Annotated in this window: 55 protein-coding genes and 7 tRNA genes (1 of these 62 running past the window's edge); 53 read left to right on the forward strand and 9 right to left on the reverse strand. The window is 52.2% G+C overall.

All coding sequences use genetic code 11. The features are described from left to right. The 5 genes in view from GF409_06885 to rpmH are tightly spaced (at most 12 nt apart) and all read right to left on the reverse strand, a layout consistent with a single transcriptional unit that may run on beyond the window. A protein-coding gene (locus GF409_06885; GenBank protein MBD3426938.1) for a hypothetical protein crosses the window boundary here: on the reverse strand, positions 1 to 162 show its 5' portion. The gene continues 42 nt to the left of window position 1, outside the view; only the first 162 of its 204 coding nucleotides appear in the window; the start codon lies at positions 160 to 162; the stop codon falls past the left edge of the window. A 9-nt stretch (positions 163 to 171) separates the two neighbouring features. Then, positions 172 to 1,761, reverse strand: a complete 1,590-nt coding sequence (gene yidC, locus GF409_06890; GenBank protein MBD3426939.1) for a membrane protein insertase YidC — start codon at positions 1,759 to 1,761, stop codon at positions 172 to 174. 12 nt (positions 1,762 to 1,773) lie between these two features. Further along, positions 1,774 to 2,004, reverse strand: coding sequence for a membrane protein insertion efficiency factor YidD (gene yidD / locus GF409_06895; GenBank protein MBD3426940.1), 231 nt, complete (start codon positions 2,002 to 2,004; stop codon positions 1,774 to 1,776). A gap of 4 nt (positions 2,005 to 2,008) precedes the next feature. Then, the gene (gene rnpA, locus GF409_06900) at positions 2,009 to 2,350 is read right to left on the reverse strand and encodes a ribonuclease P protein component (protein MBD3426941.1); all 342 of its coding nucleotides are present in this window, start codon (positions 2,348 to 2,350) and stop codon (positions 2,009 to 2,011) included. Next, the gene (gene rpmH / locus GF409_06905) at positions 2,347 to 2,484 is read right to left on the reverse strand and encodes a 50S ribosomal protein L34 (protein MBD3426942.1); all 138 of its coding nucleotides are present in this window, start codon (positions 2,482 to 2,484) and stop codon (positions 2,347 to 2,349) included. Before rpmH ends, rnpA begins: the two co-directional genes overlap by 4 nt. 322 nt (positions 2,485 to 2,806) lie before the next feature. Between rpmH and dnaA the strand changes: the two genes are divergently transcribed. From dnaA to GF409_07130, 45 genes are all read left to right on the forward strand, one after another. Then, positions 2,807 to 4,210, forward strand: coding sequence for a chromosomal replication initiator protein DnaA (gene dnaA, locus GF409_06910; GenBank protein MBD3426943.1), 1,404 nt, complete (start codon positions 2,807 to 2,809; stop codon positions 4,208 to 4,210). 247 nt (positions 4,211 to 4,457) lie between these two features. After that, positions 4,458 to 5,561: a DNA polymerase III subunit beta gene (gene dnaN, locus GF409_06915; protein MBD3426944.1), complete on the forward strand. Its 1,104-nt coding sequence runs from the start codon at positions 4,458 to 4,460 to the stop codon at positions 5,559 to 5,561. Continuing rightward, positions 5,558 to 5,872 carry a DUF721 domain-containing protein gene (locus tag GF409_06920; GenBank protein ID MBD3426945.1) on the forward strand — a complete coding sequence of 105 codons (315 nt, stop codon included), beginning with the start codon at positions 5,558 to 5,560 and terminating at the stop codon, positions 5,870 to 5,872. Before dnaN ends, GF409_06920 begins: the two co-directional genes overlap by 4 nt. 45 nt (positions 5,873 to 5,917) lie before the next feature. Continuing rightward, positions 5,918 to 8,374, forward strand: coding sequence for a DNA topoisomerase (ATP-hydrolyzing) subunit B (gene gyrB, locus GF409_06925; protein ID MBD3426946.1), 2,457 nt, complete (start codon positions 5,918 to 5,920; stop codon positions 8,372 to 8,374). Positions 8,375 to 8,409: 35 nt separating this feature from the next. Then, on the forward strand, positions 8,410 to 10,860 hold the full coding sequence (gene gyrA / locus GF409_06930; GenBank protein ID MBD3426947.1) for a DNA gyrase subunit A: 2,451 nt from the start codon (positions 8,410 to 8,412) through the stop codon (positions 10,858 to 10,860). 113 nt (positions 10,861 to 10,973) lie between these two features. After that, a tRNA-Glu gene (locus GF409_06935) sits at positions 10,974 to 11,051 on the forward strand. Between the two features lie 75 nt (positions 11,052 to 11,126). Further along, on the forward strand, positions 11,127 to 11,657 hold the full coding sequence (locus tag GF409_06940; GenBank protein ID MBD3426948.1) for a hypothetical protein: 531 nt from the start codon (positions 11,127 to 11,129) through the stop codon (positions 11,655 to 11,657). 43 nt (positions 11,658 to 11,700) lie between these two features. Then, the gene (gene glmS / locus GF409_06945; GenBank protein MBD3426949.1) at positions 11,701 to 13,557 is read left to right on the forward strand and encodes a glutamine--fructose-6-phosphate transaminase (isomerizing); all 1,857 of its coding nucleotides are present in this window, start codon (positions 11,701 to 11,703) and stop codon (positions 13,555 to 13,557) included. A 33-nt stretch (positions 13,558 to 13,590) separates the two neighbouring features. Further along, a complete protein-coding gene (gene rsmI / locus GF409_06950) occupies positions 13,591 to 14,256 on the forward strand; it encodes a 16S rRNA (cytidine(1402)-2'-O)-methyltransferase (GenBank protein MBD3426950.1) in 666 nt (221 codons plus the stop codon). A 112-nt stretch (positions 14,257 to 14,368) separates the two neighbouring features. Then, positions 14,369 to 14,866, forward strand: a complete 498-nt coding sequence (locus GF409_06955) for a nucleoside-diphosphate kinase (GenBank protein MBD3426951.1) — start codon at positions 14,369 to 14,371, stop codon at positions 14,864 to 14,866. A 24-nt stretch (positions 14,867 to 14,890) separates the two neighbouring features. Beyond that, positions 14,891 to 15,778, forward strand: a complete 888-nt coding sequence (locus GF409_06960; GenBank protein ID MBD3426952.1) for a YicC family protein — start codon at positions 14,891 to 14,893, stop codon at positions 15,776 to 15,778. Between the two features lie 5 nt (positions 15,779 to 15,783). Further along, positions 15,784 to 16,356: a guanylate kinase gene (locus GF409_06965; GenBank protein ID MBD3426953.1), complete on the forward strand. Its 573-nt coding sequence runs from the start codon at positions 15,784 to 15,786 to the stop codon at positions 16,354 to 16,356. Between the two features lie 15 nt (positions 16,357 to 16,371). After that, positions 16,372 to 16,578 (forward strand): DNA-directed RNA polymerase subunit omega, encoded by a 207-nt coding sequence (rpoZ, locus tag GF409_06970; GenBank protein MBD3426954.1) that lies wholly within the window; start codon positions 16,372 to 16,374, stop codon positions 16,576 to 16,578. Then, positions 16,575 to 17,114 (forward strand): phosphopantothenoylcysteine decarboxylase, encoded by a 540-nt coding sequence (locus GF409_06975; protein ID MBD3426955.1) that lies wholly within the window; start codon positions 16,575 to 16,577, stop codon positions 17,112 to 17,114. The genes rpoZ and GF409_06975 overlap by 4 nt, the downstream gene beginning before the upstream one ends. Continuing rightward, on the forward strand, positions 16,978 to 17,787 hold the full coding sequence (locus GF409_06980; GenBank protein ID MBD3426956.1) for a hypothetical protein: 810 nt from the start codon (positions 16,978 to 16,980) through the stop codon (positions 17,785 to 17,787). Before GF409_06975 ends, GF409_06980 begins: the two co-directional genes overlap by 137 nt. Next, a complete protein-coding gene (locus GF409_06985) occupies positions 17,784 to 18,218 on the forward strand; it encodes a hypothetical protein (protein ID MBD3426957.1) in 435 nt (144 codons plus the stop codon). Before GF409_06980 ends, GF409_06985 begins: the two co-directional genes overlap by 4 nt. A 134-nt stretch (positions 18,219 to 18,352) precedes the next feature. After that, positions 18,353 to 18,426: transfer RNA gene (locus GF409_06990), tRNA-Cys, on the forward strand. Positions 18,427 to 18,458: 32 nt separating this feature from the next. Further along, positions 18,459 to 18,546, forward strand: a tRNA-Leu gene (locus GF409_06995). Between the two features lie 95 nt (positions 18,547 to 18,641). Then, a tRNA-Val gene (locus GF409_07000) sits at positions 18,642 to 18,718 on the forward strand. 49 nt (positions 18,719 to 18,767) lie between these two features. Next, a complete protein-coding gene (gene thrS, locus GF409_07005) occupies positions 18,768 to 20,537 on the forward strand; it encodes a threonine--tRNA ligase (GenBank protein MBD3426958.1) in 1,770 nt (589 codons plus the stop codon). A gap of 47 nt (positions 20,538 to 20,584) precedes the next feature. Next, on the forward strand, positions 20,585 to 21,139 hold the full coding sequence (locus tag GF409_07010; GenBank protein MBD3426959.1) for a translation initiation factor IF-3: 555 nt from the start codon (positions 20,585 to 20,587) through the stop codon (positions 21,137 to 21,139). A 49-nt stretch (positions 21,140 to 21,188) separates the two neighbouring features. Continuing rightward, entirely contained in the window at positions 21,189 to 21,386 is a 198-nt protein-coding gene (gene rpmI / locus GF409_07015; protein ID MBD3426960.1) for a 50S ribosomal protein L35, read from the forward strand. A 30-nt stretch (positions 21,387 to 21,416) separates the two neighbouring features. Beyond that, the gene (gene rplT / locus GF409_07020; GenBank protein ID MBD3426961.1) at positions 21,417 to 21,764 is read left to right on the forward strand and encodes a 50S ribosomal protein L20; all 348 of its coding nucleotides are present in this window, start codon (positions 21,417 to 21,419) and stop codon (positions 21,762 to 21,764) included. A gap of 10 nt (positions 21,765 to 21,774) precedes the next feature. Then, complete coding sequence (locus tag GF409_07025) at positions 21,775 to 23,109, forward strand: hypothetical protein (GenBank protein ID MBD3426962.1); 1,335 nt, start codon at positions 21,775 to 21,777, stop codon at positions 23,107 to 23,109. 16 nt (positions 23,110 to 23,125) lie between these two features. Next, the gene (locus GF409_07030; protein ID MBD3426963.1) at positions 23,126 to 23,833 is read left to right on the forward strand and encodes a TrkA family potassium uptake protein; all 708 of its coding nucleotides are present in this window, start codon (positions 23,126 to 23,128) and stop codon (positions 23,831 to 23,833) included. A 13-nt stretch (positions 23,834 to 23,846) separates the two neighbouring features. Continuing rightward, positions 23,847 to 24,869: a phenylalanine--tRNA ligase subunit alpha gene (gene pheS / locus GF409_07035; protein MBD3426964.1), complete on the forward strand. Its 1,023-nt coding sequence runs from the start codon at positions 23,847 to 23,849 to the stop codon at positions 24,867 to 24,869. A gap of 19 nt (positions 24,870 to 24,888) precedes the next feature. Beyond that, positions 24,889 to 26,919: a phenylalanine--tRNA ligase subunit beta gene (locus tag GF409_07040; GenBank protein MBD3426965.1), complete on the forward strand. Its 2,031-nt coding sequence runs from the start codon at positions 24,889 to 24,891 to the stop codon at positions 26,917 to 26,919. A gap of 254 nt (positions 26,920 to 27,173) precedes the next feature. Beyond that, positions 27,174 to 28,505, forward strand: a complete 1,332-nt coding sequence (locus GF409_07045; protein ID MBD3426966.1) for an AAA family ATPase — start codon at positions 27,174 to 27,176, stop codon at positions 28,503 to 28,505. Next, positions 28,495 to 29,490, forward strand: a complete 996-nt coding sequence (locus GF409_07050; protein ID MBD3426967.1) for a DUF814 domain-containing protein — start codon at positions 28,495 to 28,497, stop codon at positions 29,488 to 29,490. Before GF409_07045 ends, GF409_07050 begins: the two co-directional genes overlap by 11 nt. 7 nt (positions 29,491 to 29,497) lie before the next feature. Beyond that, a complete protein-coding gene (locus GF409_07055) occupies positions 29,498 to 29,887 on the forward strand; it encodes a hypothetical protein (protein ID MBD3426968.1) in 390 nt (129 codons plus the stop codon). A gap of 103 nt (positions 29,888 to 29,990) precedes the next feature. After that, positions 29,991 to 30,209, forward strand: a complete 219-nt coding sequence (locus GF409_07060; GenBank protein MBD3426969.1) for a NifU family protein — start codon at positions 29,991 to 29,993, stop codon at positions 30,207 to 30,209. Between the two features lie 21 nt (positions 30,210 to 30,230). After that, entirely contained in the window at positions 30,231 to 30,701 is a 471-nt protein-coding gene (locus GF409_07065) for an Rrf2 family transcriptional regulator (protein MBD3426970.1), read from the forward strand. Positions 30,702 to 30,749: 48 nt separating this feature from the next. Next, the gene (locus tag GF409_07070) at positions 30,750 to 31,340 is read left to right on the forward strand and encodes a 5-formyltetrahydrofolate cyclo-ligase (protein ID MBD3426971.1); all 591 of its coding nucleotides are present in this window, start codon (positions 30,750 to 30,752) and stop codon (positions 31,338 to 31,340) included. A gap of 78 nt (positions 31,341 to 31,418) precedes the next feature. Next, positions 31,419 to 32,990, forward strand: a complete 1,572-nt coding sequence (gene rny, locus GF409_07075; GenBank protein MBD3426972.1) for a ribonuclease Y — start codon at positions 31,419 to 31,421, stop codon at positions 32,988 to 32,990. Between the two features lie 13 nt (positions 32,991 to 33,003). Next, the gene (locus tag GF409_07080) at positions 33,004 to 33,783 is read left to right on the forward strand and encodes a TIGR00282 family metallophosphoesterase (GenBank protein ID MBD3426973.1); all 780 of its coding nucleotides are present in this window, start codon (positions 33,004 to 33,006) and stop codon (positions 33,781 to 33,783) included. Next, positions 33,783 to 35,027, forward strand: a complete 1,245-nt coding sequence (locus GF409_07085; protein ID MBD3426974.1) for an exodeoxyribonuclease VII large subunit — start codon at positions 33,783 to 33,785, stop codon at positions 35,025 to 35,027. Before GF409_07080 ends, GF409_07085 begins: the two co-directional genes overlap by 1 nt. Further along, entirely contained in the window at positions 35,028 to 35,261 is a 234-nt protein-coding gene (locus tag GF409_07090; GenBank protein MBD3426975.1) for an exodeoxyribonuclease VII small subunit, read from the forward strand. Next, positions 35,251 to 37,146: a 1-deoxy-D-xylulose-5-phosphate synthase gene (gene dxs / locus GF409_07095; GenBank protein ID MBD3426976.1), complete on the forward strand. Its 1,896-nt coding sequence runs from the start codon at positions 35,251 to 35,253 to the stop codon at positions 37,144 to 37,146. The genes GF409_07090 and dxs overlap by 11 nt, the downstream gene beginning before the upstream one ends. Then, a complete protein-coding gene (locus tag GF409_07100) occupies positions 37,143 to 37,367 on the forward strand; it encodes a 4Fe-4S dicluster domain-containing protein (protein ID MBD3426977.1) in 225 nt (74 codons plus the stop codon). Before dxs ends, GF409_07100 begins: the two co-directional genes overlap by 4 nt. Positions 37,368 to 37,371: 4 nt before the next feature. Continuing rightward, a complete protein-coding gene (gene vorB / locus GF409_07105; GenBank protein ID MBD3426978.1) occupies positions 37,372 to 38,427 on the forward strand; it encodes a 3-methyl-2-oxobutanoate dehydrogenase subunit VorB in 1,056 nt (351 codons plus the stop codon). Further along, on the forward strand, positions 38,424 to 39,161 hold the full coding sequence (locus GF409_07110; protein ID MBD3426979.1) for a 2-oxoglutarate oxidoreductase: 738 nt from the start codon (positions 38,424 to 38,426) through the stop codon (positions 39,159 to 39,161). The genes vorB and GF409_07110 overlap by 4 nt, the downstream gene beginning before the upstream one ends. After that, positions 39,059 to 39,727 carry a 2-oxoacid:ferredoxin oxidoreductase subunit gamma gene (locus GF409_07115; GenBank protein ID MBD3426980.1) on the forward strand — a complete coding sequence of 223 codons (669 nt, stop codon included), beginning with the start codon at positions 39,059 to 39,061 and terminating at the stop codon, positions 39,725 to 39,727. Before GF409_07110 ends, GF409_07115 begins: the two co-directional genes overlap by 103 nt. Positions 39,728 to 39,730: 3 nt before the next feature. Next, the gene (locus GF409_07120) at positions 39,731 to 41,014 is read left to right on the forward strand and encodes a glutamate--tRNA ligase (protein MBD3426981.1); all 1,284 of its coding nucleotides are present in this window, start codon (positions 39,731 to 39,733) and stop codon (positions 41,012 to 41,014) included. A gap of 5 nt (positions 41,015 to 41,019) precedes the next feature. Beyond that, positions 41,020 to 42,705 carry a glutamine--tRNA ligase/YqeY domain fusion protein gene (locus tag GF409_07125; GenBank protein ID MBD3426982.1) on the forward strand — a complete coding sequence of 562 codons (1,686 nt, stop codon included), beginning with the start codon at positions 41,020 to 41,022 and terminating at the stop codon, positions 42,703 to 42,705. A 61-nt stretch (positions 42,706 to 42,766) separates the two neighbouring features. After that, positions 42,767 to 42,841 (forward strand) — tRNA-Gln (locus GF409_07130). Between the two features lie 59 nt (positions 42,842 to 42,900). On the opposite strand, the gene GF409_07135 is transcribed toward GF409_07130, so the two are convergent. After that, complete coding sequence (locus GF409_07135; GenBank protein ID MBD3426983.1) at positions 42,901 to 46,158, reverse strand: hypothetical protein; 3,258 nt, start codon at positions 46,156 to 46,158, stop codon at positions 42,901 to 42,903. Positions 46,159 to 46,364: 206 nt separating this feature from the next. On the opposite strand from GF409_07135, the gene GF409_07140 reads away from it, so the two are divergent. Both GF409_07140 and GF409_07145 read left to right on the forward strand, forming a co-directional pair. Further along, positions 46,365 to 46,442, forward strand: a tRNA-Glu gene (locus GF409_07140). A 23-nt stretch (positions 46,443 to 46,465) separates the two neighbouring features. After that, positions 46,466 to 46,551: transfer RNA gene (locus GF409_07145), tRNA-Leu, on the forward strand. Positions 46,552 to 46,603: 52 nt separating this feature from the next. Here GF409_07145 and GF409_07150 read toward each other — a convergent pair. From GF409_07150 to GF409_07160, 3 genes are read right to left on the reverse strand one after another with little or no spacing between them, the layout of a single operon-like run. Then, complete coding sequence (locus GF409_07150; GenBank protein ID MBD3426984.1) at positions 46,604 to 47,392, reverse strand: glycosyltransferase; 789 nt, start codon at positions 47,390 to 47,392, stop codon at positions 46,604 to 46,606. A 6-nt stretch (positions 47,393 to 47,398) separates the two neighbouring features. After that, positions 47,399 to 48,454 carry a redox-regulated ATPase YchF gene (gene ychF / locus GF409_07155; protein ID MBD3426985.1) on the reverse strand — a complete coding sequence of 352 codons (1,056 nt, stop codon included), beginning with the start codon at positions 48,452 to 48,454 and terminating at the stop codon, positions 47,399 to 47,401. A gap of 18 nt (positions 48,455 to 48,472) precedes the next feature. Further along, positions 48,473 to 48,886 (reverse strand): hypothetical protein, encoded by a 414-nt coding sequence (locus GF409_07160; GenBank protein MBD3426986.1) that lies wholly within the window; start codon positions 48,884 to 48,886, stop codon positions 48,473 to 48,475. A gap of 107 nt (positions 48,887 to 48,993) precedes the next feature. On the opposite strand from GF409_07160, the gene GF409_07165 reads away from it, so the two are divergent. The 6 genes from GF409_07165 to GF409_07190 form a co-directional block, all read left to right on the forward strand. After that, positions 48,994 to 50,484 (forward strand): tetratricopeptide repeat protein, encoded by a 1,491-nt coding sequence (locus tag GF409_07165; protein ID MBD3426987.1) that lies wholly within the window; start codon positions 48,994 to 48,996, stop codon positions 50,482 to 50,484. A gap of 19 nt (positions 50,485 to 50,503) precedes the next feature. Continuing rightward, complete coding sequence (locus tag GF409_07170) at positions 50,504 to 52,342, forward strand: tetratricopeptide repeat protein (protein MBD3426988.1); 1,839 nt, start codon at positions 50,504 to 50,506, stop codon at positions 52,340 to 52,342. An 85-nt stretch (positions 52,343 to 52,427) separates the two neighbouring features. Continuing rightward, complete coding sequence (locus GF409_07175; protein MBD3426989.1) at positions 52,428 to 52,817, forward strand: hypothetical protein; 390 nt, start codon at positions 52,428 to 52,430, stop codon at positions 52,815 to 52,817. A gap of 166 nt (positions 52,818 to 52,983) precedes the next feature. Then, on the forward strand, positions 52,984 to 54,114 hold the full coding sequence (locus tag GF409_07180) for an ROK family protein (GenBank protein MBD3426990.1): 1,131 nt from the start codon (positions 52,984 to 52,986) through the stop codon (positions 54,112 to 54,114). A gap of 2 nt (positions 54,115 to 54,116) precedes the next feature. Then, positions 54,117 to 54,503, forward strand: a complete 387-nt coding sequence (locus tag GF409_07185) for a hypothetical protein (GenBank protein ID MBD3426991.1) — start codon at positions 54,117 to 54,119, stop codon at positions 54,501 to 54,503. Between the two features lie 21 nt (positions 54,504 to 54,524). After that, a partial coding sequence (locus tag GF409_07190; GenBank protein ID MBD3426992.1) for a hypothetical protein occupies positions 54,525 to 54,874 on the forward strand: 350 nt, incomplete at its 3' end.

A 54,874-nucleotide genomic window follows, 5' to 3' on the forward strand; every position in this document is an offset into this window, starting at 1 on the left:
GGCGCCTTCCATGCCGAAAAGCCCCCTGTGTTCTTCCTTGAGGACCTTGATCTCAACCTGCTGTTTATTGGCATGCAGCATTTTTAGCGCTTTTTTTATTGCTTCTTCTCTGGTGACTGCTTCGACCTCTATGGTCCGCATTTGTTCTCCGTTGTGCGGCATGTCTTCACCTCAATCCCCGGCAAGGCGTTTGCCGATAATAGTCTGTTCGGTCGACATCAGTATCGTATTGGTAAGCCAGTACAACACAAGCCCGGAGGGCATCTTATAGAATAAGAACCCGAATAAAAGAGGCATCATCAGCATCATTATCTTCTGCTGGCTTGCCTGTTCATCGGTCATGGCCCCGGCCGAAACACTTTGTGATAGCTTTTGCTGCACGACCATCATACCGACCATGAGTAAAGGCAGCACGTTTATGCTTGAGCCCAGTACCGGAAGAGAAAAGGGCAGGGGAACCGCATCCGGTTTTGCCAGGTCCTTTATCCAGAGAAAATCCGACCCCTTAAGTTCAATGAACCTCATAAGCCCCTGATATAACGCAATGAATATGGGCATTTGCAGGAGAAGAGGCAGGCAGCCTCCCAGAGGATTAACGTTGTATTTCTTATAAAGCTCCATCATTTCCTTGTTCAGTTTCTGGGGGTTGTCCTTATGAAGCTCTTTCAATTTCTGCATATGCGGCTGTATCTTTTTCATCTGCTGCATTGAAGCGAAACTCTTGAAGGTGAGGGGAAAGAGCAGGAAATTTATCAAGATCGTAAGACAGATTATCGCAAGGCCCCAATTATGCGTCCAGTTATGGAAAAATGCCAATATGGACAGAAGCACCTTGCTCAGGGCGCCGAAGAACCCGAAGTCCACCAGCTCTTCCAGGCTGTACCCTATGGCGGCGAGCTTTTTTTCGTCAAGAGTCCCGGCGTAGAGAAAGAATTCATCTTCTTTTGCCGTTCCGGGAGCCAGTTCCTGGCTCTGCATGCGCAGACCCGTCAGGAGATTCTTGCCGGCCACTTTCTGCATGAAAGCGGTCTTGGGAGCGGTGAAGGGCTTAAGGGCTACCGCGAAATACCTGTTCTTCAGGCCTATCCACGATATATTTCCCATTCTTTCCTCGATCTGCTTGACGGATTTTTCGCGCCAGAGCTTACCGTCGATCATCGCATTGGCCTCCAGGAACCTGCGGCCCATGATATTGTCCGCCTTTATAAGATCTGCCGGCCCGATAATGCTATAGGAAAAATTGATGCTCCTGTCGGCAATGTTCCTGACCGACACCATAAGATCTATGCGGTTGGTTCCCTGCGGGAAAACATACCTTTTAGTCAGTTCGATCCAGCCCGGTTCGGTGTATGTATATTCTACATAATTGTCGCCGCGGCTCATTTCGTACTTTTTCGCCTCCAACCCAGCAATAATACTGCTTTCCAGCGCGAAGGGCCTTTGTGAAAGCACTTCTTCCTCGAACAGGGTATCTTCACCCTTTATGGTCACCAGCACCAGTTTTTTCATGCTTCCGCCGATATCCGAAAAGACCGCCCTGTAGTTCTCCGTGTAAACTTCGGTGAGCTTCTCTTCCAGCGCCTTCTGTTCTTTGGAGGAAGAAGTGCGTGGGGCAGCCGGGCCGGTTTCGGTCTGTGTCCCTGCGGTCCCACTGGGTGCGTACTCCGGCTGTACCTGTGGCTTGTTCTTGTTTCCCAGGAACTGGAACCCCAGTAAAATCATCAGTGAAAGCGCGATCGCAACGATCATTCTTTTTTCCATCAACTTACTCCTTTAAAACTGGTTAGAACTTTTCTCGGAGACCGGATCGAACCCGCCTCTAGAGAACGGATTACATCTCAGCAGCCGCCAGACCGACATCGCCGAACCTTTAATGGTGCCGTGCTTGCGGATGGCTTCGATGGCATAATCCGAGCAGGTTGGATAAAATCTGCAACTCCTTATAAACAAAGGACTTATAACTTTTTTGTAGGCTCTTATGAATGCTATCAGGGCTTGTTTCATCTGGTTACCGCATCTTCCGGACGATCTGATCCAAGCTGTGCCGTATCTGTTCCGACAAAGACCTTTTGCCTAAACTGTCAACTTTTGACGCCACCCGCACAATGATCCTGGCGCCTTTTATCCAGCCGGGCTGTTCCCCGCGGAAATACGAATAGATAATCCTTCTCAGGTAATTGCGGGTAACGGCTTTCGGGGCCACCTTCTTGGAAACGATTATCCCTATCTCCGGGAGCCCCCGCATGCGGATTCTTTCCACATAAGCGAGCAGTGGTCCGGCTCCGTACTTTTCGCCGTTCTCGAGGACCTCGGCGAAATCCTTCGGTCTAAGAATATGCTTTATCTTCACGCGGACAGTACTTTGTGCCCCTTGCTGCGTTTCCTGTTCAAAATGGTCCTGCCGGACTTGGTGCTGCTTCTCTTACGGAACCCGTGTTTTCTTTTGCGTTTCAGATTTGATTTTGTCTTTAGATTCTTTTTCACGGAATTACTCCTTGAAATTGGATATAAATCATATTTAATGGATTAGTGATTATAACACACAAAAGAGCTAAGTCAAGGGTTAATCCGATATCCCTGCGCGGCAGGCTATTCTCTTTACTGAAGGACGATCTTTACGTGGCTTGGCACTAAAAATTTCCTTGCATTGTATGTTTCGAGTGGTTATAATAGTTCCCAATATGATTTAACGGCTAGATTCCTTATACCCACGGCCTGTGGATAACTTGTTGATATCCCGTTTCTTTCCCGTGGAAAACATCCGGGTCCTGTTGATAAAAATTAGCCGCTCTTCAAGTATCTTATTATGGAAAACGTCTGGGAAAAAGCATTAAACATCCTCCGTTCAGAGGTGAACGAGCAGGTTTTCAGCACGTGGTTCTCTTCAATAAAAGAAATCCCTTCTGAAGACGATTCTCTCACTCTCGCCGTCCCGAACAAATTCTTCGAGAACTGGGTGCGCGAAAAATATATAAGCCTTATATCGATGGCCGTCCAGCAGGCTTCGGGAAGGAGCAGGCGGATCTCGTTCAAGGTCGTGGAGCCGGCGCCTCAGGAAAAAGAAAAACCAAAACAGCCCCAGACCGAGAAACGCGTGGCTGGGGCGGAGCCCCAGAAAGACACGCGCGGAGAAAGCTGGCTCAAGTCCGTCTTTGCCGGGGGGCGCGCGACCCCCGAAAGCCGCTACAAGCAGATAGGGCTTAACCCGAATTATACTTTCGAGAATTTCGTGGTGGGAGAGAACAACCGTTTCGCTCACGCCGCGGCACTGGCCATCTGCGAAAAACTTTCAAGGATGTACAATCCCTTCTTTCTCTACGGAGGTGTCGGCCTGGGGAAGACCCATCTTATGCAGGCCATGGGACAGGAGATACTCCAGAAAAACCCGAAAGCACAGGTGCTCTACATATCGAGTGAAGAGTTCACCAACCAACTGATAAAAGCCATCCGTACAAGAACCACCGATAAATTCCGCAACATGTACAGGAATGTTGATGTCCTTCTCGTAGACGACATACATTTCATCGCCGGGAAGGAATCGACACAGGAGGAGTTCTTCCACACATTCAACGCGCTCCACGACGCGCATAAACAGATAGTAATCTCCAGTGACCGCACGCCGCAGGACATACCGACGCTGGAGGAGCGGCTTGTCTCGCGTTTCGCCTGGGGGCTTATCGCGGATATACAGCCTCCGGATTTTGAAACGCGCATGGCGATACTCGGGAAAAAAAGCGAGAATGAAGCGGTGGGCGTCCCGGACGAGGTCCTGGTCTTTTTGGCAGAGAACATAAAGACGAATATCCGCGAAATGGAGGGCGCTCTTATCCGGGTCGTCGCTTCCTCGAAACTGACCGGGCAAGAGATGTCGGTGGACCTGGCCAAGAACGTGCTTCGCGGGATGATCTCCACCGAGGCCAAGAAGATAACCATCGACCTCATTCAGAAGGTCGTAGCCGAGTATTTCAATATCAAGATGTCGGACATGAAGACGAAAAAAAGGACTAGGGCCATAGCTTATCCGAGACAGCTGGCCATGTATCTTTCAAGGTCTCTTACCGATTATTCGCTTCCTGATATCGGCGGTTTTTTCGGGGGCAGGGACCACACGACCGTGCTTCATGCCTGCGATAAGATCGGCAAAGAGCTGGTTAACAACGAAAGCACACGGTCGGTCATAAACGAACTGACCGTACAGATAAAAAGATAGGTTGTTGGTTTCTTTGACAAACTGTGGATAACTTTTATAAGGCTTGTACATTTTTTCCACTGTGCCGGGGAACGGTTATACACAGGTTATTATTAATTTAAGGTTTTTAATTTAAGTAAGTTAGAAAGATATCCACAAAGTAACAACCTCTTTTATTACTTATACTGATACTACTGCATTTTAAAAAACTATTAGTAAAGAAGAACATAAGAGCAGTGAACAACTCAAGATCTTAGGGGGAGGAAAAATGGAACTAGTGGTTTCAAAAAGCGACCTGATGGAAGGCATACAGACTGTACAGAACGCTGTATCACAAAAAAGCAGCCTTCCTATTTTAAGTAATGTTCTGCTGGAAGCGGAAAAGAGCGGTCTTAAGCTTACCGCTACGGACCTTGATATAGGTATATGTTCAACTATACCTGCCGAGGTCGTTCAGGAGGGGTCCATAACGGTCCCGGCTAGGAAATTCTTCGACATAATAAAGGCACTTCCTGAGGAGAACGATATAGAACTTAACATGAAAAAGAATAATTTCGTCACGATAAAAAGCGGAAAGGCTCTTTTCAAGATAATAGGTCTACCGAAGGAGGAGTTCCCGCAGCTTCCGATGTTCAAGGACAAGGATTCTATAACGATAAACCAGAGCGATTTCAAGGAAATGCTCAACCTGACGGATTTCGCGATAAGCAGGGACGACACCAGGTACGTGCTTAACGGGGTTTTGCTCCTCGTCAAAGGGGATGACATCAAGGTGGTCGCGACCGACGGGAGGCGTCTTGCTGTAGTTGAGAAGAAACTCGAGAAAAAGACCCTTGTCGACAGGGAAGCCATCATACCGACGAAGACGGTGCAGGAAGCGAAGAGGATGCTTCAGGATGAAGGGGAGGTCCAGATCAAGTTCAGCGATAATCAGGTGCTTTTCTCTTTTTCGACAAGTTTTATTCTTTCCAGGCTCATCGAAGGGGAATACCCCAACTATTCCAAGGTGATCCCGGGCAAATCCTCTAAAGAGATAACCGTATCCAGGGAAGATTTTCTTTCCGCGACAAGAAGAGCGAGCATATTCACAGACCAGGACTCGATGGCCATCAAGCTCAACATCAAGAAAAAGAGGATGACCATATCCAAGAACACGCCTTATCTAGGAGAGGCGAAAGAGGAACTTGAGGTAGATTACTCGGGAGGGGACGATCTTGAAATAGGGTTCAACCCGAAATACCTGATAGACGTCCTTAAAAGCCTGGCAGACCACCAGATAGTCTTCGAGGTGAGCGACGCGTCAAAGCCCGGCGTGATAAGGCGCGGGAAGGAATATACCTACGTCGTCCTCCCGATGCAGCTTACGGCATGATGAGAAAAAAAGACCCCGGACACGTAAAAGGCATCATAGAGGGCCTTATTACAAAATGGGAGAAGGGCGCGGTAAAACGCGCTAACGCCGTCTCCAGAGCCTGGGCGGGATCGGTCGAGGAAGAAACAAAGGAACACGCCAGGCCGGTGAGCTTTAAAAATGGTATACTTATGGTCATAGTGGAGGATTCCACATGGCTTTACAAGCTTACGCTCGAGAAGAGAAAGATACTTAAGAGGTTCAACGAGAATTATACCGGAAGAAAAAAGGCCAAAGACATCAGGTTCCGGGTCGGGACTCTCGACACATAAGAAAGGATCAAAATGGCAAAGACAAAAGCCGCAGGGGAAAAAGCAATGGACAAGAAAAAATATGACGCGACGACCATACAGGTCATGGAGGGCCTTGACGCGGTAAGGAAAAGGCCTGCGATGTATATCGGTGACACCAGTAAAAGAGGTCTTCACCATATGGTCTACGAGGTCGTGGATAACTCAATCGACGAGGTCATGGGTGGGTTCTGCGACAAGATAGACGTCGTGATCCACGCCGATGAGAGCATCACCATCAAGGATAACGGCCGGGGTATACCCGTCGATATGCACGAGAAGATGAAAAAACCTGCGGTGGAGGTCGTCATGACGACACTGCACGCCGGAGGGAAGTTCGATCACCGCGTGTACAAGGTCTCAGGCGGTCTGCACGGGGTGGGGGTGAGCGTCGTTAACGGTCTTTCCGAATGGATGGAGGTCGAGGTCAAGCGTGACGGGAAGATACACCACCAGGAATACCAGAAGGGCAAGACCAAGAGCAAGCTCAAGACCCTCGGCAAGACCAAGACGACCGGGACGAGCATAACGTTCAAGCCGGACGAGGAGATCTTCAAGGAGATCTCGGTATTCAGCTATGATATTCTCTCCGCGCGTCTGAGGGAACTCGCCTTTCTGAACAAGGGGGTTAAGATAACCCTTGAGGACGAGAGGAGCGACAAGACCTCGGAATTCTTCTACAAGGGCGGGATTATTTCCTTCGTCGAACACATGAACAAGAACAAGAACTCCATACACAGGAAGATAATATATTTCGAGAAGGAGAAAGATAACGTGGTCCTTGAGGTCGCGATGCAATATAACGAGGGGTATGCCGAGAACATATACAGCTTCGTCAACAACATAAACACCACAGAAGGAGGAACGCATCTGACCGGGTTCAAGTCCGCCCTGACAAGAACGCTCAAGAACTACGGCAGGGCGAAAAGCGCCCTCAAACACAGCACGATGTCGGGAGATGACACCAGGGAGGGGCTTACAGCCGTCATCAACGTGAAGATACCCGATCCACAGTTCGAGGGCCAGACGAAGACCAAACTGGGCAATTCCGAGGTGGAAGGTATAGTGGAGGCGGCGGTCAACGACCTTTTGGGCACTTATCTTGACGAGAACCCCTCGATAGCGAACGCTATAGTCAAAAAGGCCATCAATGCCGCAAGGGCAAGGGAAGCGGCCAAGAAAGCACGCGATCTTACCAGGCGCAAGGGAGCCCTTGAAAGCGGCTCTCTCCCCGGCAAGCTCGCAGATTGTTCCGAAAGGGACGCCGCACTCACCGAACTCTATATCGTCGAGGGGGATTCAGCCGGAGGTTCGGCGAAACAGGGGCGGGACAGGCGATATCAGGCGATACTTCCGCTCAAGGGAAAGATACTCAACGTGGAAAAAGCCAGGATAAACCAGGTCCTTAACAACAATGAGATAAAAACGGTGATAACCGCTCTGGGGGCCGGCATAGGCGATGAATTCGATGTCGAGAAGATACGTTACGGCAAGATAATCCTAATGTGTGACGCCGATGTCGACGGGTCCCACATAAGGACGCTGCTTTTGACCTTTTTCTACCGCCAGATGAAAGACTTGGTGGAGAAGGAACACATATATATCGCGCAGCCGCCGCTTTACAGGGTCAAAAGGGGGAAAAAAGAGGAATACATAAACACCGAAAAAGAGATGAAGCAGTTTTTGATAGACCAGGGGACCGAAGGAATGCAGATAGAAGTAATCTCCGGCAAATCCCCCCTCACCACGAATAAGCTCCAGGAGCTGCTGGGCTTTCTCATCAGGCTGGAAAAGCTCGCGGCGGGCATAGAGCGCCGTGGAGTAAAACTCAGCGAATATGTCAAACTGAGGCAGAAGAAGACCAATAAACTCCCGGTTTACAGGGTAAAAGTGGAGGGAGAATACATATATTTGTACAGTGACGATGAACTGGCGGAGCTTAGGGCCAAATCTGGCTCGGAAAAAGAGCTGGAGATGAACGGCGAGGAAAAGTCCGACCAGGAAGAACAGGCCGAGACCATAGCAGTACAGGAGTTCTACGAGGCCAGGGAGATAGAGAAGATAAGCAAGGAAATCGCCAAGTTCGGTCTGGATATAGCCGATTATGCCAGGGAGACTCCTCCGGAGAAGGAGACTTATCTGGAGGAGAAAGGCAAAAAGAAGAAAAAGTCAAAGGAAGAGACGCCTCTATTCATAATTGACGGGGAAGAAGAGGTCTTCTCTCTCAAGGGGCTTCTCAGGCACGTCCTCAGCGTAGGAGAAAAGGGCATGACCATCCAGAGGTACAAAGGTCTCGGTGAGATGAACCCCGAGCAGCTCTGGGAGACCACCATGGACCCGGAAAGAAGGACGCTCCAGCAGGTGACCATAGAGGATGCCGTCGAAGCGGACGAGATGTTCACGGTGCTTATGGGTGACAGCGTGGAATCACGCAGACACTTCATCATCGAACACGCCAAGGACGTCAAGAACCTGGACGTATAAAAGTAATTCAAATAACAAGAAGAACAGGAGAAGGAATGTACACGAGAAACGAAAAGATCATCCCGGTCCACATTGAAGAGGAGATGAAGGATTCGTACATAAACTACGCGATGAGCGTCATCATCGGCAGGGCCCTTCCTGACGTGCGCGACGGGCTTAAGCCCGTGCACAGGCGCATACTGTACGCCATGAAGGACATGGGGATAACCTACAACCGGTCCTATAAAAAAAGCGCAAGAATAGTCGGTGAGGTCCTGGGTAAATACCACCCGCACGGGGACTCCGCCGTTTACGACGCGCTGGTGCGCATGGTGCAGGAATTCTCGCTTAGATATCCTCTTGTGAACGGCCAGGGGAACTTCGGGTCAATTGACGGTGACAGCCCCGCAGCGATGAGGTACACCGAAGCGCGCCTGCAGCAGATAACCGAGTGGATACTCCGGGACATAGAAAAAGAGACGGTCGACTGGCGCCCGAATTTCGACGGGTCGCTGAACGAACCGGAGGTCCTGCCTTCGGTTTTGCCGAACCTTCTTTTGAACGGGTCAAGTGGTATAGCCGTGGGGATGGCGACCAATATCCCCCCGCATAACCTTACGGAGATAGCCGACGCCATAATACATCTGATAGACAACCCCGCGTGCACTATAGATGACCTGGTAAAGATAGTTCACGGTCCGGATTTCCCCACGGGGGCGCTTATCTGCGGGAGGGACAGCATACTCAAGGCCTATCGCACCGGCAGGGGCTCGCTTACCCTTCACGCCAAGGCGCACGTCGAGCAGAAAAAAGGAGGCAAGGACAGCATAGTCGTAACCGAGATACCCTACCAGGTCAACAAGACCCGGCTCATAACTTCCATCGCCAGCCTCGTCAAGAACAAGAAGGTCGACGGGATAACCGACATACGCGATGAGTCCGACAGGGACGGGATGAGGATAGTGATAGACCTCAGGCGCGGTCAGAACTCCGAAGTGGTGATGAACCAGCTCTACAAGCACACCCAGATGAGGGATACTTTCGGGGTGATAATGCTGGCGATAGTCGACGGGCAGCCGCAGATACTCAACCTCAAGCAGATGCTTGAAGAGTTCGTCAAGCACCGCAGGGAGGTTATCATAAAACGCACCAAGTTCGACCTGGCAAAGGCCGAGGAGAGAGCGCACATACTGGAAGGGCTGAAAATAGCCATAAATAACCTGGATGAGGTGATTAAGCTCATCAAAAAATCCAAGAACCCCGAGACGGCCAAGACAGGGCTGATGAAAAAATTCAAGCTTTCCGAGAGGCAGGCCCTTGCGATACTCGCCATGCGCCTTCAGCAGCTGACGAACCTTGAGACCGAAAAGTTACAGAACGAGTATAAGGAACTGCTCAAGCTGATAGAGAAGCTCAAGGGGATTCTCGAGAGCGAGAAGAAGATAATGGGCATCGTCAAGGACGAGACGATGGAGATCAGGGAAAAGTTCGGCGATTCCAGAAGAACAGAGATCACCGCAGCCGCCGAGGACATAGAGATAGAGGATCTTATCGCGGAGGAGGACATGGTGATAACCCTGAGCCACGCCGGCTACATCAAAAGGTACCCGGTGAGCGCCTACAAGAAACAGCGGCGCGGCGGCAAGGGCGTAACCGGCGCGGAGACCAAGGAAGAGGATTTCGTCGAACACCTTTTCGTGGCATCCACCCACGATTACATGCTGATATTCACCAGTGAAGGGAAGCTGCACTGGCTCAAGGTGCACGAGATCCCCCAGGCAGGCAGAAGGACAAAAGGCAGGCCAATAGTTAACGTGCTGGGGATATCAAGTGAAGAGCAGATAACCTCGGTTGTCCCGGTTCGCGAATTCACCGAAGGCACTTATGTGGTGATGGCGACCGAGCAGGGCAAGATAAAGAAAACCGCCCTTGACGCTTTCAGTAACCCCCGCAAAGGCGGGATCATAGCTATAAAGCTGGGCAAGGGGGATAAGCTGATAGGCTCGATCCTTTCCAGCGGGCAGGATGAGATCTGCCTGGCGACGAGGCAGGGCAAGGCCATACGGTTCAGCGAAAAAGACATACGCCCCATGGGCAGGAGCGCGCAGGGGGTTAAAGGAATTTCCCTCAAGAAAAAGGACAAAGTCGTGGGCATGGACAGGGTCGACCTTGAGGGGACCCTTCTTACGGTGACCGAGAAGGGCTTCGGCAAGAGGACAGATTTTCAGGAATACCGCGTCCAGTCCCGCGGCGGAAGCGGCATAATAAATCTGAAGATCGTCGATAAGAACGGCCCCGTTGTCAATACCAAGAGCGTCAGGGAGGGTGACGAGATAATGCTGATCTCAAAGCAGGGCATGGTCGTCAGGGTAGCCGTCGACGGTATAAGTCAGATAGGCAGGGCCACGCAGGGAGTGAGGGTCATCAACCTCAAGTCCAGCGACAGGCTCACCTCGGTGGCCAGGGTCGTCGCCGAGGAGGAGGAAGACGCGATCGCCGAGGAATAGCGAAAAAGAAAAAACTATTGCAAAGCGGACTTGTATTTTGTAGAATAGTGCCTCTGTGAATTTTGCTTTTTTAAAAAGAGTGAGTATAATAATCAACAGAAGCGGAATTGAGTGTCCCCATCGTCTAGCCTGGTCTAGGACACCAGATTTTCATTCTGGCGACAGGGGTTCGAATCCCCTTGGGGATGCCAATTTAAAAGGAGAAAAGCCTTCCCTCTCCGCTTAGGGAGGGAGGCTTTCTCCTTTTTTCGTTTTTAAAGGATATCATGGACATAGAACAACTTTGGGAAAAGGCCCAGGAAAAGACCGAAGTGATAAGAGGAAGGGCGAAGGGTCTTCTTACCTTCGAGCAGACCAGGGTGCCGTATATTTTCCTCGCCGAATCTGCCGTTAACCCGGGCAGCACCGTGGTCAGACAGGGCGAGATCCTCGTCGAAAAACCCATGATTGTGCTGCCGGAGAACCTGCCGCAGTTCGAGGGGTTCGATTTCGAGGAAGACCTTGACGTTGATATGGACGCGGTGCAGATGTTCTTCTTCATGCGCGGGCTCAGACTGCCCTCCCTTAAATACAACAATACCCTCCAGGAGCTTGACCTGGAAGAAGCCTCTCTCTCGAAGACCATCGAGAGTTATAAAAAGAAGCTGGAGAAGCAAGAGAACGTGAAGACCGCGCTTATCGTGGGGCCGGAGGATTGCTGGCAGTTCTCCGTGCTGCTTTATATGGGCGCACTCATAGGCCGTTGCGCGAAAGCGGATATCATCAACCTTATGGACAGGCTTAACAGGGACGACTGATCCGCCTTCCGCTACGACTCTGTCAAAGAAAGGTACGCAAACTATGTGCGGGATCATAGGTTACACGGGCGAACGTGACGCGACAAAAGTGATTCTCAACGGGCTCGCCCGCATGGAGTACAGGGGATATGATTCGGCCGGGGTAGCGGTGCTCGAAGGGCAGGAGCTTAACGTCAGGAAAAAGCAGGGCAAGCTGCGCGTCCTGACCGAGGAGCTCAAGAAGCACCCCATAAAAGGGCACGCCGGAGTGGGCCACACGCGGTGGGCCACGCACGGGGTGCCGAACGACGTGAACGCCCACCCGCATATCGACCCGAAAGAGAACCTCGCCGTAGTGCATAACGGCATCATCGAGAACTACCAGTCCCTCAAAAAAGCCCTCAGCAAAAAAGGGTACGAGTTCGTCTCCGACACCGACAGCGAGGTGATAGCGCATCTGGTGGCGGACCTTTACAGGGGAGACCTCTGTGAGGCGGTAAAAGAGGCGACCAAGAAGCTCAAGGGATCCTACGCGATAGCGGTGGTACATAAAGGCGAACCCGGGAGGCTGGTGGGGGCCCGCAGGGACAGCCCCCTGATACTGGGCGCGGGAAAAGGCGAGAACTTCATTGCCAGCGATATCCCCGCGGTCCTGGACCACACCAAGAACATCGTTTTTCTCGAGAACAACGAAACGGTGGACCTTTACAGGGACAGTTATACCATTTACGGGGCGAAAGGGAAAAAGCTCCAGCGCCGGGCTACACAGGTCAAATGGGACATATCCCAGGCGGAGAAGGGCGGTTACAAGCATTTCATGATGAAAGAGATCTGCGAACAGCCCGAGGTGCTCAGGTCCATACTCAAGGAAAGGATAATAGGGGACGAGGTGGTCTTCGAGGAACTGGCCATCGCCAAAAACGAACTCAGGAAAATAAAAAAGATCGCGATAGTCGCCTGCGGCACGGCTTACCACGCGGGGATGACCGGTAAATACATAATCGAAGGATGCGCCAAAGTGCCCGTATGGGTAGACACATCAAGCGAGTTCAGGTACCGGGACCCTCTGGTGGACAAGGACACCCTGGTCATTGTCATATCGCAGTCGGGTGAGACAGCGGACACGCTCGCAGCACTCAGGCAGGCACAGAAAAAAGGCGCCAGGGTGCTCGCGATCTGCAACGTCCTCGGCAGCTCCATAGCACGCGAGTCCGACGGGGTGATCTACACGCACGCTGGGCCCGAGATAGCGGTGGCCTCCACCAAGGCGTATACAGCACAGCTTGCTGTTCTGTATCTTTTCACCGCCTATCTTGCGAAAATAAAGAAAAAGGACGCTCGGGGGAACGGCTCTTTTCTCAGAAGGCTTAAAAAAGTGCCCGCCATGACAGAGCGCGTTCTCGAGCACTACCATAACAGCAGGAACAAGATCGCCAAGTACGCGGCGGATTTTCACGAATATTATCTGGCGAGGAACAACAAAAGCTGTTTTCTGTACCTGGCGAGGAACATCAACTATCCCAACGCGCTTGAAGGGGCCCTCAAGCTGAAGGAGATCTCCTACATAAGCGCGGAAGGCTATCCTGCCGGGGAGATGAAACACGGCCCCATCGCACTTATCGATGAGAACCCGTGGGTCGTTTGTATAGCGCCCAGGTCGGAGACCTACGAAAAGATGCTTTCCAACATTCAGGAGATAAAAGCAAGGGGAGGACTCGTCCTCGCCATTGTCACCGAAGGCGACAGGCAACTCGACCGGGGGAACGTTGATTACATTATCGACATACCGCAGGTGGATGAGGTCTTCTCTCCCGTGCTGGTCGTTATCCCGCTGCAGCTTCTTGCGTATCATGTCGCAGAAGAATTCGGTTATGATATAGACCAGCCCCGCAATCTTGCCAAGTCGGTTACGGTGGAGTGATCTGGCCCCGCGAGGGCGTTTACTTGATCAATCATGGAATCCGGGACACTTTACATAGTGAGCACCCCAATAGGCAACCTCGAAGACCTCTCCTTCAGGGCGAAGCGGGTGCTTTCCGAGGTCGATCTGATAGCCGCGGAGGATACCCGCAAAACGGGGATACTGCTGGGGACTTACGAGATAGGCACTCGGGCCACGAGCTTTCATTCCCACAACGCGGCAAGAAAGACCCCGCAGCTGGTTGGGAAACTTCTTGAGGGAAAGAGCGTCGCCCTGGTATCAGATTCGGGAACGCCCGGTATCTCGGACCCGGGTACCGCGCTCATAGCAGCGTGCATCGATGTAAAAATACCGGTAACGGCAGTTCCCGGGCCGGCGGCTTTTGTAACGGCGCTGGTCCTTTCGGGAAAGCCGACGAACAAATTCGTTTTCGAAGGCTTTTTGTCCAATAAATCGGCAAAGAGGCGCAAACAGCTTGATGCGCTCAAGAACGAGAAGAGGACCGTCATTGTTTACGAGTCGCCGCACAGACTGAAGAGGTTCCTTGAGGATTTTCTGGAAGTGGCCGGGGACAGGCAGATAGTCCTGGCCAGGGAACTGACCAAAAAGTTCGAAGAGGTAAGAAGAGAGAAGGCCAGCGAACAGCTCCGGCATTACACGGAAAACAAGCCGAGAGGGGAGTTCATAGTTCTCTTTTAGGCGGGAGCAAGCCGTAAGTGCGTGCAGCGCTTGACTTTTTGGCGCGAGTTGTTAAAATATTCTTTCAGCTACTAATAATATACGGCTGGATAGCATCATAACGGGAGGCAAAATGCTTGAACAGACGCTGGTCCTTATTAAACCCGACGGGCTTAAAAAATCCCTGACGGGCAATATACTTACCAGACTTTCGGAGACAAAGCTTGATATAGTCGGCGCGAAAATAGTCAGGGTATCGCGCGAGCTTGCGGAGGAACATTATCAGGGGCTCCGGGACAAACCGTTTTTCGAGGACCTTCTCAAATACATCATGGGAGAATACCATAAGAAAAAAGTGATGGCGCTGGTATACTGGGGGGAGGGCGCTATCGGCAAGGTCAGGGAGCTTTGCGGCAAGACCAATCCCGAGGAAGCCGATTCGGTCTCGATCAGGGGCGCCTACGGCAGGATAACCACCGCGGGGGTATATGAGAACGTCATACACGCTTCGGCGGATCTTGAGGACGCGGAAAGGGAGATAAAACTGTGGTTTCAGCCGGACGAGATCATAGTCGACATATACCCGGTGACCGAGACGGAAGAAAAGCTGAAAATCAACAGGTGGGCTTGAGGGCCCGAAAAGGATGATGCGGACATGATCAGATCCATGACGGGATTCGGCAAGAGCAGCAAGAAGACGCCCTACGGGGAGATAACGGCCGAGATAAAAACCTTGAACCACAAGAGTCTCAGCATAACGTGCAACCCCATGAACGGGTTTTTCCTTTTGGAGGAGAAAGCAAGAAAGGTCCTTGAGAAAAAGATATGCCGGGGGAAAGTATTCGTCAGGATAACCAGGGAGAACATTCCCGGACAGAAGAGCCTGCAGAAGATCCAGGTCAACGAAAAGATAGCTCGCGAATATGTAAGGAAGATCAAAAAGGCGCAGAAAGATATAGCTGTCAAAGGCGAGCTGGAGATAAGGGACCTGCTCTCTTTCCCCGGGGTCGTGGAAACAGGCACGCACCATAACGAGGAGACCAAACTCTGGCCGCACATACGCGAGGTTCTGGAAAAGGCGCTTGATAAGCTTGTCGACTTTCGCGATAAAGAAGGCGCGCAGCTTGCCAGGGATTTCAAGTCGCGCCTTGGCAAGATCCGCAGGAACATGCGCCGGATAAAAAAACACGAGAAAAAAAGCGTTGCCGATTTCCGCAAAAAGCTCAAGGACGCCATCAAGGACCTGGAAGCGGAACAGATGCTTGACAGAGAAAGGGTCGAGAACGAGGTCGCCGCCTTCGCCAAGAACTGCGACATAACCGAGGAGGTCACCCGCATGGAGGGCCACCTCGACGGATACGAGGACCTTTTGAAGAGCCCGGAGCACGATGTCGGGAAGAAGCTGGATTTCATAGCCCAGGAAATGCAGAGGGAAGCCAATACCATAGGCGCCAAGTCGAGCAGCTTCAAGATATCCAAATCCGTTATCGAGGTTAAAAGCGAGATCGAAAAGATGCGAGAACAGATAAGGAACGTGGAATAATTCTGATGGCCAGGGAACCGCTAATAATAATAGTTTCAGCCCCTTCGGGCAGCGGCAAGACAACCCTGGTTGACCGCCTCCTGGAAAGGACAGAAGGCATAAAAAGATCGGTCTCCTGCACGACAAGACCGCCCAGAGAAGGAGAGAAGGACGGGGAAGATTATTTTTTCCTGTCCGAAGAAGAGTTCGAAAAAAGCATCGAGGAGGGCCGGATGCTCGAGTGGGAGAAGAACTTCAAGCATTATTACGGCACTCCCAAGGCGCAGGTAGAGGAGGCGGTCCGAAAGGGAGAGGACATCATCCTCAGCATCGACGTCAAGGGCGCAAAGGCCGTTAAAAGACTTTATCCCGGGAGTCTGAGCATTTTCATCATGCCTCCGTCGATGAAAGAGCTGCGCGAAAGGCTTTTGAACAGGAAGACCGAAGAAGAAGAACAGATTTCAATGAGACTTAACCAGTCGGAAGAAGAGATAAAGGCCGCGGACGAGTACGATTATCTTGTGGTCAACGATGACCTGGAAAAAGCGGTGGGGGAACTGAGGCAGATAATAGAAACCGCCCGGGAGCGGGCGACTTAAAAAGGAAAAGGTGAAATGTACATATCAAGGGACAAGCTTATGAACGAAGTAGGAAGCGTATACAAACTGTGCAATCTTGCCGCTATGAGAGCGATGGAACTCAACGTGGGCATGAAAAAACTGGTGGAAGCCAATCCCAAGGAAAAGGTGACAACGGTCGCTATCCGCGAGATAGCCGAGGGAAAAGTCAAGATAAAACCCTTCGAGGGGAAAGAGAAATGAAGAAGAACATCCTGCTCGGTGTCACAGCCAGCATAGCCGCGTACAAGGCCTGCGAGATCATCGGCCTTCTGCGGAAGAAGGGTTACGGCGTCCGGTGCGTCATGTCGCCCGACGCAGAGAAGTTCGTGACGGAGCTTACCCTGGAGACACTTACCCGGCAGAAGGTCGTAACGGGTCTTTTCCGCGGGACAGGAGGGATGAACCCGGTGCATATCTCGCTGGCCGAAGAGGCCGACCTGATCCTCATAGCGCCGGCAACGGCGGATATCATAGGGAAGATAGCCTCGGGAATAGTCGATGACGCACTTACCTGCACAGTATGCGCATCGGACGGGCCGGTGCTTTTCGCCCCGGCGATGAACGACAAAATGTTCGCCAACCCCATCGTGCAGGGGAACATTGAATCTCTCCGCGGGTACGGCTATCACTTCGTGGGACCTGCCGAAGGGCGCCTCGCCTGCGACAAACAGGGCAAAGGACATCTTGCTCCCCTGGAGAAGGTCGTCGAGAAAGCGGAACAATTACTTTCCAAATAGCCGGGAGCATGCGGTGCACGCAGAGACGAAAGAACCCCTTAAAATACTGATCACCGCCGGGTCGACGGTAGAGCCGATAGACCCGGTTCGGTATATCTCAAATCGTTCCACGGGAGCGGCCGGGTACAGCCTGGCAAGAGCGGCCGTTAAAAGGGGCTGGCGGGTTTGCCTTATAACGGGACCGGCAGGGATGGACGCGCCGGAAGGAGCCGAACTGGTCCGCATTGAGACCGCCGAACAGATGAAGGATGAGGTCCTGGCAAGGGCGGGGGAAGCCGATTGCCTTATAATGGCCGCGGCGGTTTGTGACTTCCGGCCCGAGAGGGCGGCCAGGGAAAAGATAAAAAAGACGCAAGGCCGCCTCAAGCTGGAACTGGTAAAGACGCCGGATATTCTCAGCTGCGTGGATGAACGGCCCGGGTTCATTAAAGTAGGTTTCGCTTTGGAGACAGAGAAGACCGCCGAGAACGCGCGGGGGAAACTCACCGCCAAGGGCCTGGACATGGTGATCGCCAATACCGCCGGCGGGGGGAAAGATCCCTTCGGAGAGGGCCGGGGCAGAAAGTTCGATTATATCATTATCGGCAAGGACCTTGAAGGGGCCGAGCTGAAGGCTGTGACAAAGGAAAAAATGGCCGAAGAGGTGCTTGACAGGGTGCAGGGGCTTATATGAACGTAAAAAACCATAAAGGATTTACTCTGGGAGAGGTCATGATGGTGCTGGCCATTGTCATACTAGTGACGGCTCTGATGTGGCCTTTCATAAGCTACAGCAACCAGCGCCTGGCGAAGATAACCTGTTCCAACAACCTCAGGAAGATAGGAAGGGCTTTATATATTTACGCGATAGAGCACGAAGGACAATTTCCCCCGGCGATAAAGACCCTTTACGATGAAGAGTACCTTGCCGATGAGAGGCTCATGGACTGCCCCGCGAGCAAGGCCCAGGGGACGACATCTTCTTCCGATTATATTTATACCGCGGGCCTTACGGTAAGGAGCCCGTCACGGGCCACGCTTCTCAGGGACAAGCAGACAAGCCATACCGGCGGAGGGATGAACGTGCTCTTTGTTAACGGTGCAGTGGACTGGGTGGAAGAATAAGGATCTTTTTCAGTGATCCCCGGGAAAGACGATTGACATTTAATCGGGTGTATGATAATTTAACTGTTTACTATAACTGGTAATAGTGCCTATATTTAGGTAAATGAACCCGTTATTGAGCATGTATGCTCCAGGGCGCGGTGGCCGAGTAGATAGGCAGCGGTCTGCAAAACCGCGTACACCGGTGCGATTCCGGTCCGCGCCTCCACTAAAACCAGAGAGTCCCTACGGTTCTTTAAGGGGCGAGTGGCGGAACTGGCAGACGCAAAGGACTTAAAATCCTTCGGTTGAATAAACCGTGAGGGTTCGATTCCCTCCTCGCCCACCATAAGTGGGAAAGAGAGGCAGGTATAATCAGGGTGCCGGGAATTTTGATGAATTGGCGCCCGTTTTATGGTAATCTTTTACTGATAGAGATCGGGTGGGCGGTTAGCTCAGTTGGTTAGAGCGCCACGTTGACATCGTGGAGGTCACAGGTTCGAATCCCGTATCGCCCACCATTTTTCAACACGGGACACAGAGGGCTGTGTCTTTTTGCGCTTAGAGAACATGGCAAAGAAAACGGACATTAAACTTGATAAGATACGCCACAGCGCGGCGCATGTGATGGCGGACGCGGTAAAAAAACTTTACCCCGGGGTCAGGCTGGGAATAGGCCCCGCGATAGAGGACGGGTTCTACTATGACTTTGATTTTACCGGCTGTGAGAATCCCCCGGGTGAGGACTCCGCGAGTTTCTCCCTGAGCCCGGAAGACCTGCCGGAGATCGAAAAAGAGATGAAAAGGATCATAAAAAAGGACCTCCCTTTCGAAAAGAAGGTAGTAGGCAAAAAAGAAGCCGCCGGCATCCTGAAGGAAGAGGGCGAGACCTACAAGATGGAAATGCTCGAAGAGCTTCCCGAGGACGAGGAGATAACACTTTATTTCCACGGCGATTTTTTTGACCTGTGCCGGGGGCCGCACATAGACAGAACGGGCCAGATAGGCGCCTTTAAACTGCTTTCGCTGGCGGGCGCTTACTGGAAGGGGGAGGAGTCCAACCCCATGCTGCAGAGGATATACGGAACGGCTTTTGAGAGCCGTGAAGAGCTGGATGAGTTCTTGCGCCTCAGGGAGGAGGCCCAGAAAAGGGACCACCGGAAACTGGGCAGGGAACTGGAACTGTTCAGCTTCAGCGAGCGCATGGGAGGCGGGCTTGTTCTTTATCATCCGAAAGGCGCCATGCTGAGGCGGATAATAGCCGATTACATAACCGGCAAGCACCTGGAGAAGGGATACGAACTTATTTCGAGCCCGCACATAATTAAGAGCGATATCTGGATACAATCCGGCCATTACGACTACTACAAGGAGAACATGTACATCTTCCAGAGCGAGGGCCAGGAGTTCGGGGTAAAGCCGATGAACTGTCCCGGGCACATACTCGTTTACTCCTCCAGGACCAGGAGCTACCGGGATCTGCCCATAAGGTATTTCGAGCTGGGTACGGTCTACCGTCACGAGAAGTCAGGCGTTCTCCACGGTCTTTTGAGGGTGAGGGGTTTTACCCAGGATGACGCCCACATATTCTGCCTGCGCGAACAGGTGGAGTCGGAGGTCATGCAGGTCATAGACTTCGTTGACGAGACGCTCAAGGTTTTCGGTTTCAGCCAGTTCGAGATAGAGCTTTCCACTCGTCCTGAAAAGTTCATAGGCACGGAACAGGACTGGGAGGAAGCCACCGGGGCTCTTAAGAAGGCTCTTGAGACCAAAGGCCTGGAGTACGACATAAACGAGGGTGACGGCGCATTTTACGGACCCAAGATCGACATCAAGCTCACTGATGCCTTGGGCAGGTCCTGGCAATGCGCGACCATACAATGTGACTTCGCTCTGCCGGAGAGGTTCGACCTCAAATACGTCGACCAGGACGGGCAGGAAAAACGGCCCATCGTGCTTCACCGGGTCATACTGGGTAGTCTGGAACGCTTTATAGGGGCGCTTATCGAGCATTACGGAGGGGATTTTCCCCTGTGGCTGGCACCCGTGCAGGTCAAGGTGATACCCATAACCGAAGAACAGACCGATTACGCGCGGGAACTGGCCGGAGAACTTCACGGGAGAGGTTTCCGTGTGGAGATAGATGAAAGAGACGAAAAGATGCAGAAGAAAATAAGGGATGCAGAGCTGGCAAAGATCCCTTACATGGCCGTGGTCGGAAAGCGCGAGAAGGCCGATGGCACGGTCTCTCTCAGAAGCCGTAAACAGGGAAAAATGGGAGTTATGGATACTGGGGACTTCCTGGGTCTGCTGGGCCGCGAGACGGAACAGAAGAAATGACCCGCCGCCGGCAGAAGCGCCCGGAATAAACTACCAAGGAGGCAGACATCGCTTACAGCAAAAAGCCACGATTCAACAGGAGGAAAAGATACGAGGACCAGACCAGGGTGAACACCCGCATAAGGGTGCCCAAGATAAGGCTGGTCGACGAGGACGGAGACCAGAAAGGCGTGGTGGACACAAAAGAAGGACTGGACCTTGCCAGGGAAAGAGGGCTTGATCTTGTGGAAGTGTCCCCCAACTCCGATCCGCCGGTTTGCCGGATAATGGATTACAGCAAGTACAAATACGAGCAGGAAAAGAAAAAGAAGTTGGCCAAGAAGAAACAGCATGTGACGCACCTTAAGGAAATAAGGTTCAAGGTCCGGATAGAAGAACATGATTACCAGGTAAAACTGAAGCATATAAAAGAATTCCTTGAGAAGAAGGACAGGGTGAGGGTTTCGCTCAGGTTCAGGGGCAGGGAAATGGCGCACAAGGAACTGGGCAGGGAACTGATGCACAGGATAGCGAACGATGTCGCCGCCCTTGGCGAGATGGAGTCCGAACCCAAACAGATGGGCAGGACCATGTCGATGACGCTGGTGCCCAAAAGCGGATAGAAGAAGACCTCCCCTCGGGGAGCGAAAAAAGACACAAAAGAGGAGAAAAATGCCTAAACTGAAGACGAATAAAGGAGCGAAAAAACGCTTTAAGATCACAAAGACCGGCAAGGTCAAACGGCGAAAGGAAGGGGCCCGGCATATTCTTACCAAGAAGACGCGTAAAAGAAAGCGCTCTCTTAAGAAGGCCACGACCGTGGACAAGACCATGGAGAAAAAGGTCAAGAACCTTTTGCCGTATGAGTGAGCCGGCAAAGACTGAACTGAAGGAGAAAAAATGTCCAGAGTAAAACACGCGACAAGTTCGCATAAAAGAAGAAAAAAGACCCTGAAGGCGGTAAAGGGCCAGCGTGGCGCCAGGTCAAAGCTCTACCGTACGGCTAAGGAAGCCGAGCGTAAAAGCATGGTAAACAGCTATGACGGCAGAAAACGCAAGAAAAGGGATTATCGCGCCCTTTGGATTACCCGCATAGCCGCAGCCTGCAAGCAGGAAGGCATTTCCTACAGCAAGTTCATCTCGGGGCTTAAAAAGGCCAAGATCGAACTTAACAGGAAAATACTAGCCGATCTTGCCGCCAACGATAACCGCGGGTTTAAGGCGCTCGTAAAACAGGTAAAACCGTAAAGACCGACGAATGGGAAGGTTCACCCCTCCGCAACTGTTGATACTTAGTTTTCTGGGGGCCATACTTATTGGCACGGTACTTCTGTCCTTGCCCGCGGCGACCTACGGGCCGGGAAGGCTGAGCATGGTGGACAGCCTGTTCACCGCTACCTCGGCCACCTGTGTTACCGGCCTTGTGGTCAAGGATACCGGAGGCTATTTCACGACCTTCGGAAGATGGGTGATATTCGCCCTCTTCCAGGCGGGAGGACTGGGCATAATGACCTTTTCCACCCTTTTCGCGGTACTTCTGGGCCGCAGGATCGGTTTCAAGCAGACAGATATAATAAGAAGCACCCTAGACAGGCATAACATCCTGGGCCTCAGGAAACTTGTAATGTACATCCTGTCCATCACCCTGGCCTTCGAGGCGGTCGGTGCGACCTCTCTTTTCCTGCGGTGGAAAGCGACCACCGACTGGGGTACGATGGAGATCTTTGAGAAAGCGGTGTTCCATTCGGTCTCGGGGTTCTGTAACGCGGGGCTTTCCCTTTTCCGGGATAGTTTTACCAGGTTCGAGAGCGATCCGGTGATAAACCTGACGATGATGTTCCTCATTTTTTTCGGGGGCATAGGGTTCATCGTTATAATGGACCTTATTAAGTTCTTTTCCTCAAAAGGCGTGAAAAGACGGGTGAGCCTGCAGTCAAAGGTCGCCCTTACGGTCTCGGCCGTGCTGATAATCGCCGGCGCGGTGCTTCTTCTTCTGTTCGAGAAGGATAACCTTATGAGGGCGATGACCTGGCCCGAAAGGGCATGGGGAGCTTTTTTCCAGTCGGTGACCGCAAGGACCGCGGGGTTCAATACTCTTCCGATCGCCAAACTGGCGACGCCGTCTCTTATATTCATAATATTCCTGATGTTCGTCGGGGCTTCGCCGGGATCGACCGGCGGCGGCATCAAGACCTGTACTTTCGCGGTTATCTTTTCGATGGTCATCAACATGCTCAAGAACAAGCGCAGGGTAATGCTTTTCGGGCGCTCCATACCCAGACAGGTCATCAGAGAAGCGCTTGTCATTTTCTTCCTTGCGCTTGTGTGGGTGTTCGGCGCGACGATGGTGCTCACCTATCTCCAGGGAGGGCGGGGATCTTTCATCAAGAGCCTTTTCGAGGTGACTTCGGCTTTCGGTACCGTAGGGCTTTCTACCGGGATAACCCCCGGGCTCAATGACTTGAGCAAGCTCTGCATAACCGCGACCATGTTCGCCGGGAGGGTGGGGCCCTTGACGCTGGCTTTAGCCGTGGCTTTCAGGGAGAGAAAGGACAATTTTGTTTTTCCCGAAGAGAACCTCATGGTAGGATAAGAGGGGGAGGTATCAAATGAAACAGTTCGCAGTGATAGGCCTGGGCAGGTTCGGCGCCAGCGTGGCGCGCGCGCTGGCCAACAAGGACCAGCAGGTCCTAGCGATAGACAGGAACGAGGAATATGTTCACGACATGATGGACATAGTCACCAAGGCGGTTTGCCTGGACGCGACCGATGAAAAAGCGGTAAGGAGCGTCGGGCTCCAGGACGTGGACGTGGCCATATGCGGGATAGGCACGGACATCGAGTCCAGCATACTCATAACACTTCTTTTGAAGGACCTGGGGATACCCGAGATAGTATGCAAGGCCATAAGCGTCCAGCATAAAAAGGTGCTTGAGAAGATCGGGGCCACCAGGGTGGTGCTCCCGGAAAGGGACATGGGCGACCGGCTGGCGGACACGCTTATATCCACTTCGGACAAAATACTCGATCACATAGGTCTTACCGGCGACTCCAGCATAATAGAGATACTGCCTCCGGAAGAGTTCGTGGGCAAGACACTCAGGGAGCTTGACATTCGCGCCAAGCACGGAGTGAACGTGATAGCCATCAAGAAGAAGGTCTTGCAGGCCGAGGGAGATCAAGCCCAGGAAAAAGAGACGATAAACGTCACGCCTCAGGCGGATGACGTTGTCGCCTCGGGCGACATACTGGTGGTTTTCGGCCAGAACGATAAGATAGACGAACTTAAGAAGAAGGCCAAGGAGGAACAAGTTTAGCTCAGGGGGATAGATGGATATATTAAGCAGGCTTGATGACATAAAAAAGGATTTCAAGGCGGAACTTGCTGCCGCGGCCGGGGAGAAGGCTCTTGAAGAGGTAAGGATAAAATACACAGGACGCAAGGGCGAACTTACGCGCATACTCAGGAGCCTGGGGGACCTTTCCCCGGAGCTCAAAAAAGAGGTGGGGAAAAAGGCCAATATACTCAAGAAGGAGTTCGAGGAGGCGATCTCCTCTTCCCGCGAAGAGGCGCAGCAGATAAAGGCGAGAAAGAAGCAGGAAGGGATCGATGTTACCCTGCCCGGGATAACCGAGCGGCTCGGCTCTCTTCACCCGATAACCCAGACCATGGAAAAGATAAACGACATCTTCGTCTCGCTGGGTTTCCGGATAGCCGAAGGCCCGGAGATAGAGACGGAGTTCTACAATTTCGAGGCTCTTAACATACCGCTGGACCATCCCTCAAGGGACGCTTTCGACACTTTTTACATAGAGGGGGAGAACCTCCTCAGGAGCCACACATCCAACGTCCAGATACATGTCATGCAGACCCAGCCGCCCCCGGTGCAGGCGATCATGCCGGGCAGGGTCTACAGGCCTGACACCGTCGATGCCACGCATTCGTTCATGTTCCACCAGGTGGAAGGTCTGATGGTGGATGAGGATGTAACCTTCGCGGACCTGAAAGGAACGCTTTCGATGTTCTGCAAGAGTATGTTCGGGGAAGAGATCCGGATGCGCCTCAGGCCGCACTTCTTTCCTTTTACCGAACCCAGCGCGGAAGTGGACATCTCCTGCATAATGTGCAAGGGCAAGGGCTGCAGGGTCTGTTCGGGCAACGGCTGGCTCGAAATACTGGGCGCGGGCATGGTAGACCCCAAGGTTTTCGAGGCGGTGGGGTATGACGCAGGCAAATACACCGGGTACGCTTTTGGCATGGGGGTTGAAAGGATCGCCATGCTGCAATACGGTATAGACGACATCAGGCTTTTTTACGAGAACGATATCCGGTTCCTTAATCAGTTCAGATAGAAATAACGGGGAGAGGAAGATGAGGCTAAGCTACAACTGGCTGAAAGAATATGTAGACGTCCATGCCGGGCCACGGGACCTGGCCACCGGGCTTACCATGTCAGGCTCGGAAGTGGGCCAGATGGAGGAGCGCGACGGGGACGCGGTAATGGAGCTTGAGATAACCACCAACAGACCCGATTGTCTGAACATCGTGGGTCTGGCAAGGGAAGCTTCGGCGGTCTTTAACCGGGACCTTAACGTGCCGCGGGCTGAAATATCCGAAACCTCCCAAGAGAGAATGGATATGGAATGCCGGATAAAGGCACCCGGCAAATGCCCCAGATACACGGCCAGGATAATAACCGGTATAACCGTCAAACCCTGCGGCGATAAAATAAGAAGACACATAACCTCGGTCGGCCTTCGGGAAGTGAACAACATTGTCGACGTGACCAATTTCTGTTTAATGGAACAGGGACAGCCCCTGCATGCATTCGACCTGGATAAACTTGAAGGCGGCAGAGTGATCGTCAGGGAGGCCGCCAAGGGAGAGAAGATAACGACCATAGACGGTGAGGAAAGAGAACTTGAAAAAGGCATGCTTGTCATAGCCGACGCGAAAAAACCCGTAGCCATAGCGGGGGTCATGGGCGGGAAAGAGACCGAGGTCACCGAAAGCACCAAGAACATACTCGTTGAAAGCGCCTATTTCGATCCGGTATCGGTAAGGAGGACCGCGCACGCTCTGGGGCTTTCTACCGACTCCAGTTACCGTTTCGAGCGGGGCGTGGACAAGGGCATGATCAAACCAGCGTCTGACAGGGCCGCCGAGCTCATCGTGGAGGAGGCGGGAGGCGACATAGGCGCTTTCTTTGATGAGGGCGCCCTTGAGGTGGAGACCCCCACCATAAAGTTCGATATGGCCAGGGCGGGCCGCATACTCGGCATTCCGCTTGAAACCGACCAGGTCGAGAACATTTTCCGCAGGCTGGGCATCACCGTGAACGAAAAAGACGAAAACATCCTTACCGTGACCGGCCCGAGCTTCAGGGAGGATATAACAAGGGAAGTGGACCTGATAGAGGAAGTGGCCAGAATATATGGTTACCACAATATACCGGCCAGGGTAACAAAGCTCGTTCCCCAGGTCACTAGGAAGCAGCACCAGAGAAAGGTTCTGGAAAAGCTCAGGACCATACTGGCCGCCAGAGGCCTTAACGAGATCATGACCTACAGCCTTGTTAGCCGGGAAGCGGTAGAAAGGTTCCGGGCGATATCCGCTGATGAGGTGGGACTTTTCAATCCGGTTTCGGAGCAGCACAGGTTCCTGACGCCGCATCTTGCCGATGGGATGCTGAGGTCCGTTGCCTGGAACGTGAACAGGGGCAACCGGGACCTGGGGCTTTTCGAGCTGGGTAAGAGATATTCCCGCGAAGGCAAGGGTAAATACTCCGAATCACTTACCCTTTGCGTGGGCCTTACCGGCGATCTCAGGAAGAACTGGGAGGAAGGTGACCGTAAAGCGCATTTTTTTGATATAAAAGGCATGATAGATACCGTTTTCACGGGCTTCCGCCTTGAGCCTGCCTACGAACGCGCAGAGATCGAGTCTTTCGAAAGCGCAACGGAAGTAAAGATCACCGGGGAAAAGGCGGGCTTTATCGCCGAATGTGGAAGGAGCGTTCTGGATAAGTATGATATTGAACAGCCGGTGTTCATCGCCCAGATAAGGCTGGACGGTCTTATCAAGAACACTGACCTCGCGCATCATTATCGTTCCATCCCGCGGTTCCCGTCCTCCACGAGGGACGTTTCCGTGCTTTGTGAAGGATCGCTCCCGGCAAGGCAGATATATGACGCCATCCTGGAGTCGGGGGAGGAGCTCATCCGGTCGGCAGAACTGGTTGACGTGTATACCGGCGAGCAGGTCGAAGCCGGTAAGAAGAGCCTTACCTACAGCATTGAGTACGGACTCGACACCCGCACCCTCAAGGACGAGGAAATAGATTCTGTGCATTCCAGGGTCAAGGACCATATCAGAAAAAAACTGGGCGTGGCATTCCGTTGACAGCAAAATGGATTGATAGGTGTTTAGCGCAGTGATATAATAAAGGTGAGAATACCTGTTGGGCCCGTGAAGCGGATTTGAGAAATTAAGCCAACACTTAATGAATGGGAGCCTGGCTCTGGCCTTCCCTTGGGATCGTCAGGAGGGTGCCCACCTGGGATTACCAGGCTATAATTCTCTTTCGCACACGGCTTGATGGGACCAAGGGCCGGACACGATCCGGCCCTTGTTTTTACCCGGAGGAAGAACCTAATATGGACCTTTTTGAAAAAGAAACCGGACCTGAGGTCCAAGAACCGCTCGCGGCCAAAATGTGCCCGCGCAAGCTTGAAGAGTTCGTCGGCCAGAAGCACATAATAGGCCCGGGAAAGCTTCTAAGAAGGGCTATAGAGGCCGACAGGCTCACGTCCGTCGTTTTTTACGGCCCTCCCGGAACAGGCAAGACCGCTCTCGCCCTGGTCATATCCAGAAGGACCGGGGCCCGGTTCGTAAGGCGTAACGCCGTATCCAGCAACGTCAGGGAAGTGAGGCAGATAGCCGAAGACGCCTCCCGCCAGAAAAAACTCACCGGAAGGAGAACGATCCTTCTGCTGGACGAGATACACCGGTTCAACAAGGCCCAGCAGGACGTCCTTCTTCCCGAGGTCGAATACGGCAACATCCTTCTTATAGGGACAACGACGGAGAATCCGTTTTTCACGGTCAATTCCGCGCTTCTTTCCAGGAGCCAGGTGTTCGAGTTCAAGCCTCTCCAAGAGGAGGACATAAAAAGGATCTTGCTTCACGCGGCAGACGACAGTGAAAGGGGCCTGGGAGGAACAAATCTCAAGATCCAGGAGGAGGCACTTGATCATCTGGCGCGTCTTTCCGACGGTGACGCCAGAAAAGCTCTGGGGGCCCTTGAAATAGCCGCGCTTACCACCAGGCCCCGGAAGGACGGGACGGTAAGGATAAGCCTTGAAGAGGCCGAAGACTCCATTCAGAAGAAAGCGGTTGTTTACGACCGCGACGGGGACGCTCATTATGATGCCGCCAGCGCTTACATCAAGAGCATGAGGGGATCCGATCCTGATGCGGCGCTTTACTGGCTGGCCAAGATGATAGTGGCCGGGGAAGACCCGAGATTCATTGCCCGCAGGCTTGTTATCTGCGCCTCAGAGGATGTGGGTAACGCCGATCCCCGGGCGCTCATACTGGCGAACGCCGCCATGCAGGCCGCGGATTTCGTGGGGTTCCCGGAGGCGAGGATACCTCTGGCGCAAGCCACGGTATATGTTGCCTGCGCGCCTAAAAGCAATTCCTCCTACATGGCCCTGGAGAAGGCCGTAAAGGATATCGAGAACGAAAAGACCCAGGAGGTGCCCGACCATCTCAAGGATGCCAGTTATCCGGGCGCCGCCAAGCTCGGGCGCGGGGAAGGATATAAATATGCCCATTCCTACGATGACCATTATGTGGAACAGGATTACATGAGAAAGTCCAGAAAGTATTATTCCCCCGGCGAGATCGGATATGAAAAAAGGATGAAGGAGTGGCTCGGCGCCTTAAAAAGCAAAAAGAGCGGGAAGAATAAAAGTGCGGAATAAGGCCATAGCTTTGATATCGGGAGGGCTCGACAGCCTGCTGGCAGCGCGGATCGTGAAAGATCAGGGGATAGGGGTCCTCGGGGTCGTTTTCATAATGCAGTTCGCTTCACGGGACCTGGAGGGATTCAAAACACGCGTTGAAGAGGCCGCTGGCGAGGCGGGGATACCTGTCAGGTTCGTGGATATTTCAGGGGATTTCCTCAAGGTGCTCCGCAGGCCTGAACACGGATACGGCGCTAACATAAACCCGTGCATAGACTGTAAAATACTTATGCTGCGCAAGGCCAAAAAGATAATGCAAGAAGAAGGCGCGCGTTTCGTCCTGACGGGGGAGGTTCTGGGCGAAAGACCCATGTCCCAGAGAAAAGCGGCGCTGGATATAATCGAAAAGAGGTCCGGCCTTAAGGGCAGGTTGCTGAGACCGCTTTCGGCCAGGCTCATGAAAGAGACCGAACCCGAGAAGGAAGGCATAGTTGAAAGAGAAAAACTCCTGGACATAAGGGGGCGTTCCCGCGAAGCGCAGCTTGCCCTTGCCGGAGACTACCGGATAACGAAGTTCTTTTCCCCCTCCGGGGGGTGTCTGTTGACCGATCCGGTCTTTTCCAGGAAGATAGAGGACCTTGTAAGAACAGGCACCTTCAGGAAGGATGAGATATCCCTGCTTAAATACGGCAGACACTTCCGTCTGGACGGCCAGACCAAGGTGATAGTGGGCCGTAACGAAAAAGAGAACGACAAGCTTCTGGAACTGAAAAAACGCTCCGATATGGTGTTCCGCCTTAAGGATAAGGCCGGGCCATACGCGCTGTTACGGGGGGAAACCTCGCGAGCCAACATCGAAAAGGCGGCGTCCCTTGTTCTGGGGCATTCCAGATATAAGAAAAAGAGCGGCATGCAGGTGGAATACTGGTCAGGCGGGGTGGATATAAGAACGATCCCGGCCAGGACCATAAACAGGGATAAGATCGACAAAATAAGGATATAGCACTCTCATGAAGGAAAAAGGGACCGTGATAAAAAAAGAGAAGGACCAGGCCGTTATCGAGATCCAGTCCGATGAAGCCTGCTCCAAATGCTGCTCCTGCGGGGGCGCTCATCCCCGCCGCCTGACGGTTTCCGGGCAGGAGGCGGAAAAGCTCGCGACCGGGCAAAAAGTAATGGTCGAAATGGAAGAAGCGATGATGCTGAAGATCTACGCCATGGTCTACGGCCTGCCCCTGGCGGTTTTTGTGGTAACCGTTATAATAATCCATTATCTGACATCTTCACCGGGGATAAGCTTTTCCCTGGCATTGGCAGCGACGGTCCTGGCGTATTTGCTGGCTGGCGCGCTGATAAGACGGGAAAAGGGGTTTTCTCCTACCGTTACCGCGCTGGAATAGCCAAATCTGCCAATTTCCCCGGAGCGGATCAAAAAGTGAAGAATGTTGACTTTAACGCTAGGGTATAGTAACATCAAAACTTCCGAACAAAAGGGAGATGAACATGGAAGATAAGGTAAAAGAAGCCATCGATAAAATACGTCCGGTATTGCAAAGGGACGGGGGCGACATCGAGCTTCTGGCGGTGGATGGGGGCACGGTAAGGGTTCGTTTAACCGGAGCCTGCGCAGGATGCCCGATGAGCCAGTTCACCCTCAAGGCTGTGGTGGAGCAGACTCTTAAGAAAGAAGTGCCGGGAGTTGAAAAAGTAGTGACCGAATAAAACCTCCAGGGAGATGACTTGATGAATCTGACCACGCGGTCTTCTTACGGCGTGAGAGCGCTTGTAAGCCTGACAGTCATGAACGGGGCGGCGTGCCCGGTATCTATCAGGGAGATAGCCGAGCTTGAAGGAATATCGGATATTTATCTGGAACAGATCTTCAGCACCCTTAAGAAGAGCGGTATTCTCAGGAGCGTGCGGGGTCCCAAGGGGGGATACAGCCTTTCCCGGGACCCCGAGAGGGTGAACGTCTACCAGATAGTGAAGGCTCTTGAAAAGAGGTCTTTCCCAAGCAGGTGTCTGACGGGCAGGGACGGTTGTTCCAGCTGCACCATGTCAGCCAGCTGCGTATCAACCGAGGTCTGGGCGGAGCTGGAAAAATACATGAAAAATGCTCTTGAGAAGTTCTCCTTAAGGGACCTTGCCGAGAAAAAGACGGAAAAACTGTCCTCAAAAGTGCCCCGAAATCCTTCCGGGGCAACCAAGGGTTAGTAAAAACAAAAGCAGTTAGGTTTATTTAATATATTAGTGTATAATATTATGAAAGATAACGGGAAGAACGAAATAAAACAGCAGAAAGCGGAGGTTAGAAAACAGATAACCGGGCGTTTGCGAGATCAGGACCCTTCGGTGCGGGAAGAAAAAAGCAGGATAATCCAGCAGAAACTTCTTACCACAGAAGAGTTCGCGCTCAGCAAGACGGTCATGACATATGTTTCACTGCCTTCTGAAGTGAGCACCGATTACTTTATAGAGGAGGCATTGAAACTCGGAAAGAGGGTGGCGGTCCCTTATATTGGACCGAATAAGGAAAAACTAATAGCTTCGCAGCTTGTGGCAATAGAAAGTCTGGAAGATGGACCTTTCGGGATACGACAACCGAAAGACGGACCGGCCAGGAAAATATCCTTAAAGGAGATAGAACTCGTCGTGGTACCTGCAATAGCTTATGACAGAACGAACATGAGGCTGGGAAGAGGAAAGGGTTTTTACGATCGTTTCCTTTCCAGCGGGGACCTGCGTTCGGCGAAAAAGATCGGGCTGGCTTTCAGTTTCCAGATAGTTGATTCCCTGCCCTCAGATGACCACGACCTGGCGATCGACCGGGTCATAACCGACCAGTCTAGCTGACATATCGCCGGAGGGGGAGAATCCTGTTCCGGTCGACCGAGCCGCAACCGCCCTTACAAATAGAAAGGGAGGTTAGAGATGGGCAATAGCAGTTTTTGGACGTACTTGGGTTTTTCGATCCTTGGCGGCGTATTTTTCTTTTTTCTTGGATATGTTCTCAGGAAATACACCGCGAAAATGAAGGTGAAACGCGCCGAGGATAAAGCCAAGACCATCATAAACAATTCCAAGGTGGAAGCGGAAAGGCGCAAAAGGGAATCCATCCTCGAGGCGAAAGACCTTTCCCTCAAGATGAGGGCCGAGTTCGAGGAGGAATCCAAAGAGAGGCGCAAAGAACTACTGGCGCTGGAGAAAAGGCTTCTTCAGAAGGAAGAGAACATAGACCGCAAGGTCGAGCTCATCGAGCAGAAGGAAAAAGAGCTCGAGAAAAGAAAAGAGAAGCTGAGGAACAAGTACGAGGAGATAGACCAGAAGAAGAACGAACTGGACCAGCTGGTCCAGGAAGAGAAGACGCGGCTTCAGAAGATATCCGGCATGAGCAAAGACCAGGCCAAAAGCATGCTCATAAGCAAAATGACCACTGAGGCCAGGGCCGATGCGGCCTACGAGATAAAGAGGGTCCAGGAGGAATCGCGCGACAAGGCCGATAAGGAAGCGAGAAAGATAATCGGGCTCGCTATACAGAAGTGCGCCGTCGACCATACCGTGGATACCACCGTTAGCGTAGTTAACCTTCCCTCGGAAGACATGAAGGGAAGGATAATCGGAAGGGAAGGAAGGAATATCCGCGCTCTTGAGATGGCTACCGGAGTCGATGTCATAATAGACGATACCCCGGAAGCGGTGATAATATCGGGATTCGACAGGCTGCGTCGCGAGATAGCCAGGATATCCCTGGAGAGACTGATAGAGGACGGACGGATCCACCCAGGGCGGATAGAAGAAGTGGTAGCCAAAGTGAAGAAGGAAATGGAAGCCACGATCAAGGAAGAAGGCGAGAACACCCTTCTTGACCTGGGGATACACGGGGTACATACCGAAGTGGTCAAGCTCCTGGGCAGGCTCAAGTTCCGCACCAGTTACGGACAGAACGTTTTGCAGCATTCCAAGGAGACCGCGTACCTGATGTCCGCCATGGCCAGCGAACTGAGGCTTGACGCGAACCTGGCCAAACGCATAGGGGCTCTTCATGACATAGGCAAAGCTGTTTCGCACGAGATGGAGGGCACGCACGCGCAGCTGGGCGCGGAGCTGGCGAAAAAATACGGGGAACCGGACATAGTCGCCCACGCCATAGAGGCGCACCACGGCGACGTGGAACCCAAGACGCTTCTTGCCGTGCTCGCCCAGGCCGCGGATGCCATAAGCGCCGCCAGGCCGGGCGCCAGGAGAGAGACCCTGGAGTCCTACATAAAACGGCTGGAGAACCTGGAGGCGATTGCCAACGAGTTCGAAGGGGTGGAGAAGACCTATGCCATACAGGCGGGACGTGAAATACGCGTCATAGTGCAGCCGGAGAAAGTGGATGACGCCAGTACCGCCGTGATGGCGCAGGAGATGAAGAAGAAAATTGAAGCGGGTCTGCAGTATCCCGGCCAGATAAAGGTCGTGGTTATACGGGAGACCAGGTCCATAGAATACGCGAAATAAAGAAGCGGGCGCGATGAAGGTTTTTTTCATTGGTGACATAGTGGGCAGTCCCGGCAGAAAAGCCCTGGAGAAGATGCTCAAGTCTTACCGTCAGGAGCAGGGGATAGATGCCGTGGTGGCCAACGGCGAGAACGCCGCCGGAGGCAGCGGCCTTACTCCCGCGATAGCGGAGGAGCTATTTTCCTCGGGGGTGGATGTCCTTACTTCCGGCGATCACGTCTGGAAGAAAAGGGAGATCTACGATTATCTGGAGAGGACCGACCGGCTGGTCAGGCCTGCCAATTATCCGAAGAACGTTCCCGGCAAAGGGTCGACAGCCGTGGAAGTCCGTAATGGCCAGACGATAGGAGTGATAAATATAATAGGCAGGGTTTTCATGGATGCGGTGGACTGTCCTTTCGACAGGGTGCGCGAAGAGATCGAAAAGCTCCGCCAGAGGACACCTGTCATAATAGTGGACATGCATGCCGAGGCGACCAGCGAAAAGGTTGCCATGGGATGGTATCTTGCCGGGGCGGTGAGCGCCGTCATAGGTACGCATACCCACGTGCAGACCGCGGATGAGAAGATCCTGCCGGGCGGCACGGCCTATATCACTGATTGCGGGATGACAGGACCCTTTGATTCGGTCATAGGCAGGAAGAAGGAGCAGATAATAACCAGGTTCATAACCCAGCTTCCCACGCGGTTTGAACTCGCTTCTGAGGGGATTGAGGTCCACGGCGTTATCGTGGACATAGACGCTTCCACGGGCAAGGCCCGTAAAATAGAACGCGTCCAGTATAAAGTATAATGGAAGAACCCCGGATCTATACAGTAACGGAATTGACGAAGGATATCAGATTCGTACTGGAGGATACTTTCCATGAAGTATGGATCGAGGGTGAGGTTTCGAACCTGACGGTGTCGGCGGCGGGACATGCCTACTTCAGCCTGAAGGACGAATCGAGCCTCCTTAACTGCGTGCTCTTTAAAAGTAACGGTATTCGGCTGGGTTTCTCGGCCGAGGACGGGATGAGCGTTCTGGCCAGGGGGCGCGTAAGCGTTTACGATAAGAGAGGGCAGTACCAACTCTACGTCACCAGAATGGAACCCCGCGGAAGGGGCGCTTTACAGGTCGCCTTCGAGCAGCTTAAGGCCAGGCTACAGAAAGAGGGGCTTTTTAACGAAGAGCACAAGAGGCCCATACCTTTTCTGCCCGCCCGCGTGGGGGTCGTGACCTCCCCGACCGGGGCGGCTATAAGGGACATCCTTAAGGTGTCAAAAAGGCGCTATAATAACATCGAGATCACACTGCGCCCGGTGAAAGTGCAGGGCGAGGATGCCGCCGGCGAGATAGCGCGCGCTATAAGGGAGCTCAACGAATTCAACGAATGGATAGCATCCTCTGGGGCAAAAGAGCATCCGGTCGACGTCATGATAGTAGGAAGGGGCGGGGGCAGCCTGGAGGACCTCTGGGCATTTAATGAAGAGCCAGTGGCAAGGGCCATATACGATTCGGATATACCGGTAATAAGCGCCGTCGGGCATCAGATAGATTTTACGATATCGGATTTTGTGGCCGACTGCCGGGCCGCTACCCCCTCGCATGCCGCGGAGCTGGCGGTACCGACCAAGGAAGAGCTTAGCGGGAGGATCAGGCAGCTGGGAGGGATACTGTACTCGGCGGTCAACGGCATGATAGACCGGTTCCAGAGAGAGGTGCTCTCACTCAGGAGCAGTTACGTGCTTCGAGCGCCCATGAACGTATTCCTCCAGATGGAGCAGAGAGTGGACGAATTGGCAAGGTCTGCCGCCTCCTCTATAAAGCACCTCTGCCAGATGCGCCGGGCCCGGCTGGGTGCGGCAGCTGGCAAGCTCGAGGCATTAAGCCCGCTGGCTGTCCTCGAAAGAGGCTACAGCATAACCTTTAAGGGAAAAGATGTAATAAAAAAGGCTTCCGACCTTGCCGAAGGGGATCTTATCAGGACGGTCTTCGCCTCCGGGAAGGTCGCCAGCAGGGTCGAGAAAATAGAAAAACAGACCAAGGAGAGATAGATGAAGGAAGTTCCTTTTGAAAAAGCCCTTGAAAAACTGGAAAAAATAGTGGAAGAGCTGGAAACGGGAGACCTGTCGCTGGACGCTTCGCTCAAGAAATACGAGGAAGGGATAAAGCTGGCACGGTCTTGCCAGAAGAAACTGGAAAAAGCGAAAAAGAAAATAGAGGTTCTTGTCAAAAAGGACGAGGACCTGTTCCAGACCCAAGAATTCGATGAAGAAGATGAAGAATAAACATTCCCCGGGCATCCTTGGCAAGATAACCTCGCCCAAGGACCTGAAGGGCCTTAATAGGGCTGAGCTGGTAACGCTTGCCGAAGAGATACGGCACAGGATCATGCAGGTCACCTCCAGTAAAGGAGGGCATCTTGCCGCGAGCCTGGGGGCTGTGGAACTGGCCGTTGCTCTGCATTTCTGTCTGGAGAGTCCCAGGGATAAGATTATCTGGGATGTGGGCCATCAGAGTTACGCGCACAAGCTTCTTACCGGGAGGGAGAAGATATTTGACACGCTCAGGGAAATGGGAGGGTTGAGCGGATTTCCCCGTGCGGATGAAAGCGAACACGACCCTTTCACGAACGGGCACAGCGCGACATCCATTTCGGCGGCTCTCGGGCTGGCCAAGGCGAGGGACCTTAAAGGGGAAGATCACAAGGTGGTGGCTGTTATAGGTGACGCTTCCCTTTCCACGGGCCTGGCTTTCGAGGGGATGAATAACGCCGGGCACATGAGGACGAACCTCATAGTCGTGCTTAACGATAATGAGCATTCCATTTCAAAGCCGGTCGGTGCCATGAGCAGGTATTTGAACACCGTGATCACGAACCCGCTATATAACAAGGTGCGGGAGGAGGCCGAGAAGGTGGTCAAGGGTATTCCCAAGCTGGGCCCCGCCGCGTATAAGACCGTCAAGAAATTCCAGGAAGGTCTTAAGAACCTCCTGGTGCCGGGGATACTTTTCGAGGAGCTCGGCTTCAGGTATTTCGGGCCCGTGGACGGGCATGATATCGAGCAACTCGTGGATATTTTCAAAAAGATATTCACGCTCAGGGAACCGGTGTTCATTCACACGGTGACCAAGAAAGGCAAGGGTTACTGGTTCGCCGAGGCCGACCCCGAGAAATTCCACGGGGTGGACAGTTTTGACATCAAGACCGGAAGGACGGGTGTAAGCCGGAGCCGAGAGAAGTCCTTCACCGAGCATTTCGCGGTCAAAATGGAAGAATGCGCCAGGAAGGACAAGGATATCGTTGCCATCACGGCGGCCATGCCGGACGGAACGGGGCTGCGCCGCTTCGCCGAACTTTACCCGGAAAGGTTCTTTGACGTGGGGATAACCGAGCCGCACGCTGTGACCTTCGCCGCGGGTCTTTCCAGGGGCGGGATGATGCCGGTAGTGGCCATATATTCCACCTTTCTGCAGCGTTCTTACGATCAGCTCATCCATGATATCGCGCTTCAGGACCTGCCTGTAGTACTGTGCGTTGACCGGGCCGGTCTGGTGGGCAAGGACGGCCCCACACATCACGGGGTTTTTGATATAGCATATCTGCGCAGTCTGCCGAATTTCACAGTAATGGCCCCGAAGGACGGTGAAGAGCTCGGGAGGATGCTGGAAAAAGCGCTGGAATGGCGAAAGCCGGTAGCGATAAGGTATCCCCGTTCCAGGACAAGACAGCTTGTAAGCCCTTCCAGCTGCAGCGCCCTGGAGACAGGAAAGGCCGAGAAGCTCCGTTCGGGAGGGGACCTGGCGATACTGGCCATAGGCAGCATGGTCAATACCGCGCTTGCTGCGAGCGAAGTGCTTTCAAAAAAAGGCATAGAGGTATCTGTCGTCAATGCCAGGTTCATCAAGCCCCTGGACAAAGAGATGCTGGAAGATGTTTTCAGCAATGCCCGTAAGGTAATAACCCTTGAGGAAGGCGTGGTTAACGGTGGTTTCGGCAGTGCCGTCCTGGAATTTGCCGAAAGGGAGAACATAAAGAATATCCGGGTAAGGTGCCTGGGGCTGCCGGACGAATTCATAGAACACGGTGAAAGGGACGAGCTGTTGAGGAAATATCACCTTACCCCGGACGAGATAGCAGGTATAATAGAGAGCGAATTAAGGCAGGTATGATGGAGGCAAAGAAGATCACCCTGGAAATAGACATTGAAAGATGCAAGGGATGCGAGCTCTGTGTGAACATATGCCCGTCGGGCGCGCTAAAGATGTCCGAGAACCTCAATAAGCGCGGGATACGCTACGTAGTGCTTGACCAGGCGGAGAAATGCACGGGATGCGGTTTCTGCGCTCTGGTCTGCCCAGACTGCGCGATCACGATACGGGAGAAAGAATAGTCCGATGAAGAAGAAATATCTCTCAACAGGGAATGAAGCATGCGGCGAAGGCGCCATAAGAGCGGGGTGCCGGTTCTATGCGGGATATCCCATAACCCCCCAGAACGAGCTTACCGCTTATATGTCCAAACGCATGGAGGAAGAGAACGGCGTTTTCATACAGGCTGAGAGCGAACTGGCCGCCATCAACATGGTCTACGGGGCTTCTTCCGCGGGTGCCAGGGCCATGACCAGTTCTTCCAGCCCGGGGATAAGTCTCAAGCAGGAAGGCATTTCCTACATGGCGGGAGCGGAACTGCCCGGGGTCATCATCAATGTAATGAGGGGCGGGCCGGGACTGGGCAATATCGCCCCCGCGCAGGGAGATTATTTCCAGGCCACCAAAGGCGGAGGGCACGGTGATTACAGATTACTAGTCCTGGCTCCTTCAAGCGTGCAGGAGATGTTCGATTACACCTACAGGGCTTTCGCGCTCGCCGATACATACAGGAATCCTGTGATGATACTAGCTGACGGGCTTCTCGGGCAGATGATGGAGCCGATCGAGTTCGATGAAGGCCTGAAGCCATCGGGGATAGTGGATAAACCGTGGGCTATGACGGGCGCGGCAGGGCGTGAAGCGCAGAGCATAAAAAGCCTTATACTGACTGAAGGCGGGCTTGAACGGCACAACAAGAAGCTCCAGAACAAATACGAATCCATGCGGGAAAACGAGACCACCGCGGAAGCTTACAGAACGGATGAGGCGGATATAGTCATAGTGGCCTACGGATCCGTCAGCCGGATAGCCAGAAGCTGCGTGGACTCTCTCAGGAATAACAGCGTAAAGGCAGGGCTGCTGAGGCCTGTCACGTTATGGCCTTTTCCCCGGCAGGAAATCGAGCGGCTTACCGAAGAAGGAAAAAAGATCCTCGTCGTCGAGATGAGCTCCGGACAGATGCTCGAGGATGTCAGACTGGCCGCCTGTAAAAAGGATCAGGTCTCTTTCTACGGAAGAATGGGCGGGGGCGTGCCAACGGAAGAGGAGATCGCACAAAAGGTCCGGGAAGAACTGAAATGACAAAAGAACACTTGGTACCAGGATCGATGAAAGATGCGGCCACGCATTATTGTCCCGGCTGCGGGCACGGGCTGATACACAGGCTCGTATGTGAAGTAGTGGACCAGCTGGGGTTGCGTGAGAAGACGATCGCTATTGCTCCGGTAGGCTGCGCGGTGCTGGCATATGACTATTGGGATTTTGATACGATGGAAGCGGCCCACGGGAGGACGCCCGCAGTAGCTACCGGGGTGAAAAGGGTCCTTCCCGATAAGCTGGTCTTTACCTATCAGGGAGACGGGGACCTGGCAGCCATAGGCACGGCCGAGATAATACACGCGGCAAACCGCGGAGAGAAAATATCGGTTATATTCGTCAATAACGGCGTTTACGGCATGACCGGCGGGCAGATGGCGCCTACCACGCTTCTCGGGCAGACCACGGCTACTTCGCAGTATACACGAAGGGCCCAGAAAGAAGGCTATCCGCTTAACGTGATGGAAATGATGAAGGTCCTGCAGGGAGTGGTTTACCTGGAGAGAACGGCGGTATATTCGCCGAAAGAGATATTTGCCGCCAAAAAAGCCATACAGAGATCCTTTGAATGCCAGTTGCAGGGCAAGGGTTTCTCCATGGTGGAGATAATCTCGCCATGCCCGACCTACTGGGGCATGTCGCCGCAGGAAGCGATGGACCGGATAAAAGACGAGGTCGTGAAGGAATATCCGCTCGGAGTGATCAAGGACGAAACATGAAAAGCAAAGTAAAAGAATCCATAATATGCGCCGGTTTCGGGGGCCAGGGGATAATGACCCTCGGCAAGGTCCTGGCGCAGGCTGGCATGATGATCGGTCTTAACGTGACCTGGATGCCGTCCTACGGGGCGGAAGTGCGGGGGGGCACGGCACACTCGATGGTCAAGATCAGTTCTGATCCGATAGGAAGCCCCTTGGTGACCGAAGCTGATACCGCCGTTATCATGAACGCGCCGTCTTTGGAGAAATTCGAGGCCAGAGTCAGAAAGGGAGGACTCGTGATACTCAATGAGTCCATGTGCTCGGGGGATGTGAAGGCGCCGGGAATAGATGCGGTCAAAGCTCCCCTTACCGACGAGGCCATAGCGCTGGGCAACGTGCGGGTGGCGAACATGATAGCCGCGGGGATATTCGCCTCCAGAAAGGGCCTTTTCGGGAAGGAAGTGCTAATAGAAGTCGTAAAGATCCTGGGGGCGGGAAGAAAACAGATAATACCGGTGAACATAAAGGCCGTGGAAAAAGGTTTCCAGATCGATTCTTCCCTCGCCGGGAGCGTGAAAGGATAAAACATGATGACCGTCAGATTCGCGCCTAGCCCTACAGGCTACCTGCATCTGGGAAGCGCCAGAACGGCACTTTTCAACTGGCTGTTCGCCCGCAAGAACGGCGGAAGGATGCTGCTCCGGGTCGAGGATACCGACAGGACCAGATCCAGAAAGGAATTCCTTGAGGAGATACTCGAGGATCTCAAGTGGCTGGGTCTTGACTGGGACGGTGATATCGTCTACCAGAGCGACCGCTTCGACCGCTACAGGAGCAGGGCCGAAGAGCTTCTCAAGGAGGGCAAGGCCTACAGGGAAGGCGAAGCCATAATATTCGGTGTCGAGAAGGGCGTTCCGCTAGAACTTAACGACATGGTACACGGACGGATAGTCTTCAACACCGACCAGATAAAGGACCAGGTGATGATCAAGTCCGACGGTTCGCCCGCGTATAACTTCTGCTGCGTGGTCGATGACATGGATCTTGAGATAACTCATATCATAAGGGGGGATGACCACATATCCAATACGCCCAAGCAGATGCTTTTTTACCGCGCTTTCGGGGCCGAGCCTCCCAGGTTCGGTCACATGCCTCTTATGATGGGTGCCGACGGAGCCAAGCTTTCAAAGAGGCACGGAGGTGTGTCCGTTGAAGAATACAAAAAGGAGGGTTTCCTGCCGCAGGCGGTGGTAAACTACCTCATGCTCCTGGGATGGTCCCCGGGGGACGACAGGGAGATAATCACGCTCGATGAGGCCGTCGAGATATTCGATATAGGACACCTGACCGACGTGCAGTCCAAATTCGACATACAGAAATTCAAATGGATCAACGCCGAATACATAAAGTCCACCGGCACAAAAGAACTGGCCGATCTGCTCAGCAGGCATCTCGCCGAAAGCGGGATAGACATCTCGGGGATGCCAGATGAGAATTTCCGCGAGCTTGTCGGGCTCTACAAGGTCAGGATAAAGACGCTGGGTGAATTTTACGAACTGACCGACTGCTTTTTCACGGATGATTATGCGGTGGAGGAGAAGGGCCGCCGTAAATACCTCGAGCCCGCGGGGAACAGGGAGAACCTCAAGGTCTTCGCCGATGCCCTCGAAGGGCTGGAAGAGTTCTCCCACGAGCGGATAGAGTCCATTTGCCGGGATATCGCCGAGGAAAGGGACCTCAAGGCGGCACAGATAATACATCCCACCCGCATGGCGATAAGCGGCAAGACCAGAGGCGCGGGGCTATTCGAGATGATGGAGCTTTTGGGCAAGTCAAAGGTCATAGAAAGAATGAGAAGGGCTGCGGGATAAGCACCATGGAGAAGGCAAGAACGAATTTCATCAGGCAGATCATAGAAGAGGACCTGAAGCAGGGAAAGAACCAGGGCAGGGTCCACACGCGATTTCCGCCGGAACCGAACGGCTACCTGCATATAGGGCACGCCAAATCGATAGGCCTGAACCATGGCATCGCAAGGGACTATAACGGAAAGTTCAACCTCAGGTTCGATGATACCAATCCCTGCAAGGAAGAACAGGAATACGTTAACTCCATCATAGAGGACGTCAAATGGCTGGGCGCCGACTGGGAGGGAAGGCTCTTTTTCGCTTCCGATTACTTCGCTAAAATGTACGAGTATGCCCTTGAGCTCATCAAAAAGGGCAGGGCCTACGTGTGTGATCTCAGCCTCGACCAGGTCAGGCAGTACAGGGGTACGATAACTGAACCGGGAAAGGACAGCCCCTACCGTGACAGGACCGTCGAGGAGAACCTTGAACTTTTCGAGGCTATGCGCGGGGGCGAGTTTCCCGACGGCTCCAGGACGCTTCGGGCGAAGATAGATATGTCGCATCCGAACCTCCTTATGAGGGACCCGGTAATGTACAGGATACTTCACGCCGCGCACCACCGCACGGGCAAGGAGTGGTGCATATACCCGATGTACGACTGGGCCCACGGGCTTGAGGATTCGATCGAGCGCATTACACATTCATTGTGCACTCTCGAGTTCGAGACCCACCGGCAGCTTTACGACTGGTTCCTGGAAGAGCTCGGGGCATACCATTCTCAGCAGATAGAATTCGCCAGGCTCAACCTGAGCAATACCGTCCTGAGCAAGCGCAAACTGCTGAATCTTGTAGAAGAAGGACATGTAAGCGGATGGGATGATCCCAGAATGCCCACCATCTCTGGACTGAGAAGGAGGGGATATACCCCGGATTCAATAAAAAGGTTTTGTGATGTAATAGGCGTGTCAAAGGTGAACAGCATCGTGGACATAAACGTGCTGGAGAACTGCCTTCGGGAAGAGCTGAACATGACAGCGCCTCGCGTAATGGCGGTCCTTGACCCGCTAAAGGTCGTTATAACGAATTACCCAGAGGGAAAAGAAGAAAAGCTGGAGGCCATTAATAATCCGGAGGACCCCAAAGCCGGCACGCGAACAGTGCCCTTCTCGCGGGAGATATATATTGAAAAAGCTGATTTTATGGAGAACCCTCCGAAAAAGTTCTTCCGCCTTGCTCCCGGGCGGGAAGTCCGCCTCAGGTATGCGTATTTCATCACATGCAAGGAGGTCGTTAAGGACAGCCGGGGGAATATTACCGAACTCAGATGCACCTACGATCCCGCGACGAAGGGAGGGGACGCGCCCGACGGACGGAAGGTCAAGGGCACGCTTCACTGGGTATCCGCGCTTCACGCGGCCGAGGCAGAAGTGAGGCTTTATGATTACCTTTTTACCGAAAGGGACCCTGACCAGACAGAAGAAGGGAAGGATTACCTCTCGAACCTAAACCCTGATTCGGTGAAAATACTTTCCTCCTGCCGGGTGGAACCTTCTCTTAAGGAGCCCGAGCCGGGTCGGATGTACCAGTTTGAGAGAAAGGGATATTTCTATACGGACCCTGTGGATACATCCGCGGCCAGGCCTGTTTTCAACCGTACTGTGACCCTGCGGGACACCTGGGCGAAGATAGCCAAAAGGCAGAAGGCGAAGTAAAAAATACTTTAAAAATAAGCGCCTTGTAGTATAATAATTCCCTCTGGAACAATATAGGCGCTGGGATGTGGTGTAATTGGTAACACGAATGACTCTGGATCATTTGTTCCTGGTTCGAGTCCAGGCATCCCAGCCATAAATATACAAAAAAACCCGCTTTTCAGCGGGTTTTTTGATGTCTAACGCATCAAGAACCTATTTATTCTCGATCGTCTTTTCCCTGATGGTCTTGAGCATCAGATAACGGATGTTCGCCGAGTTCAGCGGAATGTTCTTAAGACGCGAGACTTCCAGCAGGCCTTCGACGGATCTGCTCAGGACGGGTGAGGTAATGTTCTTGGCACGGTTTTCCATGTATAACCTGAAAGAGTCGTCGATGTTGGTCGTCGTGGTCTGTGTGATCTTTTCCCACTGGGCGTCAAAGAGCTGCCTTGCCGTCAAAAAGTAAAGGAAGGTCTTTTTAAGGTCCTCAAGAGGCAGTTCCATGAGCCTGCCGAACTCATAATTGGCTTTCTGGTAACGTTTCACGTTTTCCATGAAAGGCTTGACGTTATAGCTGTCATGGCCCGAATACGACCAGAGCAGAGTGAAGTCATATCCGGCCTTCTCGAGCCTGAACAGGTTCTTCTCAAGGTCCTTGGGGCCTATTTCTCCCATACCGACAGGCCGGCCTTCGGGTTTCTGCCCGAGGTATTTCCACAGCTTCCTGGTGGACATGTCTATGGGCCAGAGGCCCTCTACATCGATATTGTAAGATTCCAGGCTTTCCCAGTAATGTATCATCAGAACATCGACCCCGCCGGCTATGGGGGCCCAGTACCTGAGGTCTTCCGGCCAGCTCCTGAATCCCACCGAAACCGGTATGGAGGGGCCGATGGCATCTTTCAGAAGGTAAAGCCCTTCTCCCACGAAGTTGACCAGATCAGGGAAGTTCTTTCTTGTCGCAAGTCCGGTGGCGTTGGCAGGTTCGTTCATTATTTCCGCCACAGCGACATACCTGGAGAACCGCTCATCCTGGCTCATTATCTTCATGATCTTCCAGGTAAGGGCGAGAACCTTTGTTTTGATGATCGGGTCGGTCACTGCTTCGGAATGCTCGCCCACGGTGTACATCCGCAGCGGTCCCTCGTTCTTGACATTATCCCCCAGAAGAAAATCGAAAAGCGAGAGGATAACGTAAAGGCGCCTTCCGGTATCTTTCTCCACCTGTTCAAGGATGTCAAAAAGTGCCCGGAAATCCCTGAGAACGTGTTTTTCAACCCCGGGAAGTTCTCCAGAGCCGTTGGCGCTGAAAAGCGCCTGTTCGTTGGCGTTGAGGTATTCGGCGAGCCTCTCCACGCTCATCCCGGCCATTTCCTGGAGGGTCTTCTCCATACCTTCGCCGAAACCCAGTATGTCCCTGCCTTTCTCGTCCCAGGTGAAGACCCCTTCAAGGTGGCCCAGCATGAACAGGCGCACCATATCGATCCTGTGGTTTGAAAAAAGAGTGAAATCCTCAAGAGTGGTCTTTTTGGTCATGTCGCTGGAGAGTCCCAGATGCCTGGGATCTGTGGGTTTCATCCCGACCGCGGGGTAGACCTGGGGAACCTTTAGTACGGCCTCGGATATATCAAGCACCGTAAAGGGATAGTTCAGCCCCACGAAATAACCCCCGGCTTCACGGACTATGCGGGTTATCTGCCAGGATGCTGGGTCCCTTTTGAAGCGACCGAAGTCTATGTTTTTCACACCCGCAGGCCGGGTGTATTCGCGCGGGCTTATCGCGAGATTCACCAGGGATACTTTTATGTCTCGTATCTCCGTGGGCCCGTGCGAGGCCTCGAAGTTAAGTACTACTGAGGTGACGCTCTTTGGATCGAACCCCGGCATTACAAGCCCCTTTGGCATGGGATTGGTCAGTGAGACGTCCAGTTGCGCAAGGCTGGGCAGTCCTTCCGAAAGTGATATATTGGGTCCGAACATGATATTACCCTTATTGTCCATAATGCCTATTCTGGCCCTGAAGGGTCTCTGCCACACGTCGGTGGTGTCGGTCAGGGGGCTCATCAGCACTTCCAGGTGCATATTATCAAGATCGACAGGTTCATCCCCCAGCTCGCGGACCAGCTCAACTTTGTAATACGGGTTTTCCCAGTCGATGCCCCCCTTCATGCGTATGGTGGCGTCAAGCTGGTAAAGGTCTTCCCGCATCTTTTGCACGGTTAATCCGCCCTCTGAGATCTTCCCGTCGGGACGGACGTCTATCTCCCGGTAGCCCCCGAGTCCCTGCACGTCGCGCAGGCGCCATTCATCATCAAAGGGGATAAGCCGTCCCTGGCGTATTTTCATCGGCTCAAGTACTATCGGCAGCATGTTCGCTGTATGGGGATCGAGGGTTTTTATCCTCAGAGTGAACTGCGAGCTATCGATCAGGTCCTGGAGACTCTCGTATCCGCTGAATATGTCAAGGGGAAGAGTAAGGTAGACGCGGCCCTCGAGATTGCATGAGTCGAAGTTCTTGACCGATGAACGGACGTTGCCCTTGTTATCCCTTATGGTGAGGGCGAAAGTCCCTTTTTGCTGACGGAGCTCTTTGGGAACGAACGCTGAAAAGCTTAAGAAAAAATTTTCAAGGTTGCCGGTTAACGGATCGTCCGCACCCGCAGCCGGGGATATTTTCGGGGTAAAATCAAGGTCCAGTCCCCCGCCCATATGCGATATTATCGTGCTTCCCTTGACGAAAGAGGGAAGGTACACGTTCTCGATGGCATAACCGTTCTTTGTCATCTGCCATTTCAGGCTGGCCGGATCAAGATCGATGCCTTCTATATCGAAATTATTGAACGAAAAGGAAAGGAAAGGAAAATGCTTTGCCCCTTCCATGAAGTAATATTCTATCAAAAAGAGTATGGAGTTTTCCGGATTGAAGACCTGATCTTCGTAACGGCTCACAACCTCTTCTGGTATCTCCATTTCGACGTGATATGTGCCGGCTTTACGGGTATTTATAAATTCGCTTTTATCGTAGAAGTCGGCCCATTCGCCGTCGGTCTCGGATTTCATGACCACCCGCAGCCTGTTCGGGATGGGATTATCCGGGATGATCGCTTCTTCGGGGATATGAATATCGATCGAAACCGTTTTCCCGGGAATGTTCTTTTGTATGTAGTCGTAGGATATTCCCGAATAATATTTAAGGTTCAGGGCCCCTCCGTAACTGATGCGTCCTTTCTGGTCCTTATCCAGGGCCCCGGAGTGGACGAAATATGTCCGGGAGGGGGCGATCTTTATATCAGCAGGCAGGATCTTCTTTCCGGGAAGCTCCATTGAAAGGGGGCTGGTCTCGTCGATCTGCCAGTTACCCTCAACCGGCAAGTCCCCGTAATAGGTTCTCTCCGCTACAGGCGCAGATCCTGCAAGACCGCATAAAAGCATGCCTGCGATGACCAAAGAACATATCGTTTTTATTTTCATAGATATCTCTCCCGAGGTTTTTATTTTTAACAACAGGGCAACTTATTGCCTTATATAAAGTTATATCATAATTCTGACGATATCAAAGTAACAATTGTGAAAAAAGAAGATGACGCAAAATACAGCTTCCGGAAGAGTTCGTTCAAGTTGACAAATCAGCCCCCCTATGTTAACATTTTTACCTACAGAAGCAGGATTTAATCGGTGGCCCCATCGTCTAGCCCGGTCTAGGACACCAGATTCTCATTCTGGCGACAGGGGTTCGAATCCCCTTGGGGCTGCCATTGATATATCTGAGACCGGTTTTGCGCGAGTGGCGGAACGGCAGACGCACCAGCTTGAGGGGCTGGCGGGGGAGACCCTGTGCGAGTTCAAATCTCGCCTCGCGCACCATCTAACAAAAAAACCCGCTGCATACAGCGGGTTTTTTCCTGTAAGGGCCGTTCTATCCTCCGAAGTTCTCTTTCACGCTTTTTTCATAGACCTTTAGCCAGAACAATAGCGGGCTTATCACGTGCAGCACCGCCCAGATCAGCCCATGTACTCCGTCCCTGGAAGCACCCCTTTTGATGTAATGCTTGTAGAAAAGTTTCACGGATTTGTAAAGAAGACGTTTTTTTATGGGCCCAAGCGGCGGGTATCCGTTCTCCCTGATGTAAGAGGCCGATTCGATATCCGTATAATAGTTCCATCGGGCGATAACCTGGCGGATCGAGTCGAAGTTATAGTGAAGGACAAAAGAATCAATTTCACCCGTTCTACCGTCGACCCGGAGGGTTTCATGTATCTTGCTTCCCGTGTAACGGGCCCTTCCTTTTCTGAAGAGCTTGACCGCCTTCTCCTGACCGGCGTGCTTGAGGGGAACACCGAAGACACAGTCGCGGCGCACCAGGGAGAAGGCCGCCGCATCAGTTCCACCGGCAATAGCGTTTTTTATGGCCCTGGCGGTTTCTTCGGGGACCTCTTCATCGGCGTCCATCTGAAGGATCCATTCACGTTCAGCCGCTTCAATGCCCAGATTGCGCTGGTTATCGAAGTTCCCCGAGGCGGGGTTGACTATCACTTTGGCCGCGAATTCGCTCCGGGCTATGCCAGCCGTATCGTCCGTGGAGACATCGTCCACGACGATTATCTGCGAGGCCAGACTGGAAACGGAGGAGAGGCATCTGCGTATCTTTTTCTCCTCGTTCTTGGTAATTACGACTACTGCCAGATCAGGTTTATCCATCTTCATCCCCGGTTACACGTTGAATTTTATCGAAAGAATATCGCCATCCTTGACCACGTAATCTTTGCCTTCCAGGCGGAATTTGCCCGCATTCTTGACCTCGCGTTCCGAACCGGCGTCCTTAAGGTCCTCGAAGGAGAAGACCTCGGCGCGGATGAAGCCTCGCTCCAGATCCGAATGGATCTTCCCCGCGGCCTTGACCGCGGTAAGTCCGCGAGGAATGGTCCAGGCCCTCACTTCGTCCTCTCCGACCGTAAAAAAACAGATAAGCCCCAGGGTCTCATAGGCTTTGCGTATGAACGAGTTCAGCGACAATTCTTCAATGCCCAGATCCTCGAGAAAGTCCTCGCGGTCCTCTTCATCTAGCTTGCGTATTTCCATCTCGATGTTCGCGGACATGGCCATGCAGCTGGGCAGATCCTTGACGTTATCGGTCGTTTCGGTTGACTTCAGCGCGTTATCGGAAACATTAAGAAGGGTAAGATAGGGCTTCAGTGTGAGGAACTGGAAAGACCTTACGGTTTTTTCTTCGGCTTCGGTCAGTTCCGCTTCGGATGCGGGAAGCTCCTCCAGGAGTTTTTCCATCACTTTTCTGAGCGCTGCCAGTTCCGTCTTTTCCTCTTCGGTCCCCGCCCCCTTGGATACGGATTTGTCAAGCCGTTCGATGCGCTTTTCGGCTATGGACATATCGGCGACGATAAGCCCCGTTTTTATCTGCTCGAAATCCCGCTGCGGGTCTATCGTTTCCATGGGGTGGGGCACGTTGGGGTTCTCAAAAGCCCTGAGCACGAAAACGAAGGCTTCTACTTCGCGGGCCGATGCGATGACCTTTGGGTCGGACGAGTCATTTATGCTGCCGGGGATATCGACGAACTCAATCGTGGCATGCACGGTCTTCTTGGGTTTGTAGAGATTCGAAAGCCAGTCCAGCCGTTCGTCGGGCACTTTCACCACTGCCAGATGAGCCTCGATCTTACCGAAAGAACCCACCTCTTTTTCGGCGCCCGTGAGCGCGTTGAAAACGGTGGTTTTACCGGAGCTCTCCAGTCCGATGATCCCGAGTTTCATTGCTGCACCTCTGTCTGTTCAGCGCACATTGGCATTGGGCCCTCCCTTGATGATCTTTTTGTCCCGGACCTCTTTTACGAGGACCCTGCCGTAACCATTCACGGTCAGAAGCACCGTATGGGTGCCCACTTCCAGCCAGGCCCTTTTTCTGTGGAAAGGGCGCACGAAAGGTATGCGCAGCAGTTCCTTCCGGGAAAGACCGGTGCGGGGGCAGCGCGTCTTTTTCTTGACGAGGATGCCATCCTCGTCAACTCCGCCGTAACTGTACCGTACCGCACGGCGATTGCCGTTTTTGACCATGTAATGGCGGATCATCCCGCCGCCCACGGCCACCGGGCCGTTGGTAACTATGTAGAACTCCTCTTCCGCTCGGGCGGTAAGCGCCCCGCAGAGCAAAAACATGATAGATATGAACCAAAGGATCTTTTTCACAAATGGTATGATATCACGAAAAACGGCATACCGCAATAGAACAGCCTGTTGGAGAAAACGCCCCTTGTGTGTTATACTTTAGTGGTCGATCAGTTATCCGGTGCAATATGCTTAGATCAAGAACCTTACATATCATCCTGCTGGTCCTGGCGGCGGTTTTTGTTTATGCCAATTCCCTGGGCGGGGATTTTGTCTATGATGACAAGCCCATGATCGTGCAGTACGATCTCATTCACCAGATAAACAATCTCCCCAGGGCGTTCACGTCCCCGACAACGATTTACGGCAATGTCAACTATTACAGGCCGCTGCAGACGGCCTCCTACATGATAGATTATTTCCTTTGGGGTGAATATCCCGCGGGATTCCATCTGACCAACATCCTGCTGCATATTGCCGTGGTCATCATGGTCTATACCCTTATCCTGCTGCTCTTTAAAAGCAGGCCGGTCGCTTTTATGGCGGCAGTAATGTTCTGCGTCCACCCAGTCCACACTACGGTCGTATCGTATATAGCGGGCAGGGCCGATTCCATGCTTTGTGTGTTCATGCTGGGGTGCTTCGTCTCTTACATAAAATTCCGCTACGGGGGCAAAAGCCTCGCCGTATATGCGCTTTCGGTGTTTTTCTTCGGGCTGTCGCTTATGGCAAAAGAGACGGCCATGATCATACCGTTCGCTATCGCGCTTTTCGAACTTTACGGGCGCAGGTACACAAAAGTTCAGGCACCCCAAAGAAAAGGGCCCTGGCAAGCAGCTTTCTGGGCGGTTTTACTCTTATATGTTTTGTTCCGTGCAACAAAGATGAGCTTTTTCGTCGAGGGTGCCATGGCGCCTTTTCCGCTGGCGAACAGGCTGATGACGGCCCCTTATGTCGCCGGCCAGTATTTCCGGCTTTTGTTCCTGCCCGTTGACCTTCACATGGGCAGGCAGCCCTGGCTGGCCAGCACCCTGTTCGAAGGCAAAGTTCTGCTGTCCCTGGTCGCGGTCGGCTTGATATATTTCTACGCTTACCGCATGAGGAAAAAAGAAAAAGCCGTCTGGTTCGGGCTCTTGTGGTTCGCGGTCATGATATTCCCCACACTGAACATTATAGCGCCGCTTTTTTATACGATAGCGGAGAACTGGCTGTATGTGCCCTCGATCGGGCTTTTCCTTGCGATAGCTGCTGTCGCATCGAGCATTTACGCGAAACTGGCCTCTTCTTCTGTTAAAGTCACGCGCTGGGCCGTAACAGTTCTGGTCGGCATGTACGTTGCCACAATGGCAGCCGTAACAGTATCGCACAACAGGGTCTGGAAGAACGAAATAACCCTGGGATTAAATACTATCAGGTTCAGCCCCAGGGAGTTCAAGATATACAATAATGTTGGCGTGGCATACCTATCCCGCGGGGACCTGGACAAGGCGGAGGAATATTTCTGGAAATGCCTTGAGATAAAGCCCGACACAGGGATGGCTTATTTCAACCTGTACAGGGTGTATATGCGCAGGGGCGATCGCGCGAAGGCCCGCCAGTATTTGGACAGGGCCAGAGAGCTGGACCCGGGCAGAGTAGGGATACTTATAAAAAAAATGGGCATCACCGATCAAATATAAATAAAAGCTGGAGGAAGTTTTGAAGAGAAAAAGAAGAAAAAAAGTCGAGCAGGCACCTGTGGAGAGTCCCCGGCAAGAGAAGAAGGCCGAAGCAGCCGGATCAAAAAAATACGCAAGACCATATAAAACATGGCACGTTATTGTAATGTGCGTGGTCGTTTTCTGCGTGGCTTTTATGGTCTACGCGAACACGCTCAAGGGGGATTTTATATGGGACGATGAATATCTTATCCTCAACAACTCCCAGATAAAGAGCTTCGTACACTTAAAGAACGTCTTCAAGACCTATGTGGGCTACGGAAGCGAGAACATAAACAATTTTTACAGACCCATCCAGGAGATATCGAACATGATAGATTATTTCCTGTGGGGCGAATATCCTTTCGGGTACCACCTGACCAATGTCCTGCTGCAGGCTTTGGTTTCGGTGATGGTGTTCATTTTTATCCTGAAGCTTTCGGAGAACCTGATGATAGCCGGCGTCGGGGCTCTTTTCTGGGCGGTACATCCGGTGCATACCGAGGCGGTGGCATATATAGCCGGCAGGGCGGATCCCCTTTACGGGCTTTTCATGCTGCTTTCGGTCGTAAGTTTCATATCCTTCGCCCGGAGGGGCGGTGCTGGCAGGGGAGCCAGGGTCTCTTACGTTCTTTCTATCGCCTTCTTCGTGCTGTCGCTGCTTTCCAAGGAGGTCATAATCTCCATGCCTCTTCTGATATTTTTGTATCTTTTTTATTTTCTGAGAAGGACGGAGAAGGATAATATCTTCCGCAGGCTTAAATGGAGCTGGGTCCCTTACGCGGCGATAGTGGTCATTTATGCATGGTTGCGATCGACGGTGCTGAGCTTTGCCGATATAGCGCCGCCTTCAGCTTTCAACAAGATACCGCTTGCACTCAGGCTCATGACGTTCTTCAGGACTATTATCATATACGTGAAGCTATTAATATTCCCGGTGGGCCTGCACATGGAAAGGTCTATCGCGATCACAAAAAGCGTTTTTCATCCCTCGGCTCTGATCGCGCTTATCTTCATCGCGGCGGTGATATGGACGGCGATAAAAACCTATAAACATAACAGGCTGGTGTCTTTCGCGATAGTATGGTTCTTTGCCAACCTGCTGCCGGTCTCGAACATAGTCCCCATAAACAGTTTTCTCGCGGAACACTGGATATACATAGCTTCCATAGGGCCGTTCATGCTCGTTGGTGTCGGGGTCTACAGGTTGTATGCCGGGAAACTGGCCGGAAAGCGGCCCCTGAGGATAGGATTATTGCTGGCTCTTGCGCTTGTTCTTTTACTCTACGCAAGAGCTACGGTCCTGAGGAACAGGGACTGGAAGGATGAGATATCCTTCTTTAACAGCACCCTTAAATATCATCCCAAGAACGCCAGACTGTATCTTAACCTCGGCAATACCTATTATGAAAAGGGCCAGATAGAGAATGCCATCGAGCAGTACAGAAAGGCGATAGACATAAACAAGAACTATGCGGTGGCCTTTGGCAATATAGGAAGCGCGTACCTGCATAAAAAACAGCCCGATAAGGCGGAAGAATACCTGGAAAAAGCCATAGGTCTTAAATATAATTATCCTATAGCACACTATAATCTGGGGATAGTGTACTTCCAGCGCAGAAAATACGGCGAAGCGCTTAAAGAGCTTAAGGTCGCAACCGAACAACTCCCCCAGCTTTACCAGGCATGGAACATGATAGGTCGGGTGTACATACGAATGGGGAATAAAGAGGGGGCCATAGACGCTTTTCAGAGGTCTCTGGCGATAATGCCCAAACAGCCTTCAATAGAAAGAGTGCTCAAAAAACTACATCTAAGTGGAGCGAGCAGACAAAAATAAGCCTTGTTTCTTAATCTTTATCCCATAAAGAGGGCATAAATAGCACATATTTTAAGAAATAAACCCAAAAATGTGCTCAAAATCAATGAAGAAGCTTATCCCGGTAAATATGATTGCATGGCTGGAGATCCTGATAGGTGTCTGCACTTTGATCGGTTCGAGTTATATAAGATTCGGTGGGATTCCCGGATTTCCCCCAAAACCACTAAATGTATATATATTTGTTACACTTACGGCAATAACAGCATTCATATTAGGTATAGGGGTTCTAAACAGGAGAAGATGGGCTATACGGTTGCTTATTTTCTTCAGCGGGTATATTATTTTGACTAAACTGCTCATATATTCAGGTCTATTGACATTTTCCGGGTCCATTTTTACGATCTTGCCGGTGCATATCAAAGACGGGATCTCGATATTATATCATTCCCTGGTGATAATCATCCTGACATCTTACGAAGAGACACAAGGCTGAATCTGTTCTATACAGATTGAATTATTTTAACTCAGCTTATAAATTATGTGTGTAAAAATTGACTTTTAATCTATAGTTATGTATATTAATATAACTAGCAATTCAAAAGTTAGATAATAAAAATATTCATCAAAACTAGGTTTTGTTTTTTTATTTTGAGGAGGATATGATGGCCAGGACGAAAAAGACCGTTAGAGCTTTCAGGGTATGCCCGGAGAACGAGAAGGACCAATTCAGGCTTGATATTCTAGGCATCCTGAAGACAGAGAAGAAACCTTCCATTAGCGAGATCAGTAAGAGAGCCGGTGAACCGGCTGATAAAGTGGCAGGCTTTATCAATTCCTGTGTGAAAAAGGATATCCTGGAGGTTTCCGGTGACAAGGGCGAAACCGTCAAGTTCAACACTTCTTATGGCAGGATACTGGGTGTGGGGTTCAATTATGAGGAATGCGTGCTTACTGTAATGGATCTGAAGGGCGAGACGCTGGACAGAGAGATCATCAATGTGGGTCTATTGAATAAAATAAAAGGGAAGAACAAGGAGATAAAAGAGATAGTTTCAAAGATCGACGAAGCCAGTCGCCTTAAAGATTCCGAATTCTGCTGCGCCGGTCTTGCCGTATCTTCTATTCTTTCCGAAAAGAATTCCAAGGCGAGCGACATACTGGCCGATGGGATAAGCCGTACATTCGGATGCGATGTATACATTACTTCGGATACTACTGCCGCCGGTTACGGGGAAAGGGATTTTGGCAGTGTGACCGGAGGGGAGGATGTCCTGTACATGTATTCGGACGTCGGCGATGGTGTAGTGCTCAAGGGCGAGATGATCTTTGAAGCCAGAGAAAAAGATAACGGCGATACCAGCGAATATCTGCGCTCCTGGAGCCAGTTCAGTATAGTCGAGACAGCGAAGAACCTTGTGGGTAAAGGGGTGGGTACGGATATTGTGAACATGGTAGATGGCGATATTGACGCCATAACGCTTGAAGTCGTCCTTAGGGCGGCAGATAACGACGATGAACTGGCGGAAGATCTGGTAAAGCGGTCGGGCCTGGCTTTGGGCGTCAGGATAGCGTACCTTGTGAACATGTTCAATACCGGAATGGTCATACTCGGAGGAGGCACGGAAAAGAAAGAAGGCCGCTTTTTGGATTTTGTAAAAGAAAGCTCAGCGAGGTTCCTGCACAAAGAAAAGAAACAGAACTTAAAGATCGTCCCAGGGAAACTGGGAGAGGAAGCACCGTCCATCGGAGCTGCTTCCTTATGCCGTCGAGAGCTATTTATGGAGGGGTGATTATGGAAAAAGAAAAAAACAAACGAATGGAAAAAAAGTGCGCCATCTGCGGCAAACCTTTTATTCCGAACAAGTATCGGCCGAACCAGCAGGTTTGTTCGAGCTTGGAGTGCCAGTACCAGCGGCAGCTTAACAACATGAAATCCTGGAGGGAGGAAAATCCAAACTACTTCAAGTACAAGGAATCCCAGGACAAATCGTGGAAGCAGGCTTGTCGCGAACGGTCGCTCGATTGGCGAAGGAAACACAAGGAGTATCTGCAGCTTTACCGGGAAGCCAATAAAGAGAGACACCGTGAGTATATGCGTGAGTATATGCGCGAGTACCGGAAAAGGAAGAAAAAGGAAGCCGAAGCCAAGAAATCCAAAGGTGAAAACAACGAAGAATAAGCTAATAGCGTCAGCTGTCAGATGAAAAGTTCACAGGATCGCGCGAATTCAGTTGTAACAGAGTTCCAAAATAAATATTTTGAGGTGCTGAGGTTGGGTAACAGCTTACAACTTAGAAAATATATTAAACAGGCGTGCACGGTTCTCATTGTTGTTCTAATGGCCATCTGTGGTAATGTGAATGCAGCAGAAGCACAAACTAGCCAGGATGATCCCCAGCAAACAGCTGAGAGCCGTGAACAGATTGCCCGATTCATAGAGAGGGCAAGGCAAAATCTTGCCGGCGGCAGACTTTCCCGTGCTGAAAGGTATATACAAAAAGCGCTCCAAATAGACCCCTCCGATAGTGAAGCCCAGACCGTATTCAATAA

This window comes from Candidatus Omnitrophota bacterium (genome assembly GCA_014728045.1).
GTDB lineage: Bacteria > Omnitrophota > Gorgyraeia > Tantalellales > Tantalellaceae > WJMH01.

Coding starts and splice junctions, on each gene's coding strand:
- yidC (MBD3426939.1), bottom strand. CDS start 1,761: ATGGAAAAAAGAATGATCGTTGCGATCGCGCTTTCACTGATGATTTTA.
- yidD (MBD3426940.1), bottom strand. CDS start 2,004: ATGAAACAAGCCCTGATAGCATTCATAAGAGCCTACAAAAAAGTTATA.
- dnaA (MBD3426943.1), top strand. CDS start 2,807: ATGGAAAACGTCTGGGAAAAAGCATTAAACATCCTCCGTTCAGAGGTG.
- dnaN (MBD3426944.1), top strand. CDS start 4,458: ATGGAACTAGTGGTTTCAAAAAGCGACCTGATGGAAGGCATACAGACT.
- GF409_06920 (MBD3426945.1), top strand. CDS start 5,558: ATGATGAGAAAAAAAGACCCCGGACACGTAAAAGGCATCATAGAGGGC.
- gyrB (MBD3426946.1), top strand. CDS start 5,918: ATGGACAAGAAAAAATATGACGCGACGACCATACAGGTCATGGAGGGC.
- gyrA (MBD3426947.1), top strand. CDS start 8,410: ATGTACACGAGAAACGAAAAGATCATCCCGGTCCACATTGAAGAGGAG.
- GF409_06940 (MBD3426948.1), top strand. CDS start 11,127: ATGGACATAGAACAACTTTGGGAAAAGGCCCAGGAAAAGACCGAAGTG.
- glmS (MBD3426949.1), top strand. CDS start 11,701: ATGTGCGGGATCATAGGTTACACGGGCGAACGTGACGCGACAAAAGTG.
- rsmI (MBD3426950.1), top strand. CDS start 13,591: ATGGAATCCGGGACACTTTACATAGTGAGCACCCCAATAGGCAACCTC.
- GF409_06955 (MBD3426951.1), top strand. CDS start 14,369: ATGCTTGAACAGACGCTGGTCCTTATTAAACCCGACGGGCTTAAAAAA.
- GF409_06960 (MBD3426952.1), top strand. CDS start 14,891: ATGATCAGATCCATGACGGGATTCGGCAAGAGCAGCAAGAAGACGCCC.
- GF409_06965 (MBD3426953.1), top strand. CDS start 15,784: ATGGCCAGGGAACCGCTAATAATAATAGTTTCAGCCCCTTCGGGCAGC.
- rpoZ (MBD3426954.1), top strand. CDS start 16,372: ATGTACATATCAAGGGACAAGCTTATGAACGAAGTAGGAAGCGTATAC.
- GF409_06975 (MBD3426955.1), top strand. CDS start 16,575: ATGAAGAAGAACATCCTGCTCGGTGTCACAGCCAGCATAGCCGCGTAC.
- GF409_06985 (MBD3426957.1), top strand. CDS start 17,784: ATGAACGTAAAAAACCATAAAGGATTTACTCTGGGAGAGGTCATGATG.
- thrS (MBD3426958.1), top strand. CDS start 18,768: ATGGCAAAGAAAACGGACATTAAACTTGATAAGATACGCCACAGCGCG.
- rpmI (MBD3426960.1), top strand. CDS start 21,189: ATGCCTAAACTGAAGACGAATAAAGGAGCGAAAAAACGCTTTAAGATC.
- rplT (MBD3426961.1), top strand. CDS start 21,417: ATGTCCAGAGTAAAACACGCGACAAGTTCGCATAAAAGAAGAAAAAAG.
- GF409_07025 (MBD3426962.1), top strand. CDS start 21,775: ATGGGAAGGTTCACCCCTCCGCAACTGTTGATACTTAGTTTTCTGGGG.
- GF409_07030 (MBD3426963.1), top strand. CDS start 23,126: ATGAAACAGTTCGCAGTGATAGGCCTGGGCAGGTTCGGCGCCAGCGTG.
- pheS (MBD3426964.1), top strand. CDS start 23,847: ATGGATATATTAAGCAGGCTTGATGACATAAAAAAGGATTTCAAGGCG.
- GF409_07040 (MBD3426965.1), top strand. CDS start 24,889: ATGAGGCTAAGCTACAACTGGCTGAAAGAATATGTAGACGTCCATGCC.
- GF409_07045 (MBD3426966.1), top strand. CDS start 27,174: ATGGACCTTTTTGAAAAAGAAACCGGACCTGAGGTCCAAGAACCGCTC.
- GF409_07055 (MBD3426968.1), top strand. CDS start 29,498: ATGAAGGAAAAAGGGACCGTGATAAAAAAAGAGAAGGACCAGGCCGTT.
- GF409_07060 (MBD3426969.1), top strand. CDS start 29,991: ATGGAAGATAAGGTAAAAGAAGCCATCGATAAAATACGTCCGGTATTG.
- GF409_07065 (MBD3426970.1), top strand. CDS start 30,231: ATGAATCTGACCACGCGGTCTTCTTACGGCGTGAGAGCGCTTGTAAGC.
- GF409_07070 (MBD3426971.1), top strand. CDS start 30,750: ATGAAAGATAACGGGAAGAACGAAATAAAACAGCAGAAAGCGGAGGTT.
- rny (MBD3426972.1), top strand. CDS start 31,419: ATGGGCAATAGCAGTTTTTGGACGTACTTGGGTTTTTCGATCCTTGGC.
- GF409_07080 (MBD3426973.1), top strand. CDS start 33,004: ATGAAGGTTTTTTTCATTGGTGACATAGTGGGCAGTCCCGGCAGAAAA.
- GF409_07085 (MBD3426974.1), top strand. CDS start 33,783: ATGGAAGAACCCCGGATCTATACAGTAACGGAATTGACGAAGGATATC.
- GF409_07090 (MBD3426975.1), top strand. CDS start 35,028: ATGAAGGAAGTTCCTTTTGAAAAAGCCCTTGAAAAACTGGAAAAAATA.
- dxs (MBD3426976.1), top strand. CDS start 35,251: ATGAAGAATAAACATTCCCCGGGCATCCTTGGCAAGATAACCTCGCCC.
- GF409_07100 (MBD3426977.1), top strand. CDS start 37,143: ATGATGGAGGCAAAGAAGATCACCCTGGAAATAGACATTGAAAGATGC.
- vorB (MBD3426978.1), top strand. CDS start 37,372: ATGAAGAAGAAATATCTCTCAACAGGGAATGAAGCATGCGGCGAAGGC.
- GF409_07110 (MBD3426979.1), top strand. CDS start 38,424: ATGACAAAAGAACACTTGGTACCAGGATCGATGAAAGATGCGGCCACG.
- GF409_07115 (MBD3426980.1), top strand. CDS start 39,059: ATGCCCGACCTACTGGGGCATGTCGCCGCAGGAAGCGATGGACCGGAT.
- GF409_07120 (MBD3426981.1), top strand. CDS start 39,731: ATGATGACCGTCAGATTCGCGCCTAGCCCTACAGGCTACCTGCATCTG.
- GF409_07125 (MBD3426982.1), top strand. CDS start 41,020: ATGGAGAAGGCAAGAACGAATTTCATCAGGCAGATCATAGAAGAGGAC.
- GF409_07135 (MBD3426983.1), bottom strand. CDS start 46,158: ATGAAAATAAAAACGATATGTTCTTTGGTCATCGCAGGCATGCTTTTA.
- GF409_07150 (MBD3426984.1), bottom strand. CDS start 47,392: ATGAAGATGGATAAACCTGATCTGGCAGTAGTCGTAATTACCAAGAAC.
- ychF (MBD3426985.1), bottom strand. CDS start 48,454: ATGAAACTCGGGATCATCGGACTGGAGAGCTCCGGTAAAACCACCGTT.
- GF409_07165 (MBD3426987.1), top strand. CDS start 48,994: ATGCTTAGATCAAGAACCTTACATATCATCCTGCTGGTCCTGGCGGCG.
- GF409_07175 (MBD3426989.1), top strand. CDS start 52,428: ATGAAGAAGCTTATCCCGGTAAATATGATTGCATGGCTGGAGATCCTG.
- GF409_07180 (MBD3426990.1), top strand. CDS start 52,984: ATGATGGCCAGGACGAAAAAGACCGTTAGAGCTTTCAGGGTATGCCCG.
- GF409_07185 (MBD3426991.1), top strand. CDS start 54,117: ATGGAAAAAGAAAAAAACAAACGAATGGAAAAAAAGTGCGCCATCTGC.